At 74.3% G+C, this 57671-nt stretch carries 22 protein-coding genes and 1 pseudogene (2 of these 23 only partly in view); 14 read left to right on the top strand and 9 right to left on the bottom strand.

Translation table 11 applies throughout. The features are described from left to right. A protein-coding gene (locus tag ACZ45E_RS20460; protein WP_468222450.1) for an NDP-hexose 2,3-dehydratase family protein crosses the window boundary here: on the bottom strand, nucleotides 1-1096 show its 5' portion. Its footprint begins 281 nt before the window's first position; only the first 1096 of its 1377 coding nucleotides appear in the window; its start codon is at nucleotides 1094-1096; its stop codon lies off the left edge, out of view. Nucleotides 1097-1230: 134 nt separating this feature from the next. Here ACZ45E_RS20460 and ACZ45E_RS20455 point away from each other — a divergent pair, with 134 nt between their 5' ends. From ACZ45E_RS20455 to ahcY, 6 genes are all read left to right on the top strand, one after another. Continuing rightward, complete coding sequence (locus ACZ45E_RS20455; protein ID WP_468222449.1) at nucleotides 1231-2292, top strand: glucose-1-phosphate thymidylyltransferase; 1062 nt, start codon at nucleotides 1231-1233, stop codon at nucleotides 2290-2292. Between the two features lie 161 nt (nucleotides 2293-2453). Continuing rightward, a complete protein-coding gene (gene metK / locus ACZ45E_RS20450) occupies nucleotides 2454-3662 on the top strand; it encodes a methionine adenosyltransferase (protein WP_468222447.1) in 1209 nt (402 codons plus the stop codon). A 91-nt stretch (nucleotides 3663-3753) separates the two neighbouring features. After that, nucleotides 3754-4773, top strand: a complete 1020-nt coding sequence (locus tag ACZ45E_RS20445) for a carbohydrate kinase family protein (RefSeq protein WP_468222446.1) — start codon at nucleotides 3754-3756, stop codon at nucleotides 4771-4773. Next, the gene (gene metH, locus ACZ45E_RS20440) at nucleotides 4770-8222 is read left to right on the top strand and encodes a methionine synthase (protein ID WP_468222445.1); all 3453 of its coding nucleotides are present in this window, start codon (nucleotides 4770-4772) and stop codon (nucleotides 8220-8222) included. The genes ACZ45E_RS20445 and metH overlap by 4 nt, the downstream gene beginning before the upstream one ends. Continuing rightward, nucleotides 8219-9079, top strand: a complete 861-nt coding sequence (gene metF, locus ACZ45E_RS20435; RefSeq protein WP_468222443.1) for a methylenetetrahydrofolate reductase [NAD(P)H] — start codon at nucleotides 8219-8221, stop codon at nucleotides 9077-9079. Before metH ends, metF begins: the two co-directional genes overlap by 4 nt. Continuing rightward, a complete protein-coding gene (gene ahcY / locus ACZ45E_RS20430) occupies nucleotides 9069-10466 on the top strand; it encodes an adenosylhomocysteinase (RefSeq protein ID WP_468222442.1) in 1398 nt (465 codons plus the stop codon). The genes metF and ahcY overlap by 11 nt, the downstream gene beginning before the upstream one ends. Nucleotides 10467-10529: 63 nt before the next feature. Here the strand turns inward: ahcY and ACZ45E_RS20425 are convergent, their stop codons facing one another. From ACZ45E_RS20425 to abc-f, 3 genes are all read right to left on the bottom strand, one after another. Beyond that, a complete protein-coding gene (locus tag ACZ45E_RS20425) occupies nucleotides 10530-11159 on the bottom strand; it encodes a dTDP-4-dehydrorhamnose 3,5-epimerase family protein (protein ID WP_468222440.1) in 630 nt (209 codons plus the stop codon). A gap of 19 nt (nucleotides 11160-11178) precedes the next feature. Next, nucleotides 11179-11955, bottom strand: a complete 777-nt coding sequence (locus tag ACZ45E_RS20420; protein ID WP_468222439.1) for a class I SAM-dependent methyltransferase — start codon at nucleotides 11953-11955, stop codon at nucleotides 11179-11181. Between the two features lie 135 nt (nucleotides 11956-12090). Further along, nucleotides 12091-13770: a ribosomal protection-like ABC-F family protein gene (gene abc-f, locus ACZ45E_RS20415; protein ID WP_468222437.1), complete on the bottom strand. Its 1680-nt coding sequence runs from the start codon at nucleotides 13768-13770 to the stop codon at nucleotides 12091-12093. A 412-nt stretch (nucleotides 13771-14182) separates the two neighbouring features. On the opposite strand from abc-f, the gene ACZ45E_RS20410 reads away from it, so the two are divergent. Both ACZ45E_RS20410 and ACZ45E_RS20405 read left to right on the top strand, forming a co-directional pair. Next, nucleotides 14183-15352, top strand: coding sequence for a macrolide family glycosyltransferase (locus ACZ45E_RS20410; protein WP_468222435.1), 1170 nt, complete (start codon nucleotides 14183-14185; stop codon nucleotides 15350-15352). A 14-nt stretch (nucleotides 15353-15366) separates the two neighbouring features. After that, nucleotides 15367-16365 (top strand): Gfo/Idh/MocA family protein, encoded by a 999-nt coding sequence (locus ACZ45E_RS20405; protein WP_468222434.1) that lies wholly within the window; start codon nucleotides 15367-15369, stop codon nucleotides 16363-16365. Here ACZ45E_RS20405 and ACZ45E_RS20400 read toward each other — a convergent pair. Next, nucleotides 16352-17332, bottom strand: a complete 981-nt coding sequence (locus tag ACZ45E_RS20400) for an NAD-dependent epimerase/dehydratase family protein (RefSeq protein WP_468222432.1) — start codon at nucleotides 17330-17332, stop codon at nucleotides 16352-16354. The two genes, ACZ45E_RS20405 and ACZ45E_RS20400, sit on opposite strands and share 14 nt — an antisense overlap. Before the next feature lie 167 nt (nucleotides 17333-17499). Between ACZ45E_RS20400 and ACZ45E_RS20395 the strand changes: the two genes are divergently transcribed. Beyond that, nucleotides 17500-18744 (top strand): activator-dependent family glycosyltransferase, encoded by a 1245-nt coding sequence (locus ACZ45E_RS20395; RefSeq protein WP_468222431.1) that lies wholly within the window; start codon nucleotides 17500-17502, stop codon nucleotides 18742-18744. A gap of 16 nt (nucleotides 18745-18760) precedes the next feature. On the opposite strand, the gene desII is transcribed toward ACZ45E_RS20395, so the two are convergent. Genes desII through ACZ45E_RS20375 form a run of 4 tightly spaced genes read right to left on the bottom strand, consistent with a single transcriptional unit; the run spans nucleotide 18761 to nucleotide 23826 of the window. Beyond that, a complete protein-coding gene (desII, locus tag ACZ45E_RS20390) occupies nucleotides 18761-20278 on the bottom strand; it encodes a dTDP-4-amino-4,6-dideoxy-D-glucose ammonia-lyase (protein WP_468222429.1) in 1518 nt (505 codons plus the stop codon). Continuing rightward, a complete protein-coding gene (locus ACZ45E_RS20385) occupies nucleotides 20275-21474 on the bottom strand; it encodes a dTDP-4-dehydro-6-deoxyglucose aminotransferase (protein WP_468222428.1) in 1200 nt (399 codons plus the stop codon). The genes desII and ACZ45E_RS20385 overlap by 4 nt, the downstream gene beginning before the upstream one ends. Nucleotides 21475-21478: 4 nt before the next feature. After that, on the bottom strand, nucleotides 21479-22693 hold the full coding sequence (locus ACZ45E_RS20380; RefSeq protein WP_468222426.1) for a cytochrome P450 family protein: 1215 nt from the start codon (nucleotides 22691-22693) through the stop codon (nucleotides 21479-21481). Continuing rightward, on the bottom strand, nucleotides 22690-23826 hold the full coding sequence (locus ACZ45E_RS20375) for an acyltransferase family protein (RefSeq protein ID WP_468222425.1): 1137 nt from the start codon (nucleotides 23824-23826) through the stop codon (nucleotides 22690-22692). Before ACZ45E_RS20375 ends, ACZ45E_RS20380 begins: the two co-directional genes overlap by 4 nt. Nucleotides 23827-24298: 472 nt before the next feature. Between ACZ45E_RS20375 and ACZ45E_RS20370 the strand changes: the two genes are divergently transcribed. The 5 genes and pseudogenes from ACZ45E_RS20370 to ACZ45E_RS20350 form a co-directional block, all read left to right on the top strand. Beyond that, nucleotides 24299-35407, top strand: a complete 11109-nt coding sequence (locus ACZ45E_RS20370; protein WP_468222424.1) for an SDR family NAD(P)-dependent oxidoreductase — start codon at nucleotides 24299-24301, stop codon at nucleotides 35405-35407. Between the two features lie 12 nt (nucleotides 35408-35419). Continuing rightward, nucleotides 35420-46369, top strand: coding sequence for an SDR family NAD(P)-dependent oxidoreductase (locus tag ACZ45E_RS20365; protein WP_468222422.1), 10950 nt, complete (start codon nucleotides 35420-35422; stop codon nucleotides 46367-46369). A gap of 20 nt (nucleotides 46370-46389) precedes the next feature. Beyond that, nucleotides 46390-56115, top strand: a pseudogene (locus ACZ45E_RS20360) (SDR family NAD(P)-dependent oxidoreductase); the annotation flags it as partial. Continuing rightward, nucleotides 56112-57197, top strand: a complete 1086-nt coding sequence (locus ACZ45E_RS20355) for a cytochrome P450 (RefSeq protein ID WP_468222421.1) — start codon at nucleotides 56112-56114, stop codon at nucleotides 57195-57197. The pseudogene ACZ45E_RS20360 and the gene ACZ45E_RS20355, both read left to right, overlap by 4 nt. A gap of 9 nt (nucleotides 57198-57206) precedes the next feature. Further along, nucleotides 57207-57671, top strand: partial view of an activator-dependent family glycosyltransferase gene (locus tag ACZ45E_RS20350; protein WP_468222419.1) — the 5' portion only. 804 nt of this gene lie beyond the right edge of the window; the window shows 465 of its 1269 coding nt (coding positions 1-465); it begins with the start codon at nucleotides 57207-57209; the stop codon falls past the right edge of the window.

Below are 57671 nucleotides of genomic sequence, written 5' to 3'. Positions count from 1 at the left end.
GCAGATGGCGCGTCGAGCACTGCACCGTGGGCCCGAACTCGGCCACGTTCAGGCTGCCCGCCTCCACCCGGGCCCGCAGCAGCACGTGCGGCATCTCCCCGAAGCGCCGCACGAGCAGCCCGGCGAGCCCCGCCTCCGGGGCGAGCAGCGGCTGGGACCAGCGGGCCACCTCGCGGGCCTGCGCCTCCACGCTCACCCCGAGCACCGTGAAGTGCCGGCCGTCACGCCGCCCGATGCCGTCCGGGGTCCGCCGCCACGGGCCCGCGGCACCCTCAAGGACTTTACGCAACGGCAGCTGCTCCTGCGTCAGTTCGTACCGGAACCGGGCATCGGCCAGCACCGACAGCACCCCGGCGAACGAGTGCAGCGCGTCGTCCGGGTCCGCGGGCGCCGACAGCTCGCCGCGGCCCGCGAGCAACTGCCACGGCAGCGTCGACAGGACCGTACGGCTGTCCATGTTCAGCAGATGGTCGCGGAGGAGCAGCGCGCCGACCCGGCGCAGCGACAGCCAGCGGAACCCGTCGAGCGCCGGCACGTCGTCGTCCGTCATGACGACCACGTTGCGGTTGCGCTTGTGCAGGAACCACCAGCCCTGCTCGGACTGGAGCGAGTCGGCGAGCACCCGCCCGCCACGCCGGTCCCCGGTGAAGTACTCCGTGTACGGCACGGGGCGGCCCCGGTGCACCCCCGTGAAGTTGCTGCGGGTCGCCTGCACCGTCGGCGACAGCTGTAGCCCGTTGAGGTTGCCCGGCTCCATCTTGGCCTGGAGCAGGCAGTGCACCTCGCCGTCGAACTCCTTGAGCAGAACGCCGAGCAGCCCCACCTCGCGCTGCACGATGACGGGCTGCGTCCAGCTCTGCGGCCGCTGCCCCCCGGCGCCGAAGTCGGTCGTGGCACGCAGCCCGGAGACGGAGAAGAACCGGCCGGAGGAGTGCACCAGGTCGCCGGTGTCCCGGCAGAAGCGCCAGCCGGGCAACGTGTCGAGCGGCGTGCGCCGGACAGCCCAGTGATGCCTGCGGCGCTGCTCGTCCAGCCACCGGTCGAAGGAGGCGTCCCCCAGCTCGGCGAGGGGCGGTGGGGTCTTCGATGAGGCCATGCGGGCATGCTCCGGGGCTCCGGTCGAGCCCCGCTCGACGACGGCACGCGGCCCCGTCGAGGCAGCCGCCAGGACCTGCGCGCTCCGGGGAGCGTCAAGCCCTCCTTGAGGCATCACCAGCACACTCGCGGAGTATGAAGGCGCTCATACTGTCAGGGGGGACGGGGTCCCGGCTCCGCCCCTTCACCCACTCGACCGCCAAACAACTGCTGCCCGTGGCCAACAAACCCGTTCTCGCGCACTGTCTGGAGAACATCCGCGACGCGGGCGTCACCGAGGCGGCCGTCATCGTCGGCACCCACGCCGCGGAGATCTCCCAGGTGGTCGGTGACGGTTCCGCGTTCGGTCTCCACCTCACCTATCTGCACCAGGACCATCCGCGCGGGCTCGCCCACTGCGTCCAGCTCGCGGCCGACTTCCTCGGCGACGACGACTTCGTCATGTACCTGGCCGACAACGTGCTCGCGGACGGCATCACGGAGGCGGCCGACGCCTTCACCGCGGGCCCCGCCGACGCGCTGCTCCTCGTGCAGCCGGTCGCCGACCCACGCGCCTACGGGGTGGCCGAGGTCGGCGCCGACGGCCGGGTGCACCGGCTGGTCGAGAAGCCCGCCGAGCCCGCCAGCGACCTCGCCGTGCTCGGCGTCTACTTCTTCACCTCCCGGATCCACCGGGCGGTCGCGGGGCTGCGCCCCAGCGCCCGCGGCGAACTGGAGATCACCGACGCCATCCAGCGCCTCGCCGACGACGACGCGCTGGTGCGCGCCGCACGCTACGACGGCTACTGGAAGGACACCGGCCAGGCCGAGGACCTGCTCGACTGCAACCGGGAGCTGCTCGGCCGGTTCACCGGGCCCGCCGTGCACGGGGACGTCGACGCCGGCACGACCCTGAGCGGCCCGGTCGTCGTCGAGGCCGGAGCCCGGGTCCGCGGCAGCCACCTCGTGGGGCCGCTGGTGATCGCCGCCGGGAGCACCGTGACCGACTGCACCGTCGGCCCGTACGTCTCCGTCGGCCGCGACTGCGTCCTGCGGCGCTCCGCCGTCGCCGACTCGATCCTCCTGGAGGGCGCGGCCGTCGACGGCGTCCCCGCCCTCTACCACTCGATCATCGGCCGCTGGGCCCGGATCGGCCGCTCCGCCGCCGGGCACCAGCTGCTCGTCGGCGACCACGCCAACGCGGAGGTGGCGGCGTGACGTAGCGCGTGTCCGGCGTTTCTCGAGCGTGCCTCGTGCGCCACCGTGGGCGCACTCCACCGGTCCACGTCCCCGGCCCGAGCGGCCGTGGAGAGAGTGGCACCGCCGTGCCACCGTCCGCCCGTCGCACCGCACCCCTCCCACCAGACCTCTGGAGAGCCATGTCCCGTCGCCTGTTCACCTCGGAGTCCGTGACCGAGGGCCACCCCGACAAGATCGCCGACCAGATCAGCGACACCATCCTCGACGCGCTGCTGAGCCAGGACCCCACGTCGCGCGTCGCCGTGGAGACCCTCATCACCACCGGCCAGGTGCACGTGGCCGGCGAGGTCACCACGAAGGCGTACGCGCCGATCGCGCAGCTCGTGCGCGACAAGATCCTGGAGATCGGCTACGACTCCTCCAGCAAGGGCTTCGACGGCGCCTCCTGCGGTGTCTCGGTCTCCATCGGCGCACAGTCCCCTGACATCGCGCAGGGCGTCGACACGGCGTACGAGAACCGGGTCGAGGGCGATGACGACGAGCTCGACAAGCAGGGCGCCGGCGACCAGGGCCTGATGTTCGGCTACGCCAGCAACGAGACCCCGAACCTGATGCCGCTGCCGATCGAGCTGGCGCACCGCCTCGCGCGCCGCCTGAGCGAGGTCCGCAAAGACGGCACCGTCCCCTACCTGCGTCCGGACGGCAAGACCCAGGTCACCATCGAGTACGAGGGCAGCCGCCCGGTCCGGCTCGACACGGTCGTGGTCTCCTCGCAGCACGCGAGCGACATCGACCTGGGCTCGCTGCTGACGCCCGACATCCAGGAGCACGTCGTGGAGCACGTCCTCGCGCAGCTCGCGCAGGACGGCATCAAGCTGGAGACCGAGGGCTACCGCCTCCTGGTCAACCCGACAGGCCGCTTCGAGATCGGCGGCCCGATGGGCGACGCAGGACTGACCGGCCGCAAGATCATCATTGACACGTACGGGGGCTACGCCCGGCACGGCGGCGGCGCCTTCTCCGGCAAGGACCCGTCCAAGGTGGACCGCAGTGCCGCGTACGCGATGCGCTGGGTCGCCAAGAACGTGGTGGCCGCCGAGCTCGCCAGGCGCTGCGAGGTCCAGGTCGCCTACGCCATCGGCAAGGCCGAGCCGGTCGGCCTGTTCGTCGAGACGTTCGGCACCGCGGCCGTCCCGCAGGCCGCCATCGAGCGGGCCATCTCCGAGGTCTTCGACCTGCGCCCGGCCGCCATCATCCGCGACCTCGACCTGCTCCGCCCGATCTACTCCCAGACCGCCGCCTACGGCCACTTCGGCCGCGAACTGCCCGACTTCACCTGGGAGCGGACCGACCGCGCCGAGCGCCTCAAGGCCGCCGCCGGACTCTGACCCGCCCTCCACCGACCGACGGCCGGCCGCAGACCCGGCCGGTCGACCGAAGGGCCCCTGCCCGGCCCACGCACCCAACGGGAGTGCTCACGTGCGTATCGCGGTGTCCGGCTCGATCGCCACGGACCATCTGACGGTGTTCCCCGGCAGATTCACGGACCAGCTGATCCCCGGCCAACTGGACCATGTCTCCCTGTCGTTCCTCGTCGACGACCTCGAAGTCAGGCGGGGCGGCGTCGCCGCCAACATCGCCTTCGGACTCGGAGGCCTCGGCCTCGCGCCGCTCCTGATCGGCGCGGTCGGCACCGACTTCGGACCGTACGAGGTCTGGCTCAAGGAGCACGGCGTCGACACCGGCGGCGTCCTGGTCTCCGGCGAACGGCAGACCGCCCGGTTCATGTGCACCACCGACCAGGACGCCAACCAGATCGCCTCGTTCTACGCGGGCGCCATGGTCGAGGCACGCGACATCGACCTGACCGCCCTCGTCGGGGACGGCCCGGCCGCACCGGGCCCCCGGCCCGACCTGGTGCTGATCGCGCCCGACGACCCCGAGGCGATGATCCGCCGCACCCGGCAGTGCCGGGGCCTCGGCCTCCCGTTCGCCGCGGACCCCTCGCAGCAGCTCGCCCGCCTCAACGGCCAGCAGGTGCGTGACCTCGTGGACGGCGCCCGCTGGCTCTTCACCAACGAGTACGAGGCCGCCCTGTTGCTCGAACGCACCGGCTGGACCCGCGCCGAGGTGCTCGGCCGGGTCGGCACCTGGGTCACCACGCTCGGCGGCGACGGCGCCCGCGCGGACCGCGCCGACGGTACCTCCCTGCGCGTGCCCGCCGTGCCCGGCGTCCCGGTCGCCGACCCGACCGGCGTCGGCGACGCGTTCCGGGCCGGGTTCCTCGCCGCCACCGCCCGGGGCCTGGGTCTGACGGCCGCGGCACGGCTCGGCTGCGCGGTCGCGGCGGAGGCGATCCGCACCGTCGGCTCCCAGTCCTACGACGCCGCCACCGGCCGGCTCCTCACCAACCTCACGGCCGCGTACGGAGCCGACGCCGCCGCGGAGATCGCCCCCCACCTGGCGGCCGCGACCCGCGAGGGCGGCGACGGCTCGTGAGCGCCTCTTCGGACGCCCTCCGCGAAGCCCTCGCCACCCGTGTCGTGGTGGCTGACGGTGCGATGGGCACCATGCTCCAGGAGCAGGACCCGAGTCTCGACGACTTCGAGCAGCTGGAGGGCTGCAACGAGGTCCTGAACGTCACGCGTCCCGACATCGTGCGCTCGGTGCATGAGGCTTATTTCGCGGTCGGCGTGGACTGTGTGGAGACCAATACGTTCGGCGCCAACCATGCGGCGCTTGGCGAGTACGACATCGCGGATCGGGTCTTCGAACTGTCGGAGTCCGGTGCGCGGGTGGCGCGTGAGGTCGCTGACGCGTTCACCGCCGCCACCGGGCAGCAGCGCTGGGTGCTGGGTTCGATGGGTCCTGGCACGAAGCTGCCCACCCTGGGCCACGCCCCCTACACGGTCCTGCGTGATGCCTACCAGCGCAATGCGGAGGGGCTGATCGCGGGTGGCGCGGATGCGCTGCTGGTCGAGACGACGCAGGACCTGCTCCAGACGAAGGCGTCGGTGATCGGTGCCCGCCGGGCGCTGGAGGCGACGGGCACGAACCTGCCGGTGATCTGTTCGGTGACGGTCGAGACGACCGGCACGATGCTGCTCGGGTCGGAGATCGGTGCGGCGCTGACGGCCCTTGAGCCCCTCGGTATCGACATGATCGGCTTGAACTGTGCGACGGGTCCGGCGGAGATGAGCGAGCATCTGCGCTATCTCTCGCGGCATTCGCGTATCCCGATCTCGGCGATGCCGAACGCGGGTCTTCCGGTGCTGACGAAGGACGGGGCGCACTATCCGCTCTCCGCCGGGGAGCTGGCGGATGCGCAGGAGACGTTCGTGCGCGAGTACGGGCTGTCGCTGGTGGGCGGCTGCTGTGGCACGACGCCGGAGCATCTGCGCCAGGTCGTGGAGCGGGTGCGGGGCACGGAGCCGACCCGGCGTGAGCCGCGCCCGGAGCCGGGCGCCGCCTCCCTGTACCAGACGGTCCCGTTCCGGCAGGACACCGCCTATATGGCGATCGGTGAGCGGACGAACGCCAACGGGTCGAGGAAGTTCCGCGAGGCGATGCTGGAGGGCCGCTGGGACGACTGTGTGGAGATGGCGCGGGAGCAGATCCGTGAGGGCGCGCACATGCTCGACCTGTGCGTGGACTATGTGGGGCGTGATGGGGCGGCTGACATGGCCGAGCTGGCGGGCCGGTTCGCCACCGCCTCGACGCTGCCGATCGTGCTGGATTCCACCGAGGTCCCGGTGCTGCGGGCGGGGTTGGAGAAGCTGGGTGGGCGTGCGGTGCTCAATTCGGTGAACTACGAGGACGGGGATGGGCCTGAGTCCCGGTTCGCGAAGGTCACCGAGCTGGCGCGGGAGCACGGTGCGGCGCTGATCGCGCTGACCATCGATGAGGAGGGTCAGGCCCGCACGGTCGCGCACAAGGTGGCCATCGCGGAGCGTCTGATCGAGGACCTGACGACGAATTATGGGATTCATGAGGCGGACATCCTCATCGACTGCCTGACCTTCACGATCTGTACGGGCCAGGAGGAGTCCCGCAAGGACGGCATCGCCACGATCGAGGCGATCCGCGAGCTGAAGAAGCGCCGGCCCGCCGTCCAGACCACCCTCGGCCTGTCCAACATCTCCTTCGGTCTGAACCCGGCCGCGCGCATCGTTTTGAACTCCGTGTTCCTGGATGAGTGTGTGAAGGCGGGCCTGGACTCGGCGATCGTGCACGCCTCGAAGATCCTGCCGATCGCGCGCTTCGACGAGGAGCAGGTGACCACGGCCCTCGACCTGATCTACGACCGGCGCAGCGAGGGCTATGACCCGTTGCAGAAGCTGATGGCGCTCTTCGAGGGCGCCACGGCGAAGTCGCTGAAGGCGGGCAAGGCGGAGGAGCTGGCGGCGCTGCCGCTGGAGGAGCGGCTCAAGGCGCGGATCATCGACGGTGAGAAGAACGGCCTCGACCAGGACCTCGAAGAAGCCCTCACGACGCGTCCGGCGCTGGAGATCGTCAATGACACGCTGCTGGCCGGTATGAAGGTGGTCGGTGAGCTGTTCGGCTCGGGCCAGATGCAGTTGCCGTTCGTGCTGCAGTCCGCCGAGGTGATGAAGAACGCGGTGGCCTATCTGGAGCCGCACATGGAGAAGTCGGACGCGGAGGGCAAGGGCACCATCGTGCTCGCCACCGTCCGCGGTGACGTCCATGACATCGGCAAGAACCTCGTCGACATCATCTTGTCCAACAACGGCTACAACGTGGTCAACCTGGGCATCAAGCAGCCGGTCTCGGCGATCCTGGAAGCCGCCGAGGAACACAGGGCCGACGTCATCGGCATGTCGGGGCTCCTGGTCAAGTCCACGGTGATCATGAAGGAGAACCTCCAGGAGCTGAACCAGCGCAAGATGGCGGCCGACTTCCCCGTCATCCTCGGCGGCGCCGCCCTGACCCGCGCCTACGTCGAGCAGGACCTGCACGAGATCTACGAGGGCGAAGTCCGCTACGCCCGGGACGCGTTCGAGGGCCTGCGCCTGATGGACGCCCTCATCGCGGTCAAACGCGGCGTCCCCGGCGCCACCCTCCCCGAACTCAAGAAACGCCGGGTGCCCCAGCGGGAGCCGGTCCTGGAGGAACCGCAGGACGTCGGCCGCTCCGACGTCGCCGTCGACAACCCGGTGCCCACCCCGCCCTTCCGAGGCACCCGCGTCGTCAAGGGCATCCAGCTCAAGGAGTACGCCTCCTGGCTCGACGAAGGCGCCCTGTTCAAGGGGCAGTGGGGGCTCAAGGGCGACACCATCGAGAGCGAGGGCCGGCCGCGGCTGCGGATGTGGCTCGACCGGCTGCGCACGGAGAACCTGCTGGAGGCGGCCGTGGTCCACGGCTACTTCCCGTGCGTGTCCAAGGGCGACGACCTGATCATCCTGGACGAGCAGGGCAACGAGCGGACCCGGTTCACCTTCCCGCGCCAGCGCCGCGGCCGGCGCCTGTGCCTGGCCGACTTCTTCCGCCCGGAGGAGTCGGGCGAGACCGACGTCGTCGGCCTCCAGGTCGTCACGATGGGCTCCAGGATCGGCGAGGCCACCGCCGAGCTGTTCGCCGCCGACTCCTACCGCGACTACCTCGAACTGCACGGCCTCTCCGTCCAGCTGGCCGAGGCCCTCGCCGAGTACTGGCACGCCCGCGTCCGCTCCGAACTCGGCATCGCCGGCAGCGACCCGTCCGCGATGGACGGCATGTTCCGCACCGAGTACCAGGGCTGCCGCTACTCGCTCGGCTACCCGGCCTGCCCGGACCTGGCGGACCGCGCCAAGATCGCCGAACTCCTCGGACCCGAGCGGATCGGCGTCCAGCTCTCCGAGGAGTTCCAGCTCCACCCCGAGCAGTCCACCGACGCCATCGTCGTCCACCACCCCGAGGCGAGCTACTTCAACGCGGGAGGCCGCGCATGACGACGTTCTCCTTCGAGTTCTTCCCGCCGAAGACGGCCAAGGGCGAACAGGCCCTGTGGCAGGCCGTCCGCCGTATCGAACCGCTCGCGCCCGACTTCGTGTCCGTCACCTACGGCGCGGGCGGCTCCTCGCGGGAGCGCACCATCGAGGTCACCAAGCGGATCGTGGCCGAGACGACCCTGCGCCCGGTGGCGCACCTCACGGCCGTCGGACACTCCGTGGCCGCGCTGCGCCGCATCATCGGCCAGTACGCGGACGCCGGAGTCCGCGATGTGCTCGTCCTGCGCGGCGACCCGCCCGGCGACCCGAAGGGGCCCTGGAACCCGCACCCGGACGGCTTCCGGCACGCCTACCAACTCGTCGAACTGGTCCGGTCGTTGGGGGATTTCACCATCGGCGTCGCGGCCTTCCCCGAGAAGCACCCGCGCTCCGCCGACTGGGACAGCGACATCCGGCACTTCGTGGCCAAGTGCCGCGCGGGCGCGGACTACGCCATCACCCAGATGTTCTTCGACGTGGAGGACTACCTGCGGCTGCGCGACCGCGTCGAGGCCGCGGGCTGCACGACGCCCATCATCCCGGAGATCATGCCCGCCACCGACGCCCGCCAGATCCGGCGCTTCGCCGAACTCTCCGACGCGGCCTTCCCCGCGGAGCTGGCGCAACGGCTCGAAGCCGCCCGCGAGCGGCCCGACGACGCGTACCGGATCGGTGTCGACCACGCCACCGCCATGGCGGAGCGGCTGCTCGCCGAGGGCGCCCCCGGCCTGCACTACATCACGCTCAACAAGTCCACCGCGGCCCCGGACATCCACCGCAACGTACTGAACAGCTCAAGGAGCCTCCATGTCAGCTGAGTCCACCGACTTCAAGGTCGCCGATCTCTCCCTCGCCGAGTTCGGCCGCAAGGAGATCACTCTCGCCGAGCACGAGATGCCCGGCCTGATGTCGCTCCGCGAGGAGTACGCCGCCACGCAGCCGCTCGCCGGGGCGCGTATCACCGGCTCTCTGCACATGACGGTCCAGACGGCCGTCCTCATCGAGACGCTCATCGCCCTGGGCGCCGAGGTCCGCTGGGTCTCCTGCAACATCTTCTCCACGCAGGACCACGCCGCCGCCGCCATCGCCGCCGCCGGCATCCCCGTCTTCGCCTGGAAGGGCGAGACGCTGGAGGAGTACTGGTGGTGCACCGAGCAGGCGCTGACCTGGCCGGGACAGTCCGGCCCGAACATGATCCTGGACGACGGCGGTGACGCCACCATGCTCGTCCACCTGGGGGTCGAGCGGCAGAAGACGGGCCGGCTGCCCGAGGCGTCCAACGAGGAACTGGCCGTCGTCCGCGGCCTGTTGGAGAGCAGCTCCCTCGACTGGACCGCCATCGCCGCGGAGATCCGTGGCGTGACGGAGGAGACCACGACGGGTGTGCACCGGCTGTACGAGATGCAGCGTGAGGGTTCGCTCCTCTTCCCCGCGATCAATGTGAACGACGCGGTGACGAAGTCGAAGTTCGACAACAAGTACGGCTGCCGTCATTCCCTGATCGATGGCATCAACCGTGCGACGGATGTTCTCATCGGTGGGAAGACCGCGTTGGTCTGTGGTTACGGCGATGTGGGCAAGGGCTGTGCGGAGTCGCTGCGCGGCCAGGGCGCCCGCGTCATCGTCACCGAGGTCGACCCGATCTGCGCGCTCCAGGCGGCGATGGACGGCTTCCAGGTCACGACGTTGGACGAGGTCGTGGACAAGGTCGACATCTTCGTCACGACGACCGGCAACAAGGACATCATCATGGCCTCGGACATGGCCAGGATGAAGCACCAGGCCATCGTCGGGAACATCGGCCACTTCGACAACGAGATCGACATGGCCGGCCTGGCCCAGATCCCCGGCATCGTCAAGGACGAGGTGAAGCCGCAGGTCCACACGTGGACGTTCCCCGACGGCAAGGTCCTGATCGTGCTGTCGGAGGGTCGTCTGCTGAACCTGGGCAACGCGACGGGCCACCCGTCGTTCGTGATGTCCAACTCGTTCGCGGACCAGACGCTGGCCCAGATCGAGCTGTTCACGAAGCAGTCGGAGTACCCGACCGACGTCTACGTGCTGCCCAAGCACCTGGACGAGAAGGTCGCGCGCCTGCACCTGGACGCGCTCGGCGTGAAGCTGACCACGCTCCGCCCCGAGCAGGCCTCGTACATCGGTGTCGAGGTCGAGGGCCCGTACAAGCCGGACCACTACCGCTACTGACACGGAACACGTGACCGCCGGGGCCACGGGCCCCGGCGGTCACGTTCACGCGGCGACGGGCCGCTACAGCGCCGCCTCCAGCGCACGGGAGGCCGCGTAGTTCGGCAGGATGCCCGCCTCCAGCGCCTGCGCCAGCGTGGGCGCCGCGATGTCGCGCCCGGACATCACCGGCTCCACGCCGTCGAGCGTGAGCGGCAGGGCCAGCTCCGGGTCCAGCGGGGAGACGGCGAGCTCGTGCTCCGCCACGTACGGCCCGGACATGAGGTAGGTCATCGTCGTGTGGTCCTCCAGGGCGACGAACACATGGCCCACGCCGACCGGCAGATACGTGGACCGGAAGGTCTCCTCGCCGAGCTCGACCGTGTCCCACGTGCCGAAGGTGGGCGAGCCCACCCGCAGGTCGACGACGAAGTCCAGCGCCCGGCCGCGCCCGCACGTGACGTGCTTGGCCATGCCCGGCGGGGTCGCCGTGAAGTGGACACCGCGCACCACCCCGCGGCTCGACCGGCTCTGGCAGGTCTGGAAGACGGGGAAGTCGTGCCCGGTCGTCCCCGCGAACCGGGGTTGCTGGTACGTCGTCACGAACAGGCCGCGCCGGTCGGGGAAGACCTCGGGCGTGAACTCGTAGGCACCCTCGACGGCGAGTTCCCGGACGGTGGTGGGCGCGATCGCGCCGATGGGTCGCGTCGTCATCACAGCACCCCGCGGCCGGTCACTCGCCCCACTTCAGGTAGATGACCGGCGGCTCACGGCCGGGCAGCTGACGCAGCGGACCGCAGTCCAGGCCGAAGACCTCCCGCAGCGCGGTGGTCTCACCCGGCCACTTCGGGTGGGCCAGCTCGTCGAACGCGAGGATGCTCCCCTTGGTCAGGTGCGGCCGGATCGCCTCAAGGAGTTCCTTGGTGGGCTGGTGCAGATCCAGATCGAAGTAGGCCATGGCGATGACCGTCTCCGGGTTCTCCGCCAGGTACTGCGGAACGGTCTCGCGCACATCGCCCTGGACGACGAAGGAGCGCTGCGTGTGCCCGAACGGCTCGGACGCCTCGTGCGCGGCCAGCACCTCGCGCAGGTGGTCGACCTCGTTCTCCGGCACCGCGAACCGCCCGGCGACGGCGCTGGTGCTGACCTTGTCCACGTCCCCGATGTCGTCGGGGAAGCCGGTGAACGTGTCGAAGCCGATGATGCGCCGCAGCGAGTTGTACGGCTCGTAGATGCTGCGCAGGGCCGTGAGCGTGGCCAGGTGGCGGCCGTGCAGCACCCCGAACTCCATGATGGAGCCCGGGACCTCGGGCAGCATGCGGTAGAGCGCGTCCATGGAGAGCAGGTCGGCGAGCTGGTGCCGGCGCAGATAGACGGGCAGGTTGTCGATCAGGTACTCGGGCGGGATGGGGCTGTCGACGAGCAGCTTCGTGAGCCGTTCACGCGCGTCGCGTTCCTGGTCCGACTCGTGGGGGACGATGCGCGGGTCGGTGAATCCGTCCTTGGCCATGAGAGGGCCGTTCCTTTCGCCGGTGGGTCAGAAGAGCCGGAGCGCGGTCACGGCAACGCCGGTGTCCCCCGGGCGAGTTGGGGGTGATCGCTCCGTCGTACCGTCCCACGGGGGCGGTACGACGGAACAGCCGCGTCAGTCGCGGATGGAGCCGTTCTCCAGCCGCACTGTGCGCCCGGTGAAGCGCCGCTGGAGCATGCGGTCGTGGGAGACGACGACCAGTGCGCCCCGGTAGTGCGCCAGGGCCTCCTCCAGGTCCTCCACCAGCGCAGGGGACAGATGGTTCGTCGGCTCGTCGAGCACCAGCAGATCGACGGGGTCGCGCAGCAGGCGGGCCAGGGCGAGGCGGCGGCGCTGCCCGACGGAGAGCCCGGCCACCGAGGTCGCCAGGTCCGACGGCTTGAACAGCCCCAGGCCGAGCAGCACCCCGCGGTGCGCCTCCTCGTCGCCGGGCAGGCCCGCGCGGAACGCGTCCAGGAGGCTCAGGCCGGGCTCGGTGACCGGCGTCTCCTGCGGCAGCCAGCCGGTGCGCGCCGGACGCGTGCCCGTGCCCCGGTCCGGCTCCAGATCACCGACCAGCACCCGCAACAGGGTGGATTTTCCCGCCCCGTTGGGGCCGGTGATCAGGATGCGCTCGCCCGGCGCCACCTCGAAGTCCGGCACGTGCAGCCGCTGCCCCACCTCGACGTGATACAGCCCGGCGACCACCGGGGCGGCCGGGGCGTCACCGCCCTGGATCCGCGGCGCGAAACGCATCGGCTGGGGCGGGCGGGGGACCGGGTTCTCCTCCAGGCGGCGCAGCCGTTCCCTGGCGTTTCGCACGCGCGCGGAGATCTGCTTCTCCACACTGCGCTGATGCCGGCCGTTGGTCCGGTCGGTGTTGGCCCGGGGCCCGGCGGCCGCGTGGCTCGCCGCGGCGCGGGTCAGCTCGCGCTGGCGGGCCAGATCCTCCTTCCACTCCTGGTGCTGCTGCTCGCGGCGCAGCCGCAGGGCCTCCTTGGCCTTCAGATAGCCCGCGTAACCGCCGCTGTGGCGGTGGACCGTGTGCCCCTCGGCGTCCACGTCCCACAGCGCCGTGGCCACCCGCTCCAGGAAGACCCGGTCGTGGGAGACGACGAGGATGCTGCCGCGGTGGGACCGCAGGTGGTCCTCCAGCCACTCCAGGGCGGCCCGGTCCAGATGGTTGGTGGGCTCGTCGAGCAGCATCAGCTGCGGTGCGGCGGCGAGCACGCAGGCCAGGCCGAGACGGGCCTGCTCACCGCCGGACAGGCTGGCCAGCCGCCGGGCCGGGTCCACGGACGACAGGCCGAGACCGTGCATGGCGGCCTGCACCCGGGCGTCGGCCGCATAGCCGTCCCGGGCCTCGAACGCCTCCGTGAGATCGCCGTACTCGGCGAGCAGCGCGTCCAGCTCGCCGCCCTCCGCCTCGGCCATGGCCGTCTCGCAGCGGTGCAACGCCCGCTCTAGGGAGCGGAGTTCGGCCAGCGCGTGGTCGATGGCGTCCCGCACCGTGTCGTCGGGCGCCAGCTCGGGGGTCTGCGGGAGGTAGCCGGTGCCGCCCGGCGTACGCACCAGGACCCGGCCCTCGTCGGGCTTGTCCACCCCGGCGACCAGGCGCAGCAGGGTGGTCTTGCCCGATCCGTTCTCCCCGATGACGCCGATGCGCTCGCCGAGGGCCACGGACTGGTGCACCCCGTCCAGCAGGCGGCGGGGGCCGCGGGAGTGCCCGATGTCGTCGAGGACCACCTGGAATCCGCTTGCGGGGGAGTTCGCGGAAGAGCTCGTGGGGGAGTTCGTGAAAGAGGAGTCATGCATGGATTCGCACGCCGTTTCGTCCGTAGGCCAGAAGAGGTCGACCGAGGCGGGAGTACTGCTCGCACAGGTGCCGGGGGCAGGCATGACCGCAGGGCGCAGGACAAGATGCTGTCGCGAAAGGCCGGAGCGGCACTCGAGCGGCGGTGGAAGGCCGCTGGAGAAGCGGCACCCGCCATGCCTGGAACACCCGGGGCAGAACTGCCCGCGGGGACGGCGTCAGATGTAGTAGTAGCCTGCGGAGGCGAAAGTGAGAATCACACAGAAGATCTTAGCAGAACCCCTTTGCGCAGGTGAGGGGATATGCAGCGGGGAATCGGCCAAGTCCCGGTGATTTTCGGCTGCGCCGGGCGCGGTGGTGCGGAGGTGGTTAGTGTCGGTCCTTTCGCCGTAGCACCGAAAAGAGTCGTTCCTTATGTCCCGTCACCACATCGCGATGATCGGCAGCCCCATCGTCAGCCACGTCCTGCCCGGCATCGAGGTCATCCGTGAACTCGTCGCGCGCGGGCATCGCGTGACGTACGCCGACGATCCGGCCGTCGCCGACCTGATCACCGCCGCCGGTGCCGAGTTCGTCCCCGTCACCACCACGCTGCCCATCGCCGACAACAACTGGCCGACGGACCCGATCGCGGCGATGACCCTCTTCCTCGACGACGCGATCCAGGCGCTCCCGCAGCTGCGCGCCCACTACGACGAGGACCCCGCCGACCTCTACCTGTACGACATCGGGTCCTACGCGGGCCGCGCGCTCGCCGAGGCCCAGGGCCGCCCGCTCATCCAGCTCTCCCCCACCTTCGTGGCGTGGAAGGGCTACCAGGAGGAGATCGGCGACGTCCTGATGGGGCTGCCGGGCGCCGACGCGTACCGGCAGAAGTTCACCTCCTGGCTTGCCGGGTGCGGAGCGACCACGCTGGACGTCGACGGGTTCAGCGGCATGCCCGCCCGGTCCCTCGCGCTGATCACCAAGGCGATGCAGCCCAACGCCGACCGGGTCGACACCGACGTGGTGACCTTCGTCGGACCCTGCCTCGGTGACCGCTCCGACCAGGGCGGCTGGACCCGCCCGGCCGACGCGGGGAAGGTGCTGCTGGTCTCCCTCGGCTCCGCCTACACCCACCAGGTGGAGTTCTACCGGCAGTGCCTGGCGGCCTTCGGCGACCTGGACGGCTGGCACGTCGTCCTCCAGATCGGCCGGCAGACCGACGCCAAGGAGCTCGGGGAGATCCCGGCCAACGTCGAAGTGCACAACTGGGTGCCGCAGCTGGCGATCCTGGAGCAGGCCGACGCCTTCGTCACCCACGCCGGCATGGGCGGCAGCAGCGAGGGCCTCTACACCGGTGTGCCGATGATCGCCGTGCCGCAGGGCGCCGAACAGTTCGGCAACGCCGACCAGCTCGTCGCGCTGGGCGTGGCCCGGCGTATCGACACCGCCGACGCCACCGCCGAGACGCTGCGCACGGCGCTGCTGGAGCTCACAGGCGACCCGGAGGTCGGCCGCCGCTCCGCGGCGCTGCGTGCCGAACTGCTGGCCGAGGGCGGGACCCGGCGGGCCGCCGACCTCGTCGAGACGGCGCTGCGCTAGCCCGGGGGACGGCGGTGGACCGGATACGGGTGGGCGTGCTGGGCTGTGCGGACATCGCCTGGCGGCGCATGCTGCCCGCGCTCGCCGCCCACCCCTCGGTCGAGGTGGTCGCGGTCGGCAGCCGGGACGGGGCCAAGGCGGCCGCCTTCGCCCGGCGGTTCGGCGGCGATCCGGTGACCGGGTACGAGGCCGTGCTCGGCCGGTCCGACGTCGACGCCGTCTACATCCCGCTGCCGCCCGCGCTCACCGCCGACTGGACGGATCGCGCGCTGCGCGCGGACAAGCACGTCCTGTGCGAGAAGCCGATGACGGGCAGCGCCCGCCGGGCCACGGAGCTGCGGGGCCTCGCCCGCGCCCGCGGCCGGGCCCTGTTCGAGAACTACATGTTCCTGTGCCACCCCCAGCACCGGCTGGTCGACGAACTGCTCGCCGCGGACTCGATCGGCCGACTGCGCTCACTCAGCGCCGAATTCACCATCCCCGGCAAACCGGCCGACGACATCCGGCACCGCCGCGACCTGGACGGCGGCGCGCTCACCGGCGTCGGCGGCTACCCGCTGCGCACCGCCCTGCGCCACCTCGGGCCCGGCCTCGACGTGGCCGGCGCACACCTGAAGAGGGACCGGCACACCGGCGTCGACACCGGCGGTGCGGCGCTGCTCACGGCGCCCGACGGCACAGTGGCCCAGCTCGGCTTCGGCCTGGAGCACGCCTACCGCGGCCGGTACGAGCTCACCGGCTCGAAGGGGCGGATCATCGTGCCCCGCGCCTACACGCCGCCCGCCGACCACACGGCGGTGATCCACCTCGAACGGGACGGCTCCCGCGAGGAGTTGTCCGTCCCCCCGCACGACCAGTTCCGCTCCGTGGTGACGGCCTTCGTCGAAGGCGTCCGCACGGGCGCCCCGTCCCCGCTGACCGGCGAGGCGCTGGTGGAACAGGCCCGGCTGGTCGAGGCCGTCCGTGCCGTCGCGCGACGGGACACGACGGGCCGGCCGGTCAACCCGCCGTGACCGGTCGCCGCGCGACGGCCGCCACGGTGTCGTCGACGGCGCGGCGCAAGGACACCCCGGGCCGCCACCCCGTCACGTCCCGGAAGAGCGACGAGTCGACGTCGAGGTCACGGAAGTCACCGGTCTCGGCGTACTCGGGAGGCGCCACCGACACCACCGGCACGGGCGGCCGCCCCGTGTGCCGGGCCGCGCTGTCGGCGATGGCCCGGAACAGGTCGCCGAGCGCGACGACGTGGCCGCCCACCGCGCAGGCGCGGCCGTCGAGCGCCGTCGCGTGGTCGAGGCCGAGGGCGAAGGCACGGGCCGCGTCGGCCACGTCGAGGAACTCCCGCCGCACGGTGCCGTCGTGCCACAACGTGAGGGTCTCCCCTGACAGGGCCCGGCGCGCCATCGCGGGCCCCACCCCCGCCTCGCTGCCGACGGTGGTGGGCAGCCGCAGCGCGACGCCCCGGACGGCTCCCCGGGCCGCGGCGTCGAGCAGGAGCCGCTCCGCCGCGGCCTTGTGCCGGGCGTAGGCGCTGCGCTGCGGGCCCTCGCCGTCCGTCACCTGGTTGGTGCTGGCCAGGAGCACGGTCGGGGGCGGCCCTCCACCGGGCGCGGCCGCGCCCGCCGCGATCACCTCCCGCACCAGGCCCACGTTGACCCGCTCCGCCCGGGGATCCGACGCGGCGGACCGCCAGGAGCCCGCGCCCGCCATGTGCGCGACCAGATGGATCACCGCGTCGGCGCCGCGGACCGCGGCGGCCACGGCGCCCTCCTCGGTGAGGTCGGCCCGCACCGCCTCGGCCACCGCCCGGCCACCCGCAGGCAGCGCGAACGGGCCGCGGGCCACCGCGCGCAGCCGTATCCGACGGCCGGACAGCTCCCGCACCACGGCCGAACCGATGTATCCGGAGGCGCCGAGGACGACGACCAGGGGGCGCCGGGGAGTCCGCGGGCGGGCGGCGGTGGAAGGGCGGCCGGTCATGGCTGCTGCCTCTCGTCGTGGCTTCTCGGGGCGCCGGTACCGACCGCCCGCTCGAGGAGTACTCGTCCCCGGGTCCAGCGGGGGCGGCTGCGCATATGCGGGTCACGGGCGGCGCGGCACAATCGGCGACTGCCCGTCAATCGCTCTGGTGTCTGGGGGAGTTGTCCATGCGTGTGCTCATCTCGGCGTTCGCGCACACCTCGCATTTCCACGGCTTCGTGCCTCTCGCGGGGGCGCTGCGCGCCGCGGGGCACGACGTCCGCGTGGCCAGCCACCCCGGTTTCGCGGACGCGATCACCGGGGCCGGGCTGACCGCCGTGCCGGTGGGCGAGGACCACCGGCTGCTCGAAGTGATGCGGGAGAAGGGCGCGGAACTCCAGAAGTACTCCGCGGACATCGACCTGTCCCGGCCCGAAGTACGCGGCTGGGACTACCTGTTCAACCTCTACGACCTGTCCGTGCCCTCCTTCTACTCGGTCATCAACGACGAGTCGTTCGTCCGCGGCCTCGTCGACTACGCCCGCCAGTGGCAGCCGGACCTGGTGCTGTGGGAGCCGTACACCTTCGCCGGGGCGATCGCCGCCCGGGCGAGCGGCGCCGCCCACGCCCGGGTGCTGAGCGCCAGCGACCTGAACGCGCACTTCCGCCAGGAGTTCGTGAAGCGGCTCGGCGAACGGCCAGCGGGACAGCGCCCCGACCCGCTGCGCGACTGGCTGGCCGAGGCAGCAGAGCGCCACGGAGTCTCGTACGACGAGGAGTTGGTGACCGGCCAGTTCTCGGTCGACATGCTGCCTGAGCGGTTCAGGCTCGACCTCGCACTGCCGACGGTGGGCCTGCGGTACCTGCCGTACAACGGCCGGGCCGTCGTCCCGGAGTGGCTGAAGGAGCCCGCGCCGCGGCGGCGGGTCTGCGTGACGACCGGCTCGACCGGCAGCGGGTTCACCGCCGACCCGGAGGTCTTCCACCGCTACCTGACGGTCCTCGCGGAGGTCGACGCCGAACTCGTCGTCACCGCCGACGCCGCCGCCCTGGCCAAGGCAGGACCGCTGCCGGAGAACGTCCGGGTCGTCGACTTCGCCCCGATGGACGTCCTGCTCGAAAGCTGCTCCGCCGTCGTCCACCACGGCGGCAACGGCACCTGGTCGACGGCCCTCTACCACGGGGTTCCGCAGATCATGGTGCCGTACCTGTGGGACACCGTCCTGCGCGCGCAGCAGACGGCCGCCGCGGGCGCCGGGCTGCACCTGAAGGAGGGCGAGGTGAGCGCCGAGGACCTCCGCGACAGCGTGGCCCGGGTCCTCGGCGACCCCTCGTTCCGCGACCGGGCCCGCGCGCTGCGCGCCGAGGCCCGCGCCGAGCCCAGCCCGCAGGCCGTGGTGGCCGCCCTGGAGGAGCGGGTGGCCGCCCGCTGAACCGGCCGCGGCGCGCTCACCCCCCGGTGCCCGCGCCCAGCAGGCCCCGGTGCGCCCCCCAGCCGTCGGCGATGTCCTGCTCCATCTGGTTCAGGCGGGCGGTCACGGCCTGGTCGAAACCGTCGAGGAAGTACTCGTCGCCGGGCCGCGGCTCGATGTGCGGATGGCGCTCGACGAACGTGCGGACCACGTCGTGCAGGCTCGTCCCCGGCGTGACGCGCCCGGCGATGTACCGCTGGGCGCCCGCCAGTTCGGGGAACCCCGACTCGCGGTACAGGTAGACGTCGCCCAGCAGGTCGACCTGGACCGCGACCTGCGCGTGCGCCCCGCCGCGCATGGTCTGCGGGGTGATGCGCAGCAGCTTGGTGTCCACCCCGCTGCGCAGGCTCTCCAGGGCGTACCCGAGGTCGATGTGGAGGGCGGGGGTCCGCTCGCCCGCGTACGCGGTGAAGTCCCGCAGCGCGTCCCGCAGCCGGGCGCGCTCCGCGGCGGCGAGCGCGCCGTCCGCACGGCCGCTGTAGTCCTCGCGCACCGTCACGAAGTCCAGGGGGCGGTCCGGGGAGTGCTCGTTCAGGTCGGCCACGAAGTCCACGAGGTCCATGAGCCGGCCGGCCCGGCCCGGCAGCACGATGTAGTTGAGACCGAGCCGCAGCGGGGCGTCGCGCCGCGCCCGCTGCGCCATGAACGCGCCCAGGTTGGCGCTGACCCGCCCGAAGGCGCGCGGTTTGGTCGTGGTGGCCTCGTACTCGGTGTCGTCCAGGCCGTACAGCGAGGTGCGGATCGCGTGCAGCGACCACAGCCCCGGCTGGCGCTCCAGGGTCCGGTCGGTGAGGGCGAAGGCGTTGGTGTAGAGGGTCATGTCGAGCCCGCGTGCGCCGCCGCGCGCCGCCAGTTCACCGAGCCCGGGGTTGGTGAGCGGTTCGAGCCCGCCGGAGAAGTAGACCGTGGAGGGCTGGGTGTCGGGCACCTCGTCGATGACGGAGGCGAACATGGCGTTGCCGGCGTCCAGGGCGGACGCGTCGTAGCGCGCACCGGTGACGCGTACGCAGAAGTGGCAGCGGAACATGCAGGTCGGCCCGGGGTAGAGGCCGACGCTGTAGGGGAAGGCCGGACGCCCGTGCACGACCGCGTCGAGCGCGCCCGTCCGTTCCAGCGGCAGGATGGTGTTGGTCCAGTACTTCCCCTCCGGGCCCCGCTGGACGGCCGTGGCGAGCTCGGGGACGCGGCCGAAGTGGTCGAGCAGGGTCGCGAAGGCCGCCCGGTCCACGCCCAGCAGATGGCGGGCCTGCTCCAGGGTGGTGAACGGGTGGGAGCCGTACCGCACGGCCAGGTCGACCAGGTGCACTGCCCGCTCCCGGGCCCCTTCGCCGGTGTCGCCGAGGGATGCGAGACGGGTGCGCAGGGCGCGGATCGCCGCGGCGCGGTCCCCGCCGGGACGTGCCACGTTTTCGATCACCTGTGCGGGCGTGACCGCTTGGGCGGTGTCCACGAGAACAGTTACCTCCGGGTCGGGCTTCGGACCGATGGCGCTCATGCGGGCACTGCCTGCGCCCACATCGCCTCGATCTGCTCGCCGCGCTCCGCGGCGAGCCGGATGATGCTGCACACCCGGCGGATGTCCTCGAAGGACACCGAAGGACCGGTGGGCAGCGCGAGCACCTGCTCGGACAGGCGCTCGGTGTGCGGGAGCCGGAGCGGGGGATCGGTCCGGTAGGCGGGCATCAGATGGCAGGGCGGCGAGAAGTACAGCCGGGGGAAGACCTTCTCGGCCTGGAGCAGGGCCTGCAGCCGGTCGCGGGGCAGACCGGTGACGGCACGGTCGGTGAAGAGGATCAGATACTGGTGGTTGTTGCGCTCGTTCTCGTCGAAGTCGAGGACCTCGATGCCGGGGACGCCGCGCAGCTCCGAGCGGTAGAGGGCGTGGTTCTCCCGGTTGCGCTCACGGGTCCGCGCGAAGGCGTCGAGCGAGGTGAGGCCCATGGCGGCCGAGCACTCGCTCATCTTGGCGTTCATGCCGACGGCGGTGACCGACTTGTCGCGGTCGATGCCGAAGTTGCGCAGGGCCACGAGCCGTTCGGCCAGTTCGCCGTCGTCGGTGGTGACCGCGCCGCCCTCGAAGGCGTTGACCGTCTTGGTGGCGTGGAGGCTGAACACCTCCGCGTTCCCGAAGCCGCCGATCGGCCGGCCGCCGGTGGTGCAGCCGAAGGCGTGGGCCGCGTCGAAGAACAGTTTCAGCCCGTGCTCGGCGGCCAGTTTCTCCAGCTCGGTGACGGGCGCCGACCGGCCCCACAGATGGACGCCGAGGATGGCCCCGGTGGCGGGGGTGATGAGCTCCTGGACCCGCGCGGGGTCGAGGCAGCCGGTCACCGGGTCGACATCGCAGAAGACCGGTTCGAGCCCCACCCAGCTCGCCGCGTGCGGAGTCGCCGCGAAGGTCAGCGACGGCATGATGACCTGGCCGGTGACCCCGGAGGCCCGGAGCACCAGCTGGAGCGCGGCGGTGGCGTTGCACGTGGCGACGGCGTACCGCACACCGGCCAGGTCGGCGATGCGGCCCTCCAGCTCCGTGGTCAGCGGGCCGCCGTTGGTCAGCCAGTCGTTGTCCAGGGCCCATTCGAGACGGGCGAGGAACCGGGCCCGGTCGCCGACGGTGGGCATGCCCACCAGGAGCGGGCGCAGGAACGCCTCGGGCCCGCCGAAGAGCGCGAGGTCGGTGAGGGCACGCTTCACGAGGTCACCGCCGGCGGACGGGCAGTTCGAGCGGGCCCCGCATGAAGACGTGCCGCCACACGAGATCGGCGGCGGGAACGGCGAGCTCCAGGTCCGGGAAGCGCTTCAGCAGTACGTCGAAGAAGACCTCGGCCTCCGCTCTGGCGAGGGCGGCGCCCAGGCAGTAGTGGATGCCGTGGCCGAAGGTGAGGTGGCTGCCGTCGTCGCGGTCGACCCGGAAGGACTGCGGGTCGGTGAAGCGCGCCGGGTCGCGGTTGGCGGCGGCCAGGTTGATGAGGACCGTGCTCTGCGCGGCGATGGACTCCCCGCCGATCTCGACGGGCTCCAGGGTGTGCCGGCTCGTCATCTCGATCGGCGCCATGTAGCGCAGGATCTCCTCCACCGAGGACCCCGTCAGAGACTCGTCCGCGCGGAGGCGGGCGAGCTGGTCGGGGTGGGTCAGCAGGAGGAAGGAGCCCGTGCCGAGGACGTTGACCGTGGTCTCGATGCCGGCGACGAGCAGCAGGAACGCCGTCGAGATCAGTTCGTCCTCGGAGAGGCGGTCGCCGGAGTCGCGCAGTTCGACCAGGGCCGACAGCAGGTCGTCACCCGGCTCGTCGCGGCGGCGGCGGATCAGCGAGCGGATGCACTCGAAGAGGCCGCGGTAGGAGACGGCGTTGCGCTCGGCGAAGGCCGGGTCGCTCTCGACGACGTGCTGGGACCAGGTCTGGAAGTCCGCCCGGTCCGCCTCGGGCACGCCGAGCAGTTCACACATGACGGTGAGCGGCAGCGGGCGGGCGAGCGCGCCCACCAGGTCCCCGCCGCCGTCGGCGGCGAACTTCTCCACCAGGTCCTCGGCTATCTCGCGGATCCGCGGCCGCAGCGCGTTGACGCGCCGCATGGTGAACTCCCGGGAGACGAGCTTGCGCAGCCGCCCGTGGTCCGGCTCGTCGCTGCGGAACATGTTCCGCTGGAAGTACTCGACCAGGTCGGCCGGGATGCCGGTGGCGGCCGACAGGTCGATGTCCGACTGCTTCGTGGGGTCGTTGCTGAGCCGCGCGTCGCTCAGGGCGGCGCGGACGTCCTCGTACCGGTTCACGAGCCAGACGAAGGAGCCGTCGTAGAAGCGGACCTTGGTGACCGGACGCTGCTCCAGGATGTCCCGGTACGTCGCGTACTGGTCGGTGTGGAAGAGCTCGCCGCTCAGGTCGAGGACCTCGGGCAGGTGCGGCTGGTTCATGGTGTCCTTTCACCGGTGAGGGGCGCGGGGCGCCCGGCGGCCGGGTGGGGCGTGAGAGGTCCGCGGGGGCCGGCCGACGGGCGGCTCCAGCGGCGCATGGCGGGCAGTTCGACCCCGGTGTGCAGCAGCCAGGCGGCGGCCCAGCAGACGAGGAACAGCAGGATCGTCAGGCCGGTCAGCGCGGGCAGGCCCGGCCGGACGTCGTCCGGCAGCGCGGCGTGGAAGGCCGTCAGGATCATGTGGTGCACGAGGTAGAAGGCGAAGGAGAGTTCGCCGAGCCGCACCAGCCGCGGGCGGCGCGTCAGGGACGGCAGGCCCTCCCGGTCGCGGCAGGCGGCCGTGGGGATGAGCACGGCCAGCGGGAGGACGGTGGCGCTCACCATCGCCCACAGGTACGGCTTCTCGGTGACCATCGTGGCGACCCCGGCGACCGCGTAGCCGGCCACGCACAGGGCGGTGGCCAGCCTGACGCTGAGCAGCGGCCACATCCCTTCGCGTACGAGCAGGGCGAGCACGATGCCGAGCGCGAACTCCAGGAGCCGCACGGGAGGCAGCGTGTACACGAGCCAGAACTGCGTCATGCTGTAGCCCGCCAGCGGCGTCGGCTCCCCCGGCACCAGCCGGACCAGGTGCGGAACGGCCATGATCAGGCCCGCCAGGACGGCCGCGGCCGGCCACAGCCGGTGGAGCGGCAGCCGGCGCAGCCCCCGGTACAGGAACGGGAACAGCAGGTAGAAGAAGAGCTCGCAGGCGAGCGTCCACGAGATCGGGTTGACCGTCGCCGTGATGATCATGCCCGGGTCCCAGGCCTGAACGAGCAGCAGCGCGGCGGCAGTTGTCGACGCGGTCACCACGGTGCCGGTGACCCAGGCGAGGACGAGACCGGCCGACCAGGTCACGACGTGGCTCGGGTAGATCTTCACCAGCCGGCGCCGCCAGAACCGCCGCACCGTGTCGCCCGGCCGGGCCGCGTACGTCAGGACGAACCCGCTCAGCAGGAAGAAGAAGGAGACGCCGACCGGTCCGGCCGGGATCAGGAAGTAGGCCAGGTCGTGCGAGGCGGCGTCCGCCTGCGGGCTGAACTGGCTCAGCCCGTGGCAGAGGAAGACCAGGAGCGCGGCGAAGAACCTCAACCCGGTCAGCGACGGCAGCCGTTCGGCCGGACCAGGGGAAAGCGTGGGGGAATTTTGCGCGGGTAGCAAGGCTCACCGGCCCTTCAATTGATTTCCGCGGTCCGAGAGTTCAGGGATCCAGGCCGCCGTTCACGACCGGTCGAAATCACTTCCGGCCTTATCCTCGCGCACCCCGGTCGAGCTCAGCTACAGGGCAGCTTGAGGATTGATGTCCGGCCGCTGGGATTCGTCGGTCCAATCACCGAGCGGGCGGCTCTGACCTGCGAACTCCCTATATTGCACCGGGCTGGTGGAGCAAAGATCTCTTGGCTGGTGAAGACGGCTGGTGTACGTTCGACTGGCCGCCGATAAACGGTAGTCGACCGTTTATTGCGTACGGGGTCGATTGAATTCTCTGTGGCGCACGCACCCCGTCGGCCAGGTCTTGCAGAGGCCCACTCCCTGGTAATGCGCGGACGACTAGGAGTCAGGTGTGAACGGCAGTCCCCGTCACGGTAAGAAGAGTTCCGCAGCTGCCGCAGGGGCGGCCAGGCCCTGGGTCCTGTCGGGAGCGGACGACGGCGCGCTGCGGGCCTGGGCGCGCCGGCTCCTCGACCACCTGCACACCCGCCCGGACACCGGCGTCGACGCGTTCGGCGCCGCCCTCGCCCGCGGCGACCGGCGCCTGCCGCACCGGGCGGTCGTCGTCGGCACCACCCGCGACGAACTCCTCGACGGCCTGGCCGCCGTCGCCGACGGCGGCCCGCACCCCGCGGTCGCGCGCGGAACGGCCGCCGCCCCGGCACCCGTCACCTTCGTCTACCCGGGCCAGGGCTCCCAGTGGCCCGGCATGGCCACTGAACTCGTCGCCGGATCACCGGTGTTCGCGGACGCCGTCGCAACGTGCGCGGACGTCTTCGCCACCGAGTCCGGCTGGTCGCTGACCGAGGCGCTCGACACCGCCGCCGCCCCCGGCACCACCCCACGGGTCGAGATCGTGCAGCCCGCCCTCTACGCGGTGAGCGCCGCCCTCACCGAACTGTGGCGCTCCTTCGGCGTCCGGCCCGACGCCGTCGTCGGCCACAGCATGGGCGACCTCGCCGCCGCCCATGCCGCGGGGGGCGTGGAGATCCGGGACGGCGCCCGCGCGGTGGCGCGGTGGAGCAGGGAACTCATCCCCCTCGTCGGCAATGGCGACATGGCATCGGTCGACCTGCCCGCCGACGAGATCGCGCCGCGCCTCGCCTCCTGGGGACCGGACCTCGTCCTGGCCGGCGTCAACGGCCCGCGCTCGGTGCTGCTCGCCGGAGCCACGGAGCCGATCGGACGCTGCGTCGCACAGCTGACCGCCGAAGGGGTCCGCGCCCGGCTGATCGGCGTCTCGATGGCCGCGCACTCCCCGCAGATGGACCACGTCGCCGACGGACTGCGCGCGGCGCTCGACTGGTTCACGCCGGGCCCGGGCACCGTCCCCTTCTACTCCAGCCTCACCGGCGCCGTCGTCGACACCCGCGAACTGACGGCGGAGCACTGGTGCGCCAACTTCCGCGGCCGCGTGCAGTTCGAGCGCTCGGTGCGGGCCTGCGCCGCCGACCGTGCGGGCGTCTTCGTCGAAGTGAGCCCGCACCCCGTCCTCGCCGCCGCCGTGCGGCAGACCCTCGACGCGGCGGGCGCCGCGCACCCGGTGCTGCCCACGCTGCTCCGCGGCCAGGGTGGGCTCCGGCGCTTCCTGACCGCCGCGGCGGAGGCGTACACCCACGGCGTGGAGGTCGACTGGACAGCCGCCTATCCGGGCGTCGGGCAGGACCGGGGCGCCGAGCTGCCGGACCCGCCGGCCACCGGCGCGGAGCCCGGCACCCGGCCCGCCGAGACCTCCCGCCCGGGGCTTTTCGCGCCGGACGCGCCGGAGCACGAGGCACGGCAGCGGCTGGCCCGCCTGGTCGACGCCGAGACCGCCGCGGTGACCGGAGCGGTGACCGGAGCGGTGACCGGAGCGGGGGAGCGGGCCACGGACCGCTCGCTGACCTTCGCCGAACTCGGCCTCGACTCCGTCCTCGCGGTGCAGCTGCGCAACCGCCTCGCCGCCGCCATCGGCCAGGACATCGGCATCGCCACCCTCTTCGACCACCCCACCCCGCAGGCCCTCACCGACGCGCTGTACGACCTGCTGCGCCCGCGCGCGCGGCACCAGGAACCGGACGCGGACCCGGCCGCGGAGCAGCGGGACCCGGCAGCGGGCCACCCGGCGGACGAGCCCATCGCGGTCGTCGCCATGGCGGTGCGGTTGCCCGGCGGCGTGCGTACCCCCGAGCAGTTCTGGGAGCTGCTCTCGGGCGGCCGGGACGCCGTGACGGGCCTGCCCACCAACCGCGGCTGGGACCTGGAGGCGCTCTGCCACCCCGACCCGCGGCGACTCGGTACGGTGCGCCAGCGCTCCGGCGGCTTCCTGCACGACGCCGACGGCTTCGACGCGGAATTCTTCGGCATCACGCCGCGCGAGGCGCTGGCCATGGACCCGCAGCAGCGCCTCCTCCTGGAGGTCAGCTGGGAGGCGCTCGAACGGGCCGGTATCTCCCCCGACGCGGTACGCGCCACCCCGACCGGCGTGTTCACCGGCGTCATCGCCCAGGAGTACGGCCCGCGCCTCGCCGACGGCGGCCCGGACGTCGGCGGCTACCTCGTCACCGGCACCACCACCAGCGTCGCCTCGGGGCGCGTCGCCTACACCCTGGGCCTGGAGGGGCCGGCCGTCACCGTGGACACGGCCTGCTCGTCCTCGCTCGTCGCCCTCCAGCTGGCCTGCCGCTCGCTGCGCGCGGGCGAGACCGACCTGGCGCTGGCCGGCGGCGCGACCGTGATGCCGACCCCCGGCATGCTGGTCGACTTCAGCCGGCTCGGCGCGCTCGCCCCCGACGGCCGGTGCAAGGCGTTCTCCGCCGACGCCGACGGCTTCGGGATGGCGGAGGGCGCGGGCGTACTCCTGCTGGAGCGGCTCTCCGACGCCCGCCGCCACGGCCACCCCGTCCTGGGGGTGATCCGCGCGGTCGCCGTCAACCAGGACGGCGCGAGCAACGGACTGTCCGCGCCCAACGGCCGCGCCCAGGCCCGGGTGATCCGGCAGGCGCTCGCCGAGGCCGGGCTCTCCCCGGCCGACGTCGACGCGGTCGAGGCGCACGGCACTGGCACCCGGCTCGGCGACCCGATCGAGGCCCGGGCCGTCATCGAGACGTACGGGGCCGGCCGCCCCGCCGGCCGGCCGCTGTGGCTGGGCTCGGCGAAGTCCAACGTCGGGCACACCCAGGCCGCCGCCGGCGTGACCGGCGTCATCAAGATGCTGCTCGCGATGCGCCACGGCACCGTGCCGCCGACCCTGCACGCCGCCCACCCCTCCACGGAGATCGACTGGTCGGGGGGCGCGGTGCGGCTGCCCGGCGAACCCGTGGCCTGGCCCGAGGGCCCGGGGCCCCGCCGGGCGGGCGTCTCGTCCTTCGGGATCAGCGGCACCAACGCGCACGCCATCATCGAGGCACCGCCGCGACCGGAGCCCGCCGTCGACGACCTGGGCGGCACCACGGTCGGCCCCGACCGGCGGCGCGAGCCCGTAGTGGCGCCGTGGACCCTCTCGGCGCACACCGGCGCAGCGCTGCGGACGCAGGCGGAGCGCCTCGCCGCACATCTGCGCCGGCACCCCGAACTCACCACCACCGACGTGGCGTTCTCGCTGGCCACCACCCGGGCGGCGGCCCGCCACCGGGCCGCGTTCGTACCGGCCGGGCGGACCGGGGCACTGACCGCGCTCGACGCGCTGGCCGCGGGCGCCCCCCAGGACGCCGACGCCGATACCGGCGCCGTCGTCGGCGCGGCCCGGCCGCAGCCCTCGCCCGTCTTCGTCTTCCCCGGCCAGGGCTGGCAGTGGGCGGGCATGGCGGTCCGTCTCCTCGACACCGAGCCGGTGTTCGCGCGCGCCCTTGAGGAGTGCGCCGCCGCTCTGGAGCCGCACCTGGACTTCCGCATCCTGCCGTTCCTGCGCGCGGAGGCCGCCGCCGCGGACGGCCGCCCCGACGCCGGACTCTCCACCGACCGCGTCGACGTGGTGCAGCCCGTCCTCTTCGCCGTGATGGTGTCGCTCGCCTCGCTGTGGCGGGCGCACGGCGTGGAACCGGCCGCGGTGATCGGGCACTCCCAGGGGGAGATCGCCGCCGCCTGCGTCGCCGGCGCGCTCTCCCTCGACGACGCGGCCCGCCTGGTGGCCGTCCGCAGCCGCGTCATCGCCGGGCTGCGCGGACACGGCGGCATGGCCGCGGTCGCCACCACCCCCGAAGACCTGACGCGCCGGCTCGCCCACTACGACGGCCGGCTGGAGACCGCCGCGCTGAACGGGCCGCGCTCCGTGGTCGTGGCGGGCCCCGGCGACGACCTGGACCACCTCCTCGCCGCCCTCGACGCGGAGGGCGTACGGGCCACGCGCCTGCCCGTCGACTACGCGTCGCACACCGCGCACATGGAGGAGGCGCGCGCCGCCCTGCACGAGGAACTGGGGCGGATCGAGCCGCTGCCCGGCGCCGTGCCCTTCTTCTCCACGGTGACCGGTGACTGGGCGCAGCCCGGGACGCTGGACCACGCGTACTGGTTCCGCAACCTGCGGCAGACCGTCCGGTTCGCCCCCGCCGTACACGCCCTGGTCGCCCAGGGCTACCGGGTCTTCGTCGAGGTCAGCGCCCACCCGGTGCTCACCACCGCCGTCGAGGAGAGCGGGCACGAGGCCGGCGCGGAGCTGACCACGGTGGCGACCGGGCGCCGCGGCCACGGAGGACCCGAGGACTTCGCCCGCGCCCTGGGAACGGCGTGGACCGCGGGCGCCCCGGTGCGCTGGGACTCCGTCTTCCTCGGCGTGCGGACGCGCCCGGTGCCGCTGCCCACCTCGGCCTTCCACCCGGAACGCTTCTGGTGGGAGCCCGCGCGGGACACGGACACCGCTCCCGGCGGGGCGGGGGACGACGCGGCCGACGCGCTGCGCTACCGCATCGACTGGCAGCGGGTGCCCGCCCCCGAGCCCTCCGCGGCGGGCCCGCGCACCTGGCTCCTCGTCCGCGACGACGGGGCCGCGCAGACGACCGCGCAGGCGGCGCGCGCCGCCCTGGAGGCGGCCGGTGCGACGGTGACGGACATCGTGCTCGACGCCGCGCCGACACGGGCGGACCTGGCCCGGACCCTGCGCGCCGCCGCCGGGGGAGCGGACCGCGTCGGAGTGCTCTCCCTGCTCGCCGTGGACGAGACCGGCGACGGGGACGAGAGCGGGAACAGGAACGAGAGCGGGAACAGGAACGAGACCGGCGACGGGAACGAGACCGGCGGCGGGGCCGGGGGAGAGGGAGACGGACGAGGCACGCCCCTGGGCCTGCCGTCGCTCGGCGGCACCGTCGTGCTCGCCCAGGCGTTCACCGACTCCGGACTCGACGGGGCGCTGTGGTGCCTCACCGAGGACGTCCAGGTCACCGCGGTCGACGAGCACCCGGCCGACCCCGCGCGGGAAGCCCTGTGGGGCCTTGGCCGGGTCATCGCCCTCGAACACCCCGGCCTGTGGGGCGGGTTGATCGACATACCCGCCGCGGCCACCGCCCCGATCGCCCAGCTGCTCGCCGGCGTGCTGACCGGCGGGAGCGGCGAGGACCAGGTCGCCCTGCGGGACGAGGGGCTGTTCGTACGCCGCTGGAGGCGGGCCGCGCCCCGCACCACGCCGACCACCTGGACCCCCACGGGTACGGCGCTGGTCACCGGCGGCACCGGCGGCATCGGCCGGCACGTCGCCCGGTGGCTCGCCCGCGCCGGCTGCCCGCACATCGTGCTCCTCAGCCGCAGCGGCCCCGACGCCCCGGGCGCCGGGGAACTGGCCGCCGAGATACGCGCGTCGGGCTCCGCCGTGACCCTCGCCGCCTGCGACATCACCGACCGCGACGCGCTGCGGACCCTGCTCGCGGAGCTGCCCGGCGACCAGCCGCTCACCTCGGTGTTCCACACCGCGGCCACGCTGGACGACGGCACCCTCGACACGCTGACCGGCGAGCGCATCGAGCGGGCCGGCCGCGCCAAGACCCTGGGCGCCCGCAATCTGCACGAACTCACCGCCGACGCGCCGCTGACCGCGTTCGTCCTCTTCTCCTCGTTCGCCTCCGCGTTCGGCGCACCGGGCCTCGGCGGCTACGCCCCGGGCAACGCCTACCTCGACGCTCTGGCCCGGCAGCGGCGCGCCGAGGGGCTGCCCGCGACATCGGTGGCCTGGGGGACCTGGGCAGGCAGCGGCATGGCGGAAGGCCCCGTCGCGGAGCGCTTCCGCCGCCACGGCGTCGTGGAGATGGCCCCCGAGGAGGCCCTCGAAGCCCTGCGGACCGCGCTGGACCGGGCGGAGGTCTGCCCAGTGATCATCGGGGTCGAGTGGGAACGCTTCCTGCTCGCGTACACCGCGCAGCGCCCCACCCGCCTCTTCGACGCGCTGCCCGAGGCCCGGGACGCACAGGACGCCGCACGCCGTGCGCACGGCGGGGAACGGAGCCCGCTCGGCGGCCTGGCGGAGCTGCCCGCCGCCGAGCGCGCGCGGGCGCTCCTGGACCTGGTGCGCCAGCACGCCGCGTCGGTCCTCGGCCACCGGGACCCGGCGCGGATCGACCCGGAACGGGCGTTCAAGGAACTGCACTTCGACTCGCTCGCCTCGGTGGAACTGCGCAACCGGCTCACCGCGGCGACCGGCCTGCGCCTGCCCGCGACCCTCGTCTACGACCACCCGCACGCGCGGGCCGTCGCCGCCCTCCTCGAAACCGAACTCTTCGGCGAGGTGGCGCCCCGGCCGGAGCCGCAAGCCGTGCTCGGTGCCGGTGGTGCGGGCAGCGGGGACGAGGGCGACCCGGTCGCGATCGTGGGGATGGCCTGCCGGTTCCCCGGCGGCGTCGACTCCCCCCAGGACCTGTGGGAGTTCCTCACCGCGCACGGCGACGCGTCGGCCGCGGCACCGGACGACCGGGGCTGGGAACGGCGCGGAGCGCCGGCCACCGGCGCGGGCCGCCCCCTGGGCAACTTCCTCGACTCGGCGGGCGACTTCGACCCGGCGTTCTTCGGGATCTCGCCGCGCGAGGCGCTGGCGATGGACCCGCAGCAGCGCCAGGTCCTTGAGGTCACCTGGGAGGCGTTCGAACGGGCGGGCATCCTGCCCGAGACCCTGCGCGGCACCGACACCGGCGTCTTCGTCGGCATGTCGCACCAGGGGTACGCGGCCGGGCCCGTGGAGGGCCGGGACGAGGTCGAGGGCTACCTGCTCACCGGCACCACCGCCAGCGTCACGTCGGGGCGGGTGGCGTATGTGCTGGGTCTTGAGGGTCCGGCGTTGACGGTGGACACGGCGTGTTCGTCGTCGTTGGTGGCGTTGCATCTGGCGGCGCGGTCGTTGCGGGACGGTGAGTCGTCGCTCGCGGTGGCGGGTGGTGTGTCGGTGATGGCGGGTCCTGAGGTGTTCACGGAGTTCGCCCGGCAGGGTGCGCTCGCCGCCGACGGACGGTGCAAGGCCTACTCCGAGCAGGCCGACGGCTTCGGCATGGGCGAGGGCGTGGGTCTGGTGGTGCTGGAGCGGCTCTCCGACGCCCGGCGCAACGGGCACCAAGTACTGGCCGTCCTGCGGGGGAGCGCGGTCAACCAGGACGGTGCGTCCAACGGCCTCTCCGCGCCCAGTGGACCGGCGCAGCAGCGGGTGATTCGCGGAGCGCTGGCGGCCGCGGACCTGTCCCCGGCCGATGTGGATGTGGTGGAGGGGCATGGCACGGGCACGGTGTTGGGTGATCCGATCGAGGCGCAGGCGTTGCTGGCGACGTACGGGCGTGATCGTGATCCTCAACGGCCTTTGTGGCTGGGGTCGTTGAAGTCGAATATCGGTCATGCGCAAGCGGCGGCGGGTGTGGCGGGTGTGATCAAGATGGTGTTGGCGTTGCGTCATGGTGTGCTTCCGGCGACGTTGCATGCGCAGGAGCCGTCGTCGCATGTGGAGTGGGCTTCGGGTGGGGTGGAGGTGTTGCGGCGGGCTCAGGCGTGGCCGCGGGTTGTGGGGCGTGTGCGTCGTGCGGGGGTGTCGGCGTTCGGGGTGAGTGGGACGAACGCGCATGTGATTGTGGAGGAGCCGCCTGCCGGGGTCGTGCCGGAGGTGGGTGTGGGTTCGGTGGGGGTGCTGGAGGCCGCGGGTGTGGTGCCGTTGGTGCTGTCCGCGCGGACGGAGACCGCCCTCACCGCCCAAGCCGGCAACGTAGCAACCTATGTGACGGCCCCTCAGTCGGACGCGCTGTCCGACGTGGCCCGTACGCTCACCGCGGCCCGGCAGAGCTTCGACCGGCGGGCCGTGGCCCTCGTACGGGACGTTGCGGACGCCGAAGGCACCCTGCGCGCTCTCGCCGAGGGCCGTCCCACCCCCCGCGCCTTCACGGGTGTCGGTGGTGGGGGGCGCCGGGTGGTGTGGGTGTTCCCGGGTCAGGGTTCGCAGTGGGTGGGGATGGGCCGGGGTCTGCTCGGTGTGCCGGTGTTCGCGGACGCGTTGGCGGAGTGTGATGCGGCGCTGGCGGAGGTGGCGGGGTTCTCGGTGGTGGATGTGGTGCGTGGGGTGGAGGGGGCGCCGTCGCTGGAGCGCGTCGAGGTGGTTCAGCCGGTGTTGTTCGCGGTGATGGTGTCGCTGGCCAGTTTGTGGCGGGCGTGTGGGGTGGAGCCGGATGCGGTGGTCGGGCATTCCCAGGGTGAGATCGCGGCGGCGTGTGTCGCGGGGGCCCTGTCGTTGCCGGACGCGGCGCGTGTGGTGGCTCTGCGGGCCCGCGCCCTCGCCGAACTCGCCGGTGACGGAGCCATGTTGTCGCTCCGCCTGGGCCGGGCGGAGGTGGCGGAGCTGCTGCGCTCCACCGCGGGCGGCACACTGGAGTTGGCCGCCGTCAACGGCCCCGGCTCCGTGGTGGTGGCCGGCGACCCCGACGCGGTGCACCGCCTCCACGAACACTGCGCCCGAGCGGGCATCGACGCGCGGGGGCTCCCCGTCGACTACGCCTCCCACACCTCCCACGTGGAGCGCCTGCGGGACGCGATCACCGGCCCGCTGTCCGGCATCGCTCCCCGGACGCCCGGCATCCCCCTCTACTCCACCCTGCGCGGCGCGTTCGCCGACGGCCCCGAACTGGACGCCACCCACTGGTACGAGAACCTGCGCCGCACCGTGGAGTTCGAGGCCGCGATCGGCGCGCTCGGCGCGGCAGGACACGACGCGTTCATCGAGGTCAGCCCGCACCCCGTGCTCAGCGCGAGCATGCAGGACACCCTCGGCGACAGCGCCACGGTGGTGGGCTCCGTCCGGCGCGGCGACGACACGCCCGAACGCTTCCTCGCCTCCCTCGCCGAGGCACACGTGAGCGGCGTCCCGGTGGACTGGCGGGCCGTGCACGGCGACGGCGGCGCGGCCGACCCGGCGGAGCTGCCCACCTACCCCTTCGACCACCAGCGCTTCTGGCTGCTGCCCGACGGCACCGGGCCCGCCCGCGCCGCCGACGGATGGCGCTACCGCGTCGGCTGGCAGGAGACCACCCCCGGCTCCGCGGGCCCGGCCGGACACTGGCTGCTCCTGCTGCCCGCCGCGACCGACGGCCACCGGGCCGAACCCGCCTGGCACACCGCCGCGGCCACCGCCCTCACCGAACACGGGGCCCTGCCCCACCCGGTCACCGTCCCGCTCGACGACCCGCACACCTCGGCCGCTGCCGTCCGCGACGCCCTCGCCCGCCGGGCCGGGCCCGGCCCGTACGCCGGAGTGCTCTCCCTGCTCGCCCTCGGGGAGACGGACGCCGGAGCCGAGGCCACCCTCGGGCTGCTGCGCGAACTGGCGGCGGCGGACATCGCCGCACCGGTCTGGCTGGCGACGAGCGGCGCGGTCGGCACCGGCCCGGACGACCCCGTGACCTGCCCGGCCGGGGCCCAGGTCTGGGGCCTCGGACAGAGCGCCGCACTCGAACGCGGCGCACGGCACACCGGGCTCGTGGACCTGCCGAAGGAAGCGACCGAAGACCAACGCGGGCTGCTGGCACGGGTGTTGACCGGAGCGGAGGATCAACTCGCCCTCCGGGGTGACGCGGTGTTCGCGCGGCGGCTGCTGCCCGCACCGCCGGACACGGCCCCCGCGTCGGACGCCCCCACAACGGTCGTGCCGCAGGGCACGATCCTCGTCACCGGCGGCACCGGTGGCCTAGGCGCGCTCACCGCACGGCGTCTCGCCGCCCGGGGCGCCCAGCACCTGGCCCTGGTCGGCCGCCGCGGCGAGGCGGCACCGGACGTGGCCCCGCTGGTCGCCGAACTCACCGCCCTGGGCGCCCACGTCACCGTCCACGCCTGCGACATCGGCGAGCGCGACGCGGTGACCGCCCTCGTCGAGGGGTTGCGCGCGGACGGCGCGACGGTCACCGGGGTCGTGCACGCGGCCGGACTGAACCAGCGGACCCTCCTGCGGGACATGACCCACGAGGAGTACCGGGAGGTCGTCGCCGCCAAGGTGCACGGCACGCGCCACCTCGCGGACGCCTGCCCCGACCTCAGCCTCTTCCTGCTCTTCTCCTCCGGCGCCGCCGTGTGGGGCAGCGCGGGCCAGGGCGCGTACGCCGCGGGCAACGCCTTCCTCGACGCCTTCGCCCGGCACCGCCGCGCCCAGGGCCTGGCCGCGACCTCCGTGGCCTGGGGACTGTGGGCGCACGGCGGCATGACGGACGACGAGCGGGCCGTCGCCCGCCTCCGCGACCAGGGCGTACGCCCCATGCCGGGCGATCGGGCGCTGGACGTCCTGGAGGCGGTGCTGGCCGGCGCCGAGACGGATGTGGTCGTCGCCGACGTCGACTGGCCGCGGTTCATGGAGACGTACACGGCCCTGAGGCCACGGCCGTTGCTCGACACGGTCACCGGAGCGCGGACCGCCGCACCCGGACCGCAGGCGGCGCGGGTGCCGCAGGCGGCGCGGCCGGGATCCGCTCTGCGCGAGCGGCTCGGCGGGCGGCCCTCCACCGAGCAGCATCATGAGCTGACCCACCTGGTGCGCTCGCACGCCGCCGCCGTCCTGGGCCACGAGGACACCCGCGCGGTCGCGGTGGACACCGCCTTCCGCGAGCTCGGCTTCGACTCGTTGGGCGCCGTACGGCTGCGCAAGAGCCTCGGCGAGGCCACCGGTCTCGCCCTGCCCTCGACCCTGATCTTCGACCACCCCAACGCCGCCGCGCTCGCGGACCACCTCCGGTCGGAACTGTTCCCGCGACAGGACGAGACCGAAGGCGCCGGGGACGCCGGGGGCGCCGAGGGCGCTGTCACGGCGGCGCTCGGCGGCCTCGACCGGCTGGAGAGACACCTCGTGCACGTGCCCGGGCCACGGCGTGCCGAACTGGCCCGGCACCTCGACCGCGTACTGACCGCCCTGCGGACCGGCCCCGGCCACGACGCCGGGCCCCGCACCCCGCCCGCCCAGGAGCCGGACCTAGCCGAGGCCGGATTCGACGAACTGCTCCAGGCCCTCGGGCGCGAGCTCGGCGACAACGGCCAGCCGACGGCGAACAGGTAAGGACACAACACGGTGACGAACGACAACGACAAGGTCGCTTCCTACCTGCGTCGGGCCACGCTCGACCTGCGCGCGGCCCGGCAGCGCATCCACGAGCTGGAGGCCGACCCGGTCGCGATCGTCGGCACGGCCTGCCGGCTGCCCGGCGGGATCGACACCCCCGGCGGCTTCTGGGACGTGCTCGCGGCGGGCGAGGAGCGCCTCTCCGGCTTCCCCGACGACCGCGGCTGGGACCTGGCGGGCCTCTACCACCCCGACCCCGACCACCCCGGCACGACCTATGTGCGCACAGGCGGTTTCCTGGAGCGCGCGGGCGACTTCGACGCCCCGTTCTTCGGCATTTCACCGCGCGAGGCGGCCGCCATGGACCCGCAGCAGCGCCTCCTGCTGGAGACGTGCTGGGAACTGGCCGAGAACACCGGCCTCGACCCGCACGCCCTGCGCGGCACGCGGACCGGTGTGTTCCTCGGCGTCGCCCGGCACGGCTACGGCGACGGCGGGAGCCCCGCCGGGGACGCCGAGGGGTACACGGTCACCGGGGTGGCGCCGTCGGTCGCGTCCGGCCGCATCGCGTACACCCTCGGGCTCGAAGGCCCCGCCATCACGCTGGACACCGCCTGCTCCTCCTCCCTCGTGGCCCTGCACCTGGCGGTGGCGTCGCTGCGCAGGGGCGAGTGCGAGGCGGCGATCGTGGGCGGCGCCGCCGTGATGGCCGGGCCCGAGGTGTTCGTCGACTTCGCCCGGCAGCGCGCCCTCGCCTCCGACGGCCGCTCCAAGGCGTTCGGCGCGGCGGCGGACGGCTTCGGCTTCGGCGAGGGCGTCGCGGTGCTCTTCCTCGAACGGCTGTCGGACGCCCACCGCAACGGGCACACCGTGCACGCCGTCGTCCGCGGCACCGGCATCAACCAGGACGGTGCCAGCAACGGCCTGTCCGCCCCCAGCAGGGCGGCCCAGCGCAAGGTCATCGAGCAGGCGCTGGCCAACGCGGGTCTCGCGCCCGGCGACGTCGACGCGGTCGAGGCGCACGGCACCGGCACCACCCTCGGCGACCCCATCGAGGCCCACGCCCTGCTCGACACCTACGGCCGGCACCGCGACACGCGACGGCCGCTGTGGCTGGGCTCGGCGAAGTCGAACATCGGCCACACCCAGGGCGCCGCCGGCGCGGTCGGCGTCCTCAAGATGGTCCTCGCCCTCCAGCACGAGCGGCTGCCCAGGACCCTGCACGCGGACGAGCCCTCGCCGCACGTCGACTGGTCGTCGGGCGCGGTCGCCCTCCTCGCCGAGGAGCGCGACTGGCCGCGCGGCGAACGGCCCCGGTACGCCGCCGTGTCGGCGTTCGGCATCAGCGGCACCAACGCCCACGTCATCCTCGGCGAGGCCCCCGAGCCCCCGGAGCCCGAGGACCCCACAGCGACGCCGCGGTCGGTGACCGGGCACGGCCCGGTGCCGCTCGTCGTCTCCGCGCGGACCGAGGAGGCGCTGCGCGCGCAGGCGCAGCGGCTGGCCGCCGTCGTCGCCGACGAGACCGTCCGACTGCCCGACCTGGGACTCTCGCTGGCCACGACCCGGGCCCGCCACGAACACCGCGCGGTGGTCCTGGCCGGCTCCCGGGAAGCGGCCCTGCGGGGGACGGACGAGGTGGCGGCCGGCCGGGCGCGCGTCGGGGGGACCGTCGAATCGGGCGGGCGCTCCGCCGTGTTCCTCTTCCCCGGCCAGGGCTCGCAGTGGGCGGGCATGGGCGCCGACCTGCTGGAGTGGTCCCCGGTCTTCGCCGAGACGATCCGGGCCTGCGACGCGGCGATGGCCCCCTGGCAGGACTGGTCGGTGGCCGCGGTGCTCCGCCAGGAGCCCGGCGCCCCCGGCCTCGACCGGGTCGACGTGGTGCAGCCCGCGCTGTTCGCGGTGATGGTGTCGCTGGCCGCGCTGTGGCGCTCGTACGGGGTGGAACCCGCGGCCGTGGCGGGGCATTCGCAGGGCGAGATCGCCGCGGCCCACGTCGCCGGGGTCCTCACCCTGGAGGACGCCGCCCGGCTGGTGGTCCTGCGCAGCCGGCTGCTGCGGTCGGTGGCCGGGCAGGGCGCGATGGCGGCCGTGGCGCTCGACGAGGCCGCCGTACGCGACCTGCTCGCCCCGCACGCGGGCGCCGTCGAGGTGGCCGCGGTCAACGGCCCCGCCTCCGTCGTCGTCTCCGGCGCCCCCGAGGCCGTACGCGCCGTCGTGGCGACCTGCGCCGCCCAAGGGGTGCGGGCCAGGGCCATCGACGTGGACTACGCCTCGCACTCCGCGCAGATGGAGCAGATACGCACCGAACTCGCGGACGCCGTAGGGGACTTGGTCGCCTCCCGCGCTCACGTCCCCTTCTACTCGACGGTGACCGGCCGCGCGATGGACGGCGAGGAGCTGGACGCCGGCTACTGGTACCGCAACCTGCGCGAGCCGGTGCGGCTGCACGACGTCGTCGGTCTCCTCGCCGCCGCGCACCACGACGCCTTCGTCGAGATCAGCCCGCACCCGGTGCTGGCCGCGACCGTCGAGGAGACGCTCGACGCGCGCGGGCGGGAGCCGGGCGAGGCCGTGGCCGTCGGCACCCTGCGGCGCGGCGCCCCCGGCCCGGAGGCGTTCCTCACCTCCGTGGCGAGCGCCCACGTCGCGGGCGTGGACGTGCGCTGGCAGCCCGCCTTCCCCGGCGCGCGGCGCGTCCCGCTGCCCACCTACCCCTTCCGGCGCAAGCGCTACTGGACGGCCGCCGCCACCCCGGCCCGCGGCGCCGGCGACGTGACGTACCGCGAGACCTGGAAACAGCTGGAGCCGCTGACACCGCTGCCCCAGTCGCCCGCCGCCGGGCCGGCCGAGGCGCAGGGGACCTGGCTGCTCGTCACCTCGGCCGCCGCCCCCGCCTGGGCCGCGCCGCTGGCCGCCGCGGTGCGCGCCCGCGGCGGCACACCCCTGGAATGCGTCCTCGGCCCGGGATCGAGCCGCGCCGAGACGGCCGCGGCCGTCACCGCCGCCGCGGCCGGTGCCGAGCTGCGGGGAGTGGTGTCGCTGCTCGCGGCGGACGAGTCGGACCACCGCGGCCTGGCGGGCGTGCCCGCCGGCGCCGTCGCCACCCTGACGCTCCTTCAGGCCCTCGGCGACGCGGGCGTCGACGCACCGTTGTGGTGCCTTACCCAGGGCGCCGTCCTGACCCCCGACGACGACGCCCCGGGGTCGTTCGCGCAGTCCGCCGTGCACGGCCTGGGCCGGGTCGCCGCCCTGGAGCTCGGGCAGCGCTGGGGCGGCCTCCTCGACCTGCCGTACGACGGTGTGGCCGCGCCGCTGCTCGCCCGGGTGCCCGGCATCCTGGCGGGCGGGCACCTTGGGGAGGACCAACTCGCCCTGCGCGCCACCGGGTTGTACGGGCGGCGCCTGGCCAGGGCGCACCTGCCGGCCGCGGCCGCCGGGCCCGGCCCCCGCCCGCACGGGACCGTGCTGGTCACCGGCGCGGACAGCCCGATCGGCGCACGGCTGGCCCGCTGGGCGGCCGACGACGGCGCGGACCACCTCGTCCTGGTGGGCGGGGCGGGGGAGGAGCTCCTCGACGCGCTGCGGGACAGCGGGACGGCGGTCACCTGCTGCGCCCCGGACGAGGACGCGATCCGGGCAGCCGTCGACGCCGCCCCGCACGAGGTCGGCACCGTTCTGCACGCCGCGACCCGGCTGGAGTTCGGGCCGCTCCTGGAGAGCGGCCCGGAGGACTTCGCCGCCACCGTGCACGCCAAGACCGGGCTCGCCCTCGCCCTGGCGCGGGTCCTCGAAGGACAGCCGGTGGCACAGGAGATCCACTGCTCCTCCGTGGCCGGCGTCTGGGGCGGTGCGGGCATGTCCGGATACGCGGCGGGCAGCGCCTGGCTCGACGCGTTCGCCGCGCACCGCAGGGCCCAGGGCCGGCCGAGCACCGCCGTGGCGTGGAGCCCGTGGGCCCTGCCCGCCGCGCCGGAGGCTGCCGGGCGCCCGGCGGCGCAGCGCGGACTGCGCGCCCTGACGGCCGACCGCGCCCTGACCGTCCTGCGCTCCGTACTGGACGCGGACGAGAGCGCCGTGGCCGTCTCCGACGTGGACTGGCCCGCCTTCGCCGCGGGTTACCGCGCCACCCGGCCGACCGCGCTGTTCGAGGAGATCGCCGAGGCGCGCGAGGCACCGGAGCCCGCCGCGACGGCCGCGGGGCAGGAGAGCGGACCGGCCGCCGAACTGGCCGCCCGGCTCGCCGCACTGCCCCCGGCCGAACAGGAGGACCTGCTGGTCGGCGTGGTCGGCGAGGCCACCGCCGCCGTACTCGGACACGACAGCGCCCAGGACGTCAACGGACGGCGGGCCTTCACCGAACTGGGCCTGGACTCACTGGGCACCGTGCAACTGCGCAAACGGCTCACCACCGCCACCGGCCTGCGACTGCCCGCCTCCCTGGTCTTCGACCACCCGACCATCACCCGCCTCGCCCGCCACCTGCTCGCGCTGCTGACCACCGGCGCCCGCCGCGAGAGCACCGCCCCGGCGACCGGCACCGCGCCCCTCACCGAGCAGGAGCCGATCGCCGTCGTCGGCATGGGCTGCCGCTTCCCCGGCGGCATCGGTTCGCCCGAAGAACTGTGGCGGGCCGTCGCCGACGGCCTCGACCTCACGGGCGCCCTGCCCCGGGACCGCGGCTGGGACCTGGAGTCCCTCGTCCACCCCGACCCCGACCACCCCGGCACCAGCTACGCCGACCGCGGCGGCTTCCTCACCGACGCGGCGGGCTTCGACGCGGAGTTCTTCGGCATCACCCCGCGCGAGGCCCTCGCCATGGACCCCCAGCAGCGGCTGATGCTGGAGGTCGCCTGGGAGGCCGTGGAGCGCGGCGGCATCGACCCGGAGCTGCTGCGCGGCAGCCGCGTCGGCGTCTTCGTGGGCTCCAACGGCCAGTCGTACATGCCGCTGCTGCAGAGCGAGGCCGCCCGCGTCGAGGGCTACCAAGGACTCGGCAACTCGGCCAGCGTGCTCTCCGGACGACTCGCCTACGTCTTCGGCTGGCAGGGCCCCGCGCTGACCGTCGACACGGCGTGCTCCTCGTCCCTGGTCGGCATCCACCTGGCGATGCGTGCGCTGCGCGGCGGCGAATGCGCCATGGCGCTGGCCGGCGGGGTCACCGTGATCTCCGACCCCTACACGTTCGTGGACTTCAGCAGGCAGCGCGGGCTCGCCGCCGACGGGCGGTGCAAGCCGTTCGCGGCGGGTGCGGACGGCTTCGGCCTCGCCGAGGGCGCGGGCGCGCTGCTCCTCGAACCCCTCTCCCGGGCCCTGGAGTCGGGGCACCCCGTGCTCGCCGTGCTGCGCGGCAGCGCCGTCAACCAGGACGGCGCGAGCAACGGCCTCGCCGCGCCGAACGGTCCCGCCCAGGAAGCCGTCATCCGGCAGGCGCTCGCCGACGCCCGGCTGGCACCGGCCGACATCGACGTGGTGGAGGCCCACGGCACCGGCACCCGGCTCGGCGACCCGATCGAGGCCGGCGCCCTGCAGGCCACCTACGGGGCGGAGCGCCGACGGCCCCTCGCCCTGGGCTCCGTGAAGTCCAACATCGGCCACACCCAGGCCGCCGCCGGTGTCGCCGGCGTCATCAAGACGGTCCTCGCGATGCGGCACGGCGTACTCCCGCGCAGCCTGCACGCGGAGGAACTCTCCCCCGAGATCGACTGGTCGGCGGGGACGGTCGAGGTCCAGCGGGAGAACGCCGACTGGCCGCGGGGCCCGCGCGTGCGCCGGGCCGCGGTCTCCTCGTTCGGCGTCAGCGGCACCAACGCCCACGTCGTCCTGGAAGAGGCCCCGGCCGGGCCGGCCGCCACCGGCCAGGACCGGCCGCCCACCGGCGGCGGCCTGACGGCGGACGCCGTGGCGCTGCCGCTCTCGGCCCGGACGCCGGCCGCGCTGGCCGCGCAGGCGCGCGCGCTGGCCGGGGCGCTGCGCACCTCACCACAGACCCCCCTGGCCGACACCGCGCGGACACTCGCGGCGGGCCGGGCACGGTTCGACCTCAGGGCCGGGGTCATCGGCGACGACCGGGAAGCGGTGTGCGCGGCCCTCGACGCCCTGGCCGCGGGCGAGGCGGACGCCGACGTGGTGCCGCCGCGCACGGCGGCCGCCCGCAGGGCCGTACTGGTCTTCCCCGGACAGGGCTCCCAATGGGCCGGCATGGCCCGCGACCTGCTCGACCGGTCGGAGATCTTCGCCGCGTCGATGACCGAGTGCGCGGCGGCGCTCGCCCCGTACACCGACTGGGACCTGCTCGCCACGGTGCGCGGCGCCGGGCCCGACGACGCGTACGAACGGCCCGACGTCGTCCAGCCCGTGCTCTTCGCGGTGATGGTCTCGCTCGCCCGGCTGTGGCAGGCCCACGGCGTGGAACCGGCCGCCGTCATCGGCCACTCGCAGGGCGAGATCGCCGCCGCCTGCGTCGCGGGCGCCCTCGACCTCGACACCGCCGCGAAGGTCGTGGCGCTGCGCAGCAAGGTGCTGCGCGAACTCGACGGGCAGGGCGGCATGGCGTCCGTCACCGCCACACCCGAGGAGACCGGGGCGGCCCTGGCGCCGTGGGGCGGGCGGCTGAGCGTGGCCGCGGTGAACGGCCCGCGCTCCCTCGTCGTCGCCGGGGAGGCCACGGCCCTCGACGCGTTCGTCCGGTCGCCGCAGACCCAGGGGATGTCACCGCGGCGGATCGCCGTGGGCTACGCCTCCCACTCCCCGCAGGTGGAACAGGTCGAGCGGCGGCTCGCCGACGAACTGGGCACGATCGGGGCCCGGCCCGCCACCGTGCCGTTCTGCTCCACCGTCACCGGCGCCCCGCTCGACACCACCGGGCTCGACGCCGCGTACTGGTACCGCAACCTGCGCGGGACGGTCCGCCTCGACGAAGCCGTACGGCATCTGATGGAACAGGGCTTCGACACCTTCGTCGAGGTGAGCCCGCACCCGGTGCTGCTCTCCGGCATCGAGCAGACGGCCGACGACCTCGGCCGGACCGTCGTCACCCTCGGCTCCCTGCGCCGCGACCGCCCCGGCCCGCGCACCTTCCTGCGCAATCTGCTGGAGGCCCGCGCCGACGGCCTGCCCGTCGACCTCACCCCGGCCCTCGGCCCCGGCGCCACCGTGCCGGAGCTGCCGACCTACCCGTTCGAGCACACCACCTACTGGCCCCGGCCCCGCCGCGGCCACGGCGACGCCACCGCCCTCGGCATGGACCCCGTCGCCCACCCCGTCCTCTCCACGGCGCTGGAGACCCCCGACGGCGGACACGTCCTGACCGGCCGGATCGTCCTCGGCGACCAGCCGTGGCTGGCCGACCACACCGTCGGCGGCAGGACGCTCCTGCCCGGCAGCGCGCTGGTCGACCTGGCCCTCACGGCCGGCCGGCACACGGGCACGCCCGCCGTGGAGGAACTCGTGCTCTCCGCCCCGCTGGTGCTCGGCCCGGCCACCGCCGTACGCGTCACCGTCGGCGCCCCCGACGAACAGGGCGCCCGCACCGTGGACGTGCACGCCCGCGACGGACGCACCGCCGACGCGCCCTGGACCCGGCACGCGAGCGGAGTCCTCGGCGAGGCCGCGGCGGCGCCGCAGGCCCCGGCCGCCTGGCCGCCGCCGGACGCCCGCCCCGTCGACCTCGACGCGGCCTACGCGCGCCTGGCCGACCGGGGCTACGCCTACGGACCCGCCTTCCGGGCCCTGCGCGCCGCGTGGCAGCGCGGCGACGAGGTGTTCGCCGAGGCCGAACTCCCCGCGGCCGCGGGGAGCGACGGGACCGGCGACGGGGGCTACCCGCTGCACCCCGTCCTCCTCGACGCGGCGGCGCAGACGCTCGGCCTGAGCTCCCTGGCCGACCGGGAGGGAGCGTTCCTCCCCTTCTCCTGGAGCGCGACCACCCTGTACGCGTCCGGGGCCACCACCGTCCGCGTGACCGCGGCCCCCGCCGACGGCGCCGCGATGAGCCTGTCGGTGACCGACCCCACCGGAGCACCGGTCGCCCGGGTCGGCGCGGTGACCGTGCGCCCTGCGGGCGGCGCGCCGGGCGCAGGCGACGGCGAGGAGGCGGGCGCCGACGACCTCTACCGGCTGGCCTGGCGGCCGCTGCCGGAGACCGACGGCACGGTCGTGCGCTGCGCGACCGTCGGCGGGGGTCTGCCCGGCCTCGGCAAGGACCACCCCGACCTGGCGGCCCTGGCCGCGGCGGTCGCGATGGGCGAGCCGGAGCCCGAGGCCGTCTTCGTGCGCTGCCTGCCGTGGCGGGCAGCGGACCCGGCCGGTTCCGTCCGGGAGAGCGTGCTGCACGCGGCCGGACTCGTCCGCCGGTGGCTCGACGCACCGGAGCGCACCGGCCGCCTGGTGTTCCTCACCCGGCACGCCGTGGGCGCCGCTGCCGCCGACACCGACGCGGACCCCGCGCAGGCCGCGGTCTGGGGGCTGGTCCGCTCCGCGCAGGCGGAGTCGCCGGGCAACTTCGTCCTCGTCGACTGCGACACGGACCCGGCGGCCCTCACCCGGTTCCCCGCCGTCCTCGACCACCCGCAGCTGGCGCTGCGCGGCGGCCTCGCGCTCCTGCCGCGGCTCGCCTCCACCCGCGGCGCGGCGGCCCTGCTACCACCGCGCACGCCCGCCCGCCTGGAGCCCGCCGGCACCTCCCTGGACGCCCTCGCGTTCAGGGCGGCGCCGGACGCCGGACGGCAGCCGGGCCCCGGCGAGGTGCGGGTCGCACTGCGGGCCACCGGCGTCAACTTCCGCGACGTCCTGATCGCCCTCGGCATGTACCCGGGCGCCGCCGTCATGGGCACCGAGGGCGCCGGGGTCGTCACCGCCGTCGGACCGGACGTCGAGGGCCACGCCGTGGGCGACCGGGTCATGGGCCTGTTCGAGGGCGCCTTCGGGCCGGTGGCGGTCACCGACCACCGCCTGGTGGTGCCCGTCCCGCAGGGATGGAGCCTCACCGAGGCCGCCGCGCTGCCCATCGCCTTCACCACCGCCTACTACGCGCTGCACGACCTCGCCGGCCTGCGGCCCGGCCAGGCCGTCCTGATGCACGCCGCCGCCACCGGCGTCGGCCTGGCCGCGGTCCGGCTGGCCCGCCTCGCCGGAGCGGAGGTCTTCGCCACGGCGAGCCCCGCCAAACACGACATCCTGCGCGGCCTCGGCCTCGACGACGACCACATCGCCTCCTCCCGGGAACACGGGTTCGGCGAACGGTTCCGGTCCGTGCGGGGCGGCCGCGGCGTGGACGTCGTCGTCAACTCGCTGACCGGCGCGCTGCTCGACGAATCCGCGGAACTCCTCGCCGAGGGCGGGGCGTTCGTCGAGATGGGCAAGACCGATCCGCGCGACCCGGACCGGTTCACCGGCCGGTACCTGCCCTTCGACCTCGCCGAGGCGGGCCCCGGCCGGCTCGGCGCGATCCTCGCCGAGGTCGCCGCCCTGGTGGCCGACGGGACGCTGGGCCGCCTCCCGGTCACGGCGTGGCCGCTCCAGCGGGCGTCGGCCGCGCTCCAGCACATGAGCACGGGACGGCACACCGTAAAGCTGGTGCTCGTCCAGCCGGCCCCGCCCGACCCCGACGGCACCGTCCTCGTCACCGGCGGAACGGGCACCCTGGCCCGGCTCCTGGCCCGCCACCTCGTGACCGGGCACGGCGTACGCCACCTGCTGCTGCTGAGCCGCCGGGGGCCCGCCGCGCCGGGAGCGGACCGGTTCGCCGCGGAACTGGGGGAGCTGGGCGCGACCGTGACGACCCTCGCCTGCGACGTCGCCGACCGCGCCGCGCTCGCGGCCGTGCTCGACGGCATCCCGGCCGCTCACCCGCTGACCGGCGTCGTGCACACCGCGGGGATCCTCGCGGACGGCCTGGCCGCCTCGCTGGAGCCGGACGCGCTCGCCGCCGTCCTCGCACCGAAGGCCGACGCCGCCTGGCACCTGCACGACCTCACCGCGGAACGGGAGTTGGCCTTCTTCGTCCTGTTCGGCTCCGGCGCCTCCGTCCTGGCCGGACCCGGCCAGGGCGCGTACGCGGCGGCCAACGCCTCGCTGGACGCGCTGGCCCGCCACCGGCAGGCGCGCGGACTGCCCGCGACATCCCTCGGCTGGGGCCTGTGGGAGGAGGCCAGCGGCCTGACGGGCACGCTCGATGAACGGGACACCCGGCGGATGGCACGGTCGGGCATGCGGCCCCTGCCGACCGCCCGCGCCCTGGCCCTGTTCGACCTCGCGGTCCTGCGCGGCGACCCGGTCCTCTTCCCGCTGCACCTGGACACCTCACGGCCGCAGGACCCGGACGGGGTGCCCGAGGTGCTGCGCGGGCTGCTGCACACACCGTTGCGCCGGGCCGCCCGGGAACAGTCCGGCGACGGGCTCACCGCGCGTCTGGCGCCGCTGCCGCGCCCCGACCGGCTCGCCGCCCTGACGGAGACCGTACGGGCCCAGGCCGCCGCCGTCGCCGGGTACGACACGGCCGGATCCCTCGCCCCGGGACGGCAGTTCAAGGATCTCGGCTTCGACTCGCTGGCCTCCGTCGAGCTCCGCAACCGCCTGGGCGCCGCGGTCGGCCTGCGACTACCGAGCACCCTCGTCTTCGACCACCCGACCCCCGAGGCGGTGGCCGCGTACGTGGAAGGCCGGCTGTTCACGGAGGCGTCCGGTGCGGCGGCGGACCCGCGGCGCCCGGTCATCGAGCACCTGAACGCGCTGGAGGCGGCGCTCGACGGCTGGCACGACAGCGGCGGCGAGGACACGGCCGGTGAACGGCGGGCGGTCGAGGCGCGGCTGACGGCCCTGCTCGGCCGGTGGAGCGCGGCCGGCGGCGGGGACTCCCGTACGGCCGTCGACGTCATCGATGTCATCGACGACGCGGACGACGACGAGCTGTTCGAACTTCTCGATCAGCGGTTCGGTGAGGGGAACGAGGGACGATGAGCGGGGAGCAGGAGACCACCGAGGGCAAACTGCGCCGCTATCTGCGGCGCACGGCCGGCGACCTGGAGGCCGTCAGCGCACGGCTGCGGGAGACCGAGTACCGGGCCGGCGAGCCGATCGCGGTCGTCGGCATGGGCTGCCGGTTCCCCGGCGGCGTCGACTCGCCCGATGACCTCTGGGAGCTGATCGCCGCCGACGGCGACGCCGTCTCGGGCCCGCCCGCCGACCGGGGCTGGGACACCGCCGCCCCCGGCGTACGCACCGGCGGATTCCTGCACGACGCCGCCGGCTTCGACGCGGACTTCTTCGGCATCTCGCCGCGCGAGGCCCTCGCGATGGACCCGCAGCAGCGGCTCCTCCTTGAGGTCGCCTGGGAAGCCCTGGAGCGCGCGGGTTTCGACCCCGCGTCGCTGGCCGGCACCGCCACCGGGGTCTTCGCCGGGGTCGGCGCCGTCGACTACGGGCCGCGCCCCGACGAGGCGTCACCGGACGTCCTCGGCTACCTGGGCACCGGCACGGCGTCCAGCGTGGCCTCCGGCCGGGTGGCGTACACGCTGGGCCTCGAAGGTCCGGCCCTGACCGTGGACACCGCCTGCTCCTCGTCGCTCACCGCCACCCATCTCGCCATGCAGTCGCTGCGCCGCGGGGAGTGCACCACCGCGCTGGCGGGCGGCGTCACCGTCATGAGCACCCCCGGCGCGTTCACCGAGTTCCACAGCCAGGGCGGGCTCGCCGCGGACGGCCGGTGCAAGCCCTTCGCCGAGGCCGCCGACGGCTTCGCCCTGGCCGAGGGCGCCGGCCTCCTCGTCCTGCAACGGCTCTCCACGGCGCAGCGGGAGGGGCGCCGGGTGCTCGCCGTGCTGCGCGGCTCGGCGGTCAACCAGGACGGCGCCAGCAACGGTCTCACCGCGCCCAACGGCCCGGCCCAGCAGCGGGTGATCCGGCAGGCGCTCGACGACGCCGGGCTCGGCCCGGCCGACATCGACTACGTCGAGGCGCACGGCACCGGAACCACCCTCGGCGACCCCATCGAGGCCCACGCCCTGCTGGCCTCCTACGGCGCCGGACGGCCCGCGGACGCCCCGCTGTGGATCGGCTCGGTGAAGGCCAACATCGGCCACACGCAGGCCGCCGCCGGCGCCGCGGGCCTGATCAAGACGGTGCTCGCCCTGCGGCACGGCCGGCTGCCCCGCCTCCTCCACCTCGACGCGCCCTCGTCGCGGATCGACTGGGAGACGGGCGCCGTCGCCCCGCTCGGCGAGAGCAGGTCCTGGCCGCGCTCCCCCCGGACGCGCCGCGCGGGAGTCTCCTCGTTCGGCATCAGCGGCACCAACGCGCACGTCCTCGTGGAGGAGGCACCGGAGATCGAACCGGCCCCGGAGAGCCGGGGGAGCGGCCCGTACCCGCTGCTCCTGTCCGCCAGGACCGAGGACGCCCTGCGCGACCAGGCCGCCCGTCTTGCCGCCCATCTGGAGCGGCCCGGCACCGCCCCGCTGCCGGACACCGCCCACACCCTCGCCACCCGGCGCACCGCGTTCGCGCACCGCGCCGTCGTCGTCGGTGACCGTGACGACGCCCTCGCCGCCCTGCGCGCCGTGGCGGCGCAGGAGCCGCACGCGCACGCCGTCACCGGCACGGCCGGGTCCGGCCGCAAGGTCGCGATGGTCTTCCCCGGGCAGGGTTCGCAGTGGGCGGGGATGGCCGCCGAACTGCTCGCCACCGAACCGGAGTTCGCCCGCTCCATGCGGGAGTGCGAGCAGGCGCTCGCCCCTTACGTCGACTGGTCGCTGACCGAGGTGATCGCCGGCGGCGCACCCCTGGAGCGGGTGGACGTCGTGCAGCCCGCGCTCTTCGCGGTGATGGTGTCGCTGGCCGCGCTCTGGCGCTCGTACGGTGTCGAACCGGCCGCGGTGATCGGGCACTCCCAGGGGGAGATCGCCGCCGCCTGCGTCGCCGGCGCCCTCTCCCTGGAGGACGCGGCGCAGGTGGTCGCCGTGCGCGCCAAGGCGCTGCGCTCCCTCGCCGGCACCGGCTCCATGGTCTCCCTGGCCCGCACCGAGGCGCAGGCCGAGGCGCTGCTCGCCCCCTACGGCGGCGCCCTGACGATCGCCTCGGTCAACGGCCCCGGCGCCGTCGTGGTGGCCGGCCCCCGCGCCGAACTGGACGCGCTGCTCGCCGTCTGCGCGGCCGACGGCGTCCGCGCCCGGAACATCCCGGTGGACTACGCCTCCCACTCGCCCATGGTCGAGCCGCTGCGCGAGGAACTGACGGCGGCCCTCTCCGGCGTCGTGGCCAGGTCCGCACCCGTGCCCCTGTACTCCACGACCACCGGCGAGCCGATCGACACCGCGCTCATGGGCGCCGAGTACTGGTACCGGAACCTGCGCGAACAGGTGCGCTTCGAGACGGGTACGCGCCTGCTGGCGGAGGCGGGTTTCGACGCCTTCATCGAGGTCAGCCCGCAACCCGTCCTCACCCCCGGCATCGAGGCGACGGTGGAGGCGATCGGCGCCGACGCCGCGGTCCTGAGCACCCTGCGACGCGACGCGGGCGGCACCGACCGTTTCCTGGCGGCGCTCGCCGAGGCCCATGTGCGAGGCGTACGCGTCGACTGGCGGCCCGCGCTGCCGTCCGGCACGGCGGCCGAACTCCCCTGCTACCCCTTCCAGCACCGCCCGTTCTGGCACACCGCGCCCGGCCACCGCGCCGGACCCGCCGACGCGGGGCGGCGCTACCGCATCCAGTGGCGGGACGCCGTGTGGGACGCGGCCCCCCTCCCCGGCCACTACCTGCTCGTGACGGGGCGTCACGTCCCGGACGCCTGGCACGACATGACGCGCCGGGCCCTCGAACGCGCCGGGGCCACGGTCACCGCGGTCGACTGCGGCGGACAGGAACGCGCCACGGCGGCGGCGGCCCTGCGCGCGGCCGTGACCGGCGCGGTGCCGACGGCGGTGATCTCGCTGGTCGCCCTGTTCGCCGCCGAGGACGGACCCGCTGCCTCGCACCTGCCGGCCTGGCGGACCCTGACCGTCGCCCAGGCACTGGGCGACGCCGGCATCGAGGCACCCTTGTGGGCGCTGACCTCGCGCGCCGTCGCCGTGTCCGAGGAGGACGGCGAACCCGACCCCGCGCAGACGGCCGTCAGCGGCCTCGGCCGGGTCATCGGCCTCGAACACCCCACGCGCTGGGGCGGTTCGGTCGACCTGCCCGCGCCGGACGAGGACCTCGGCACCCGGCTGACGGCGGTCCTGGCCGGGCCCCGCGACGAGGACCAGGTGGCGCTCCGCGCGAGTGGGGCCAAGGTCCCCCGGCTCGTGCCCGCCCCGGCCGACACTCCGCACGACACCCCGGCCGGTGCCCCCGTACGGCCGCCGCTCGGCACGGTCCTGGTCACCGGCGGCACCGGCGGCATCGGCGCCCAGGTCGCCCGCCGCCTCGCGCGCGCGGGCGCCGGGCATCTCGTCCTCGCCGGCCGCAGCGGCCCCGACGCCCCGGGCGCCGACGAACTGGCCGCCGACATCCGCGAGTCGGGCGCCGGGGTCACCCTCGCGGCCTGCGACGTCACCGACCGGGACGCGCTGGCCGGACTGATCGCCGCCGAACGGGCGGCGGGCCGCTCCGTCGACGCCGTCTTCCACACGGCAGGGGTCCCCCAGTCCACGCCGCTGGAGAGCATCACCGAGGAGGAGTTCGCACACGTCACCGCCGCCAAGACCATCGGAACGGCACACCTCGACGCGCTCTGCCCGGACGCCGGCACGTTCGTCCTGTTCGCGTCGAACGCCGGGGTGTGGGGCGCGGCCCGGGCAGGCGCCTACGCGGCGGCCAACGCCTTCCTCGACGGCTTCGCGCAGCGGCGCCGGCACCGCGGACTGCCCGCGGTCTCCGTCGCGTGGGGGCTGTGGGACGGGCCGGGCATGGCCGGCGGCGCGGGCCAGGAGTTCTTGCGCGGCCAGGGCGTACGGCCGATGGCGCCCGAGGACGCCCTCGCCGAACTGGACACCTGCCTGGCCCGCGACGAGGTCTGCGTCTCCGTCGCCGACCTCGACAGGCCCGCGTTCCTCGACCTCATGGGCGCCGCACGGCACCGGCCGCTCTTCGACGAGCTCGCACCCGCCGCCACCCCGGCCGGCGGGACGGTGGACGACGCGCCCCAGGGCCGCTCCCGGCTGCACGAGAAACTGCTGCCGCTGTCGGCCAAGGAGCGCCGCGACCAGCTGCTGCGCCTGGTGCGGGCCGAGGCCGCCGCGGTGCTCGGGCACGCCGACGCCAAGGCCGTCGACCCGGACCGGGCCTTCCGGGACGCCGGGTTCGACTCGATGACCGCGGTGCAGCTGCGCAACCGGCTCACCGCGGCGACCGGACTGCGCGAGGCGTCCACCCTCGTCTTCGACCGGCCCACGGTGACCGCTCTCGCCGACTATCTGCTCGACCGGCTGTTCGGCCCGGAACAGCCCCCGGCCGGTACGCCGGACCCGCGTCCGGCGGCCGTCGCCGGGGTCGCCGAGGCCGCCGGGGACGACCCGGTCGCGATCGTGGGCATGGCCTGCCGGTTCCCCGGCGGCGTCGACACCCCCGAGGAACTGTGGGAGTTCATCTCCGCCGGCGGCGACGCCGTCTCGGAGCTGCCCACCGACCGCGGCTGGGACCTCGACCGGCTGGGCGACACCGCCGCCGACGGCACGGCCGGACCCCGCTACGGCAACTTCCTCGACGCCGCCGGTGACTTCGATCCGGCGTTCTTCGGGATCTCGCCGCGCGAGGCGCTGGCGATGGACCCGCAGCAGCGCCAGGTCCTTGAGGTCGCCTGGGAGGCGATGGAGAACTCCGGCATCGACCCGCGCACCTTGCGGGCCAGCGCCACCGGCGTCTTCCTGGGCGCCGCCTACCAGGGCTACGGCCACGGGGTCGAGCTCCCCGAGAACAGCGAGGGCTACCTCCTCACCGGCGGCTCCCCTGCCGTCACGTCGGGGCGGGTGGCGTATGTGCTGGGTCTTGAGGGTCCGGCGCTGACGGTGGACACGGCGTGTTCGTCGTCGTTGGTGGCGTTGCATCTGGCGGCGCGGTCGTTGCGGGACGGTGAGTCGTCGCTCGCGGTGGCGGGTGGTGTGTCGGTGATGGCGGGTCCTGAAGTGTTCACGGAGTTCGCCCGGCAGGGCGCGCTCGCCGCCGACGGACGGTGCAAGGCGTACTCCGACGACGCCGACGGCTTCGGTTTCGCCGAAGGCGTGGGTCTGGTGGTGCTGGAGCGGCTCTCGGACGCCCGGCGCAACGGGCACCAGGTCCTGGCCGTCCTGCGGGGGAGCGCGGTGAACCAGGACGGCGCGTCCAACGGCCTCTCCGCGCCCAGTGGCCCGGCACAGCAGCGGGTGGTCCGTCAGGCCCTCGCCTCGGGCGGCCTCTCCCCGGCGGATGTGGATGTGGTGGAGGGGCATGGCACGGGCACGGTGCTGGGTGATCCGATCGAGGCGCAGGCGTTGCTGGCGACGTACGGGCGTGACCGGGATCCTCAACGGCCTTTGTGGCTGGGGTCGTTGAAGTCGAATATCGGGCATGCGCAGGCGGCGGCGGGTGTGGCGGGTGTGATCAAGATGGTGTTGGCGTTGCGTCATGGGGTGCTTCCGGCGACGTTGCATGCGCAGGAGCCGTCGTCGCATGTGGAGTGGGCTTCGGGTGGGGTGGAGGTGTTGCGGCGGGCGCGGGGGTGGCCGCGGGTTGCGGGGCGTGTGCGTCGTGCGGGGGTGTCGGCGTTCGGGGTGAGTGGGACGAACGCGCATGTGATCGTGGAGGAGCCGCCTGCCGGGGTCGTGCCGGAGGCGGGTGCGGGTTCGGTGGGGGTGCTGGAGGCGGCGGGTGTGGTGCCGTTGGTGCTTTCCGCACGCACGGAGACCGCCCTCACCGCCCAAGCCGAGCGCCTGGCCCCGCTGTTGACGGGCGCGGACGCGCTGGAGCGCGTAGGCCGCTCGCTCGCCACCGGCCGCACCCACCACGAGAAACGCGCCGTCGTCCTGGCCGAGGACCACGGGACCGCCCAGGACCTCCTGGCGCGGCTCCGGGAAGGGCTGCCCGCTCCCGGCCTCCTCACGGGTGTCGGTGGTGGGGGGCGCCGGGTGGTGTGGGTGTTCCCGGGTCAGGGTTCGCAGTGGGTGGGGATGGGCCGGGGTCTGCTCGGTGTGCCGGTGTTCGCGGACGCGTTGGCGGAGTGTGATGCGGCGCTGGCGGAGGTGGCGGGGTTCTCGGTGGTGGATGTGGTGCGGGGGGTGGAGGGGGCGCCGTCGCTGGAGCGCGTCGAGGTGGTCCAGCCGGTGTTGTTCGCGGTGATGGTGTCGCTGGCGCGGCTGTGGCGGGCGTGCGGGGTGGAGCCGGACGCTGTGGTCGGGCACTCCCAGGGTGAGATCGCGGCGGCGTGTGTCGCGGGCGCCCTGTCGTTGCCGGACGCGGCGCGTGTGGTGGCCCTGCGGGCCCGCGCCCTCGCCGAACTCGCCGGCGCGGGCGGCATGACCTCCGTAGCACTGTCCGAGGAGCGGGTCCGGGAACTGATCGCCGACCGGTCCGGGCGCATCGGTGTCGCCGCGGTCAACTCCCCGGCCTCGGTCGTGGTGGCCGGCGACCCAGAGGCGCTGACCGCGTTCGAGGAACGCTGCGCCGCGGACGGCGTACGGGCCCGGCGCATCCCCGTCGACTACGCCTCGCACTCGCCCCACATGGAGCGGGTCAGGGAGCGTGTCCTCACCGACCTCGCGGACGTGACCGCGCGGCCGTCCACGACACCGCTCTACTCCACGCTGCGCGGCGCACGCTGCGACACCGAAACCATGGACGCCGCGTACTGGTACGACAACCTCCGCTCCCCGGTCCGCTTCGACGCGGCGGTCGGCGCCGCCCTCGCCGACGGCTACGACACCTTCGTCGAGGTGAGCCCGCACCCCGTGCTGACCACCAGCGTCCAGGAGACCGCCGAACGCTCCGGCAGCGAGGCGCTGGTCCTCGGCAGCCTCCACCGCGACACGGGCGAACGGCACTTCGTCCGCGAACTCGGCCGCGCCCACGCGGGCGGCATACCCGTCGACTGGCGGGCCGTCCTCCCCGCCACGGACCCCGTCGAACTGCCCAACTACCCCTTCGAGCACCAGCGTTACTGGCTGGCGCCCGAGATACCCGACCGGGTGGCGGAGTGGCGCCACCGCATCGTATGGCGCCCCTTCTCCCCGGCCGCGGGACAGCTCACCGGCAGATACCTCGTCGTCGGCTCCGGCGCCGACCCGCGGCAGGACGCCGTGGCCCGTGCCGTCGAGGAAGCCGGCGCCTCGGTCCTGCGGCTCACGACCGACGCCGTGGCGGCAGGACGGGACGGGCTCACGCGCGAACTGCGGGAGCTGCCGGAGGCGGCGCCGGACATCACGGCGGTGCTCTCCCTCCAGGCACTGGAGACGGCCGGGGCGACGCGGACGGCAGCGGCGGCCGACAGCGACGACCTGCGGCCCGTCACCGCCGGCCTCACCCTCCACCAGGCGCTCGGCGACGCGGGCATCGACGCGCCCCTGTGGCTGGTGACGAGCGAGGCCGTGGCCGTCGGGGAGGCGGACCCGGCCGACCCCGCCCAGGCCATGGTCTGGGGCCTCGGACGCGTGATGGGCCTGGAGGCCCCCGCCCGCTGGGGCGGCCTGCTCGACCTGCCCGCCCGGCCCACCGGAGCCGTGCTGCGCCGGCTCACCGACTGCCTCGCGGGCGCGGGCGACGAGGACCAGATCGCGCTGCGCGAGAGCGGCTGCCACGTCCGGCGGCTCGTCAAGGCCCCGCCCGCACCCGGCGCGCCCCCGTGGCGGCCGGCCGGCACGGCGCTGATCACGGGCGGCACTGGTGTCCTCGGCGGCCACGTCGCCCGGCACCTCGCCCGCACCGGGACGGACCATCTGGTGCTGGTCGGCAGGTCGGCCGGGCAGGCCCCGCACCACACGGAGCTCGCGGCGGAGCTGACCGCCCTCGGCGCCCGGGTGACCTTCGCGGCCTGCGACGTCACCGACCGCGGCCGGCTGACGGAACTGGTCACTGGACTGACGGAACAGGGCGACCCGATCCGTACGGTGATGCACCTGGCCGGTGTCCCCGACGGCCGGGCCCTGGCCGGCCTCGACCCGGCCGAACTGGCGCGCGTGACCCGGGTGAAGACGGCCGGCGCCCGGCTCCTGGACGAACTCTGCCCCGACGCCGAGACGTTCGTGCTCTTCTCCTCCAACGCGGGGGTCTGGGGCAGCGGCCTGCTCGGCGCCTACGCCGCGGGCAACGCCCACCTCGACGCCCTCGCGCACCGGCGCCGGGCCCGGGGCAAGGCCGCCACCAGCGTCGCCTGGGGGGCCTGGGCCGACGGCGGGATGGCCGACGCGGACCTGCCAGGACTGATCCGGCGCGGGCTGCGCCCGATGGCCCCCGACAAGGCGCTGCGCGCCCTCCAACAGGCCCTGGACCAGCGGGACGTCACCGTGTCGGTCGCCGACGTGGACTGGGACCGGTTCGCCGTCGGCTTCACCGCCGCCCGGCCGCGCCCGCTCGTCGAGGAGCTGCCCACCACCGCCCGGCAGACCCCCGCCGCGCCCGCCGCGGACGGGCCGGGGCCCGGCCCCACCTGGCGCGAACGGCTCTCCGGGCTCTCCGACGACGAGGCGGAGGCGACGCTCGCCGCCTGGGTCCGCGCGCAGGTCGCGGCCGTACTCGGGCACCCCAACCCGGACGCGGTCGCCCCCCGGCAGCCCTTCACCGAGCTGGGGTTCGACTCCCTGACGGCGGTGGGGCTGCGCAACCGGCTCCAGGAGGCCACCGGCCTCGCCCTGCCCACCACCCTGGTCTTCGACCACCCCTCCGTCACCGACGTCGCCGCCCACCTGCGGCCCCTGCTCACGTCCGGGATCCCGCACACCCCGGCCGCCGACGGGGGCGGCATGCTGCGCACCCTCTACGAGCGGTCCGTACGGGAAGGGCGGTTCGACTCCTACCTGGAGCTGCTCGGCGAACTCGCGGGCCACCGCGACCGGTTCGAGGGCCCCGACGACCTCGCCGCCCCGCTCGGCCTCGTGGAGCTGGCGGCGGGCCCCGGGGAGGTCCGGGTGATCTGCTGCGCCGGTACGGCGCCGGTGGCGGGGCCGCACGAGTTCCTCCGGATCGCCGCCGCCCTCAAGGGCAGGCTGCCGGTGTCCGCGCTGCCCCAGCCCGGCTACGAGGCGGGGGAGCGGTTGCCCGCGTCTCTGGCTGCGGTCCTCGGGGTCCAGGCGGACGCCGTCCTCAAGTCGGCGGACGGTCCGTTCGTGCTCGTCGGCCACTCCGCGGGCGCCCTGATGGCGTACGCGCTGGGCGCCGAACTCGCCGACCGGGGCCGCCCGCCGCGGGGCATCGTCCTGATCGACGTCTATCCGCCCGGACAGCAGCAGACGGTGCAGGGCTGGCTCGGTGAGCTGACCGCCACGATGTTCGGCCGCGACGGCGTGCGGGTGGACGACACCCGGCTCACCGCCCTGGGCGCCTACCACCGCTTCACCCGTGCCTGGCAGCCCCGGGACCTGGCCGTACCGACGCTGCTCGTCCGCGCCACCGAACCGCTGGGGCAGTGGCCCGAGGACGGGTCCTGGCAGGCCACCTGGCCGTTCCCGCACGACCGCGCGGACGTGCCGGGCAACCACTTCTCGATGGTGCAGGAGCACGCCGAAGCCGTCGCCGACCGCATTCACACATGGACAGGGAACCTGGCATGACAACCACAGACCGCGGCCGGCTCGGCAGCCGGCTCCAGATGGCCCGCGGCTGGTACTGGGCCTTCGGCGTGAACGGCGACCCGTACGCGATGCTCCTGTGCGGACAGGACGACACACCGGGCCGCTGGTACGAACGGATCCGCTCGGCGTCCGACGGCCTCTTCCGCGGCCGCTCCGGCGCCTGGGTCGTGACCCGGTACGCCGCCGCCGCCCAGGTGCTGCGGAGCCCGGGGTTCACCCGGGACGCGGGCGAGGCGGCCGCCGACTGGGCGCGGCCGTTCCTCGGCGTACGGTCCGCCGCGGGCCCACCACCCGCCGACGTCAATGAACTGGCCCTGGAGTACAGGGAGTTGCTGGGGCAGGCGGGGGCGCGCTTCGACCTGATGCGGGACCTGGCGCGCGAGATACCGCTGCGCCGTGCGACCGCGCACCTCGGCGCCCGGGGCGCGGACGCCCCGGCCGTCGCCGGCCTGCTGCGGTCGAGCGCCACGGCCCTGGACGCCCGGCTGACCCCGCAGACCCTCGCGGTGACCGAACAGACCGTGGCCGCGCTGGCCGCTCTGCGCCGACAGACGGGAGCGGACGGCGTGTCGGCGAGCGCCGGCTGCGAGATGGCGGCCAACACGGTGGCCAACGCCGTGCTCGCCACCCTCCGCACCCCGGGCCTCGCCGGCCGCCTCGCCGACGACCCGGACCTGGCGGACCGCATCGTGGCCGAGACCCTGCGCACCGCGCCCCCGGCCCACCTGGAGGTCCGCCACGCCACCGCCGGACAGACGGTCGAGGGGACACCGATCGCCGCGGGCGACGAGGTGGTGGTGGCCGTCGCGGCGGCCAACCGCGATCCGCGGGTGTTCACCCAGCCCGACCGGTTCGACGTGGACCGTGCCGCGGAGCCCCCGGCCCTGACCTCCGGAGTCGGCCACCCGGACGGGCTCGACGAGTTCGCCGCCCTGCACGCGGGCGCCGCGCTGCGCGCCCTCGCCCGGGCGCTGCCCGGCGCGGCCCTGACGGGCCCCGTGGTCCACCGCCGCCGTTCGCCCGTACTGCGGGGCATCAGCCGGTGCCCGGTCGAGATCTGAGGACTGCCGATGAAGATCGTCTTTTCCGCCATGACGAGCAAGACCCACTTCTACCCGCTGGTGCCGCTCGCCTGGGCCTGCCGCGCGGCCGGACACGAGGTCCGGGTCGTCGGGTCCCCGGGGCTGACCGAGATCACCACCGCGGCCGGGCTGACGGCGGTGCCCGTGGGCCAGGACGTGGACCTCGTCGGGCACATGAGCGCCGTCGGCGAGGACATGATCAAGTACGTGCGGTCCCTGGACTTCGCCGACGACACCCTGGCGAACGCGGGCTGGGACCATCTCCTGGGCATGCAGACCGCGTTGACGCCCAACCTCTTCGCCCTGATGACCCCCGACTCACTGATCGACGGCATGGTCGAGTTCTGCCGCACCTGGCAGCCGGACCTGCTGATATGGGAGCCGCTGACCTTCGCCGCCCCGATCGCGGCCAAGGTGACCGGCGCGGCCCACGCCCGGCTGCTGTGGGGCCCC

The organism is Streptomyces sp. NPDC030991, from assembly GCF_055571235.1.
This window is presented reverse-complemented; position numbering and strand designations above follow the sequence as displayed.

What these genes read in the sequence shown, in the direction of transcription:
- ACZ45E_RS20455 (WP_468222449.1), top strand. Translation starts at nt 1,231, where the DNA reads ATGAAGGCGCTCATACTGTCAGGGGGGACGGGGTCCCGGCTCCGCCCC.
- metK (WP_468222447.1), top strand. Translation starts at nt 2,454, where the DNA reads ATGTCCCGTCGCCTGTTCACCTCGGAGTCCGTGACCGAGGGCCACCCC.
- metF (WP_468222443.1), top strand. Translation starts at nt 8,219, where the DNA reads ATGACGACGTTCTCCTTCGAGTTCTTCCCGCCGAAGACGGCCAAGGGC.
- ahcY (WP_468222442.1), top strand. Translation starts at nt 9,069, where the DNA reads ATGTCAGCTGAGTCCACCGACTTCAAGGTCGCCGATCTCTCCCTCGCC.
- ACZ45E_RS20425 (WP_468222440.1), bottom strand. Translation starts at nt 11,159, where the DNA reads ATGACGACGCGACCCATCGGCGCGATCGCGCCCACCACCGTCCGGGAA.
- ACZ45E_RS20420 (WP_468222439.1), bottom strand. Translation starts at nt 11,955, where the DNA reads ATGGCCAAGGACGGATTCACCGACCCGCGCATCGTCCCCCACGAGTCG.
- abc-f (WP_468222437.1), bottom strand. Translation starts at nt 13,770, where the DNA reads ATGCATGACTCCTCTTTCACGAACTCCCCCACGAGCTCTTCCGCGAAC.
- ACZ45E_RS20410 (WP_468222435.1), top strand. Translation starts at nt 14,183, where the DNA reads ATGTCCCGTCACCACATCGCGATGATCGGCAGCCCCATCGTCAGCCAC.
- ACZ45E_RS20400 (WP_468222432.1), bottom strand. Translation starts at nt 17,332, where the DNA reads ATGACCGGCCGCCCTTCCACCGCCGCCCGCCCGCGGACTCCCCGGCGC.
- ACZ45E_RS20395 (WP_468222431.1), top strand. Translation starts at nt 17,500, where the DNA reads ATGCGTGTGCTCATCTCGGCGTTCGCGCACACCTCGCATTTCCACGGC.
- desII (WP_468222429.1), bottom strand. Translation starts at nt 20,278, where the DNA reads ATGAGCGCCATCGGTCCGAAGCCCGACCCGGAGGTAACTGTTCTCGTG.
- ACZ45E_RS20380 (WP_468222426.1), bottom strand. Translation starts at nt 22,693, where the DNA reads ATGAACCAGCCGCACCTGCCCGAGGTCCTCGACCTGAGCGGCGAGCTC.
- ACZ45E_RS20355 (WP_468222421.1), top strand. Translation starts at nt 56,112, where the DNA reads ATGACAACCACAGACCGCGGCCGGCTCGGCAGCCGGCTCCAGATGGCC.